This window comes from Paenibacillus amylolyticus, from assembly GCF_050990605.1.
GTDB classification, from domain to species: Bacteria; Bacillota; Bacilli; order Paenibacillales; family Paenibacillaceae; genus Paenibacillus; species Paenibacillus amylolyticus_H.
This window is the reverse complement of the sequence record NZ_CP158832.1, coordinates 6,454,961-6,512,631: the sequence shown is the minus strand read 5'-3', so window position 1 is coordinate 6,512,631 and position 57,671 is coordinate 6,454,961. Positions and strand designations below refer to the sequence as shown.

41 protein-coding genes (2 of these 41 running past the window's edge) are annotated in these 57,671 nt (G+C 45.9%); 31 read left to right on the top strand and 10 right to left on the bottom strand.

What is annotated here, in order from left to right:
* Window positions 1-335, bottom strand: partial view of a YndJ family transporter gene (locus tag ABTV53_RS28645; RefSeq protein ID WP_433749163.1) — the 5' end (the start) only. The gene continues 628 nt to the left of window position 1, outside the view; only the first 335 of its 963 coding nucleotides appear in the window; it begins with the start codon at window positions 333-335; the stop codon falls past the left edge of the window.
* Window positions 336-857: 522 nt separating this feature from the next.
* Between ABTV53_RS28645 and ABTV53_RS28640 the strand changes: the two genes are divergently transcribed.
* Window positions 858-1,784, top strand: a complete 927-nt coding sequence (locus tag ABTV53_RS28640) for a hypothetical protein (protein WP_433749160.1) — start codon at window positions 858-860, stop codon at window positions 1,782-1,784.
* 27 nt (window positions 1,785-1,811) lie between these two features.
* Here the strand turns inward: ABTV53_RS28640 and ABTV53_RS28635 are convergent, their stop codons facing one another.
* Window positions 1,812-2,369: a DUF6199 family natural product biosynthesis protein gene (locus tag ABTV53_RS28635; RefSeq protein ID WP_433749157.1), complete on the bottom strand. Its 558-nt coding sequence runs from the start codon at window positions 2,367-2,369 to the stop codon at window positions 1,812-1,814.
* A gap of 77 nt (window positions 2,370-2,446) precedes the next feature.
* On the bottom strand, window positions 2,447-3,073 hold the full coding sequence (locus ABTV53_RS28630; RefSeq protein WP_433749154.1) for a hypothetical protein: 627 nt from the start codon (window positions 3,071-3,073) through the stop codon (window positions 2,447-2,449).
* A gap of 578 nt (window positions 3,074-3,651) precedes the next feature.
* Here ABTV53_RS28630 and ABTV53_RS28625 point away from each other — a divergent pair.
* Together ABTV53_RS28625 and ABTV53_RS28620 are read left to right on the top strand one after the other, a co-directional pair.
* Window positions 3,652-6,339: an Ig-like domain-containing protein gene (locus tag ABTV53_RS28625; protein ID WP_433749151.1), complete on the top strand. Its 2,688-nt coding sequence runs from the start codon at window positions 3,652-3,654 to the stop codon at window positions 6,337-6,339.
* 170 nt (window positions 6,340-6,509) lie between these two features.
* A complete protein-coding gene (locus ABTV53_RS28620; protein ID WP_433749148.1) occupies window positions 6,510-8,633 on the top strand; it encodes a bifunctional metallophosphatase/5'-nucleotidase in 2,124 nt (707 codons plus the stop codon).
* A gap of 91 nt (window positions 8,634-8,724) precedes the next feature.
* On the opposite strand, the gene ABTV53_RS28615 is transcribed toward ABTV53_RS28620, so the two are convergent.
* Entirely contained in the window at window positions 8,725-9,261 is a 537-nt protein-coding gene (locus ABTV53_RS28615; RefSeq protein WP_433749145.1) for a PadR family transcriptional regulator, read from the bottom strand.
* A 217-nt stretch (window positions 9,262-9,478) separates the two neighbouring features.
* On the opposite strand from ABTV53_RS28615, the gene ABTV53_RS28610 reads away from it, so the two are divergent.
* From ABTV53_RS28610 to ABTV53_RS28590, 5 genes are all read left to right on the top strand, one after another.
* The gene (locus ABTV53_RS28610) at window positions 9,479-10,747 is read left to right on the top strand and encodes an L-lactate MFS transporter (protein WP_421896115.1); all 1,269 of its coding nucleotides are present in this window, start codon (window positions 9,479-9,481) and stop codon (window positions 10,745-10,747) included.
* Window positions 10,748-11,089: 342 nt separating this feature from the next.
* Window positions 11,090-11,635: a 50S ribosomal protein L25 gene (locus ABTV53_RS28605; RefSeq protein WP_433749140.1), complete on the top strand. Its 546-nt coding sequence runs from the start codon at window positions 11,090-11,092 to the stop codon at window positions 11,633-11,635.
* 496 nt (window positions 11,636-12,131) lie between these two features.
* Window positions 12,132-13,226 (top strand): GtrA family protein, encoded by a 1,095-nt coding sequence (locus tag ABTV53_RS28600; RefSeq protein WP_433749137.1) that lies wholly within the window; start codon window positions 12,132-12,134, stop codon window positions 13,224-13,226.
* Complete coding sequence (locus tag ABTV53_RS28595) at window positions 13,226-15,517, top strand: glycosyltransferase family 2 protein (RefSeq protein ID WP_433749133.1); 2,292 nt, start codon at window positions 13,226-13,228, stop codon at window positions 15,515-15,517. The genes ABTV53_RS28600 and ABTV53_RS28595 overlap by 1 nt, the downstream gene beginning before the upstream one ends.
* Before the next feature lie 11 nt (window positions 15,518-15,528).
* On the top strand, window positions 15,529-17,388 hold the full coding sequence (locus tag ABTV53_RS28590) for a hypothetical protein (RefSeq protein ID WP_433749130.1): 1,860 nt from the start codon (window positions 15,529-15,531) through the stop codon (window positions 17,386-17,388).
* 185 nt (window positions 17,389-17,573) lie between these two features.
* Here the strand turns inward: ABTV53_RS28590 and ABTV53_RS28585 are convergent, their stop codons facing one another.
* The gene (locus ABTV53_RS28585) at window positions 17,574-18,290 is read right to left on the bottom strand and encodes a DUF421 domain-containing protein (RefSeq protein ID WP_433749127.1); all 717 of its coding nucleotides are present in this window, start codon (window positions 18,288-18,290) and stop codon (window positions 17,574-17,576) included.
* A gap of 129 nt (window positions 18,291-18,419) precedes the next feature.
* Complete coding sequence (locus ABTV53_RS28580) at window positions 18,420-19,511, bottom strand: GntR family transcriptional regulator (RefSeq protein ID WP_433754367.1); 1,092 nt, start codon at window positions 19,509-19,511, stop codon at window positions 18,420-18,422.
* Window positions 19,512-19,953: 442 nt separating this feature from the next.
* On the opposite strand from ABTV53_RS28580, the gene ABTV53_RS28575 reads away from it, so the two are divergent.
* The 5 genes from ABTV53_RS28575 (at window position 19,954) to ABTV53_RS28555 (ending at window position 26,916) form a co-directional block, all read left to right on the top strand.
* Window positions 19,954-21,570 carry a xylulokinase gene (locus tag ABTV53_RS28575; RefSeq protein ID WP_433749124.1) on the top strand — a complete coding sequence of 539 codons (1,617 nt, stop codon included), beginning with the start codon at window positions 19,954-19,956 and terminating at the stop codon, window positions 21,568-21,570.
* Between the two features lies 1 nt (window position 21,571).
* A complete protein-coding gene (locus ABTV53_RS28570; protein ID WP_047840995.1) occupies window positions 21,572-22,267 on the top strand; it encodes an L-ribulose-5-phosphate 4-epimerase in 696 nt (231 codons plus the stop codon).
* Between the two features lie 272 nt (window positions 22,268-22,539).
* Window positions 22,540-23,958 carry an L-arabinose isomerase gene (gene araA, locus ABTV53_RS28565; RefSeq protein ID WP_421896147.1) on the top strand — a complete coding sequence of 473 codons (1,419 nt, stop codon included), beginning with the start codon at window positions 22,540-22,542 and terminating at the stop codon, window positions 23,956-23,958.
* Window positions 23,959-24,117: 159 nt separating this feature from the next.
* Entirely contained in the window at window positions 24,118-24,888 is a 771-nt protein-coding gene (locus ABTV53_RS28560) for an AAC(3) family N-acetyltransferase (RefSeq protein WP_433749119.1), read from the top strand.
* A gap of 333 nt (window positions 24,889-25,221) precedes the next feature.
* Window positions 25,222-26,916 carry a histidine kinase N-terminal 7TM domain-containing diguanylate cyclase gene (locus ABTV53_RS28555; RefSeq protein WP_433749116.1) on the top strand — a complete coding sequence of 565 codons (1,695 nt, stop codon included), beginning with the start codon at window positions 25,222-25,224 and terminating at the stop codon, window positions 26,914-26,916.
* Between the two features lie 73 nt (window positions 26,917-26,989).
* On the opposite strand, the gene ABTV53_RS28550 is transcribed toward ABTV53_RS28555, so the two are convergent.
* Window positions 26,990-27,337 (bottom strand): helix-turn-helix domain-containing protein, encoded by a 348-nt coding sequence (locus tag ABTV53_RS28550; RefSeq protein WP_421896155.1) that lies wholly within the window; start codon window positions 27,335-27,337, stop codon window positions 26,990-26,992.
* Window positions 27,338-27,501: 164 nt separating this feature from the next.
* Between ABTV53_RS28550 and ABTV53_RS28545 the strand changes: the two genes are divergently transcribed.
* From ABTV53_RS28545 to ABTV53_RS28505, 9 genes are all read left to right on the top strand, one after another.
* On the top strand, window positions 27,502-28,305 hold the full coding sequence (locus ABTV53_RS28545; protein ID WP_433749111.1) for a DNA-binding protein: 804 nt from the start codon (window positions 27,502-27,504) through the stop codon (window positions 28,303-28,305).
* Window positions 28,306-28,491: 186 nt separating this feature from the next.
* Window positions 28,492-29,778: a WXG100 family type VII secretion target gene (locus ABTV53_RS28540; protein WP_433749108.1), complete on the top strand. Its 1,287-nt coding sequence runs from the start codon at window positions 28,492-28,494 to the stop codon at window positions 29,776-29,778.
* A gap of 12 nt (window positions 29,779-29,790) precedes the next feature.
* Window positions 29,791-30,297, top strand: coding sequence for a hypothetical protein (locus tag ABTV53_RS28535; protein WP_433749105.1), 507 nt, complete (start codon window positions 29,791-29,793; stop codon window positions 30,295-30,297).
* Window positions 30,298-30,541: 244 nt separating this feature from the next.
* Complete coding sequence (nikA, locus tag ABTV53_RS28530) at window positions 30,542-32,092, top strand: nickel ABC transporter substrate-binding protein (protein ID WP_433749102.1); 1,551 nt, start codon at window positions 30,542-30,544, stop codon at window positions 32,090-32,092.
* On the top strand, window positions 32,092-33,039 hold the full coding sequence (gene nikB, locus ABTV53_RS28525; RefSeq protein ID WP_110000418.1) for a nickel ABC transporter permease: 948 nt from the start codon (window positions 32,092-32,094) through the stop codon (window positions 33,037-33,039). Before nikA ends, nikB begins: the two co-directional genes overlap by 1 nt.
* The gene (nikC, locus tag ABTV53_RS28520) at window positions 33,036-33,890 is read left to right on the top strand and encodes a nickel transporter permease (protein WP_433749098.1); all 855 of its coding nucleotides are present in this window, start codon (window positions 33,036-33,038) and stop codon (window positions 33,888-33,890) included. Before nikB ends, nikC begins: the two co-directional genes overlap by 4 nt.
* Entirely contained in the window at window positions 33,887-34,687 is an 801-nt protein-coding gene (locus ABTV53_RS28515) for an ABC transporter ATP-binding protein (protein ID WP_421896182.1), read from the top strand. The genes nikC and ABTV53_RS28515 overlap by 4 nt, the downstream gene beginning before the upstream one ends.
* Complete coding sequence (locus ABTV53_RS28510) at window positions 34,684-35,694, top strand: ABC transporter ATP-binding protein (protein ID WP_433749093.1); 1,011 nt, start codon at window positions 34,684-34,686, stop codon at window positions 35,692-35,694. The genes ABTV53_RS28515 and ABTV53_RS28510 overlap by 4 nt, the downstream gene beginning before the upstream one ends.
* Window positions 35,695-36,106: 412 nt before the next feature.
* Complete coding sequence (locus tag ABTV53_RS28505; protein WP_433749090.1) at window positions 36,107-37,612, top strand: malate:quinone oxidoreductase; 1,506 nt, start codon at window positions 36,107-36,109, stop codon at window positions 37,610-37,612.
* A gap of 128 nt (window positions 37,613-37,740) precedes the next feature.
* On the opposite strand, the gene ABTV53_RS28500 is transcribed toward ABTV53_RS28505, so the two are convergent.
* A complete protein-coding gene (locus ABTV53_RS28500; RefSeq protein WP_433749086.1) occupies window positions 37,741-40,794 on the bottom strand; it encodes a hybrid sensor histidine kinase/response regulator in 3,054 nt (1,017 codons plus the stop codon).
* Window positions 40,795-41,009: 215 nt separating this feature from the next.
* On the opposite strand from ABTV53_RS28500, the gene ABTV53_RS28495 reads away from it, so the two are divergent.
* The 9 genes from ABTV53_RS28495 (at window position 41,010) to ABTV53_RS28455 (ending at window position 56,065) form a co-directional block, all read left to right on the top strand.
* Window positions 41,010-42,146, top strand: a complete 1,137-nt coding sequence (locus tag ABTV53_RS28495; RefSeq protein ID WP_433749083.1) for a response regulator — start codon at window positions 41,010-41,012, stop codon at window positions 42,144-42,146.
* Window positions 42,147-42,358: 212 nt separating this feature from the next.
* Window positions 42,359-47,497: an S-layer homology domain-containing protein gene (locus tag ABTV53_RS28490; protein ID WP_433749080.1), complete on the top strand. Its 5,139-nt coding sequence runs from the start codon at window positions 42,359-42,361 to the stop codon at window positions 47,495-47,497.
* Between the two features lie 332 nt (window positions 47,498-47,829).
* A complete protein-coding gene (locus ABTV53_RS28485; protein ID WP_433749077.1) occupies window positions 47,830-49,938 on the top strand; it encodes a TerD family protein in 2,109 nt (702 codons plus the stop codon).
* A 167-nt stretch (window positions 49,939-50,105) separates the two neighbouring features.
* Window positions 50,106-50,978 (top strand): AraC family transcriptional regulator, encoded by an 873-nt coding sequence (locus ABTV53_RS28480; RefSeq protein WP_433749074.1) that lies wholly within the window; start codon window positions 50,106-50,108, stop codon window positions 50,976-50,978.
* 348 nt (window positions 50,979-51,326) lie between these two features.
* Complete coding sequence (locus tag ABTV53_RS28475; protein ID WP_433749071.1) at window positions 51,327-52,952, top strand: rhamnogalacturonan lyase B N-terminal domain-containing protein; 1,626 nt, start codon at window positions 51,327-51,329, stop codon at window positions 52,950-52,952.
* A 166-nt stretch (window positions 52,953-53,118) separates the two neighbouring features.
* Entirely contained in the window at window positions 53,119-54,096 is a 978-nt protein-coding gene (locus ABTV53_RS28470; RefSeq protein ID WP_433749068.1) for an SMI1/KNR4 family protein, read from the top strand.
* Window positions 54,097-54,437: 341 nt separating this feature from the next.
* Window positions 54,438-55,172 carry an SDR family NAD(P)-dependent oxidoreductase gene (locus ABTV53_RS28465; protein ID WP_433749065.1) on the top strand — a complete coding sequence of 245 codons (735 nt, stop codon included), beginning with the start codon at window positions 54,438-54,440 and terminating at the stop codon, window positions 55,170-55,172.
* A gap of 67 nt (window positions 55,173-55,239) precedes the next feature.
* The gene (locus ABTV53_RS28460) at window positions 55,240-55,659 is read left to right on the top strand and encodes a MarR family winged helix-turn-helix transcriptional regulator (protein ID WP_433749062.1); all 420 of its coding nucleotides are present in this window, start codon (window positions 55,240-55,242) and stop codon (window positions 55,657-55,659) included.
* A gap of 31 nt (window positions 55,660-55,690) precedes the next feature.
* Window positions 55,691-56,065 (top strand): winged helix-turn-helix transcriptional regulator, encoded by a 375-nt coding sequence (locus ABTV53_RS28455; protein WP_433749059.1) that lies wholly within the window; start codon window positions 55,691-55,693, stop codon window positions 56,063-56,065.
* Between the two features lie 65 nt (window positions 56,066-56,130).
* On the opposite strand, the gene ABTV53_RS28450 is transcribed toward ABTV53_RS28455, so the two are convergent.
* A complete protein-coding gene (locus tag ABTV53_RS28450; RefSeq protein ID WP_433749056.1) occupies window positions 56,131-57,201 on the bottom strand; it encodes an SDR family oxidoreductase in 1,071 nt (356 codons plus the stop codon).
* Window positions 57,202-57,400: 199 nt separating this feature from the next.
* Window positions 57,401-57,671, bottom strand: the 3' portion of a protein-coding gene (locus tag ABTV53_RS28445; protein WP_433749053.1) for a DinB family protein. Its footprint extends 227 nt past the window's final position; only the last 271 of its 498 coding nucleotides appear in the window; its start codon lies beyond the right edge, outside the window; the stop codon is at window positions 57,401-57,403.

The window sequence follows — 57,671 nt, the reverse complement described above, 5'->3', positions numbered from 1 at the left end:
GTGAACAGTAGCCACCCAAGGGACAGAATCCCTGGGATTGCCGTACCTTCTAACCCCCACATCTTACTACTCATTACCGAGGCGAGAGTAAGAAGCGCAGCGGGAAATTGAAGCCATTTCATAGCAGCATAAATCATTCGTTGATGTTTATTCTTTTCGTCATGGTTCAAAAGTAAAATCACAAGAGGTACAATGACAAAAGCCGCAAACAGCAGAAATTTTTCAACAAGTTCGAATTGAAAGTGATCCAGAGAAAATATCAGAATGGTTATGATTCCACCGGGAAATACCGGTGCTAATACTGATTTCATTCGTTGCTTCAAGGAACTATTCATGGGGTTTCCTTTCTAACTACGTTTATCGCAATAACTGCCTGTATTCAGATGTGATGCATTCTTTAGTATAGATCGGCAATTCTTCTTTTAGTAGTCTAACATATTTATTTGTCAATATATGAAAATACGCTTATCTTACTGCGGTTGATGGAGTCATGGGAAATAGCCCTTCCGCTCTTTAAAGGTGAGCCTTCTGGTAATATCAAGCCCGATTGAGATAGACTGGACGAACACCGCCTGATAACACTGAAAACTTTTCATATACTTTTGCCTCTAAAATGATACGGTGAACCGTACGATGAGTGATGGATGAGGATAATTTGAGTTGAGGAATTCAATATAAACTAATTTCCGACTTGAGAGTAGGTGGGAACAAATTTCTTAAACTCAGGTCAAAATTCAATTATTGGGTTGGAGGTATTTTCCTTTTTGTGTCGAAATATGTACTATCGATAACTAAGGGGAGGCTTCATGGGTTTAGTAGACCAAGAGGCCGACTATATTTCTAAAGGAGGATATTAAATGGATTTTTTAACATCGTCTATACTGTCAGGTTTAGCGTGGGATAGTATTAAAAAAGTAGGTTTTGTCACGAGTGAATATTTAAAAAAACATCTTAAGAACTGGGCATTAGATGAGAGAGAATATGAAAACATTGCAACAAAAATTAACGAAATTCCAGATGAATATAAGAAAAGTGTAAAATTTTTAGAAGCTGCGATTGATGATGATATGGAATTAAAGGAAATTCTTATGTTAGCTAAGCCTAGAAGTACATATGCACAGGATAATAGTAGGAGTTCATTTAATAATAGTCAGGTTATAAATGGTTCTGGTAACACTATTACTATAAATAGTGATAATAAAAAAAAAGCCGAAATTAAAATAATAGATTTAGAAATTCTTGAAGCTGATGACGAAGAAAAGTTTCCAATATTGGATGTGAAATTAAGAAATATAGGTGATGAAGTTGCATTTTTAAAAAGAGTTGTGTTTAATATTCATGATTTTTATGAAATGATTAACCCACATGCAATTTACTTTGATAGAATTGAATCATCTTACACTTATGATATGTTACTTTCTGGATTAGAAACGAAAAACTATACTATATCACAAAGTGTGGGACCCAATGGAGTCGATAGGTTTAGACTAAGAATTGCAAATGATTTAGGTGACCCCATAATGCCAACAATTTATAAATTTGATATACAAGTAGTTTATAATGAAGACAATTTATATGTTAATTCTGAAAAAATAATTCTCCCAATTCCATCAACTGAAGAGTATGCAGGGTATTATATTAGCCATACTATAAAAGAAAATGCTAAACAGAACTACATAAATTTAAAAAGGTTTAACGAAGATCAGGCTAGAAAAAGTGGTTATTTTACAGGTATATATGACAGCTATGAATCACATAAATCTGACTTCTTACAAGTGAAGTGAGTCAACGAGTTTGTCATACAATTTTCACTAAACAAAATAATTTACCAAAGCCACTCCAATGTATAGGGAGTTATAATTTGTTTTAAACCAATTTTTTAACTCTTCACTCATTATCTCATATTCTGTCTCGGTAGCCTTCGGATGCAATTCGATTCCTCCAGAAGGTCCGAAAATAATGATGTCTAAGCTCGTTTCATCTATAAATGTAATCATCCAAGCATTATTCGATCCAACAATATCACCTGCATCAAAAGGTCTAAGTTCTGCATCTTGTATCATTTGGATAACCGTATTTTTTTCTTCTTCGCTTAATATTGTGGTATGGATCATGCCAATACTGATTTCTTTTACTTGCCCTGCATTCAGTTTCTCTTTAAATTGTTCTGCCCATTTGGTGTCCGCCCCGCTTCCTGTGGAGCAACTTGAAACGATCAGTATGAAACCGACTATCACTAAGACAATACCTGAGATCCGTCCAACATTTAAGGCTAAGTCACTTGGCTCCGCATCTTTAAACTTCCATCCCAGTCGTACATACCAAGCAAAGTAAGGCCAAATCGCCATAATTATTCCTATGATATCCATCGCTACACATCAGCAATCTATCAGCTTCCTCGGAAAACAAAAAAGAGCCGCGCATCATGCGACTCTCCATCTGATTTTTAGCGCCCGCCCGTATTGGAAGCCCAGACAGGAATCCAACTGTTCGGATAATTGCTATTGGTCAGCGTTGTGTTATAGAGAACTAAATTCCCATCACTTTGCATGACCAGGGTGTCACCCGTTGTGTTAGCCGGTAAGTTACTCCCGTGATGACCTGAAATCCATGAGGTGGTATTGGGAGACCAAGCAGCTACCTGTACAGAAGTATCAATCACCAAAACTTTATCCCATCCCCAACCAGTGTAATATTCGTATTTACCTGTAGCCGGGTTGAAACCATAACGATAACCATATTGGTACACATCTTGATATTTCATGCCATATTTATACATGACAGGTTTTCCGTATTGTGGTTCAAACTTGAACGAAAGAGCCCCACTGTTACTGGTACCGCTACTCCAAAGAGAAGAACCATTCTGATAGATGACAAAATTCCCGTCATTCTGCCAAATGGCTGAAAATCTGCCATCCTGCGAAGTGAGATAGTCTCCCTTAGCCATACTTTGGCCGATCGTGAGCTTATCTCCAAGATAGCTGGCAGAAGCGGTCGCTGGTACGGCAAATGCAAGAATCAACAAGCAAGCCATAAGAATTCGAAAAGATCTGGGAAAAAGTTGTCTGTTCATTGGACACGCTCCTATGTTCTTTATAATGGTTAAAGCTAAATGTATAGAACTACAAACCTTACAGTTATTGCGTATTTCTGCACAGCGTTCGGTTAGGAGTGGTGAAAGAGCAATCAACGCATCCCCCAGTGGTAGTTATAGGGAAAATCAATTTACAATGCTCTCCGGGGTCACCTCCTTTAATAGACAATAAGTTGCTTGAATACATAGTATGAAAATGATATGTGTTAACTAGAGTTGAGGGGGTTGAGGTCCGAGGAAGTTTACTATCATAACTGCCCATACGTGTGATCACAAAACGAATATGACTTTTTATCCCATTATATCAACTAAAAAGATAAAATGCATAATTTTCTATTAAAGTCTTTCCGGGCGATAGTGGAAGGTATAAATGAATACTTTTAACTAGTCTCACTCTCGACTTACAGTTCGTAGTTCAGTTGTAGAAAACGATTTATTTTTATTTGTGGATATAGGAATTTAGATGTATGTGTCGAATGGTTTAGATTAAATTTGAATGATTTCAGAAGGATTTAACATGATTTAATCATCCAGAGGAAAGCTAAGAGGGGGATCATATGTATTTTGTCAAAAAGATAGGGAGCTTGGTTCTGGTATTATCTCTAATCACAGGGTTGTTGTACTTAAAACCATCGGATAAGGTCTATGCTGCGGCTCCAACGTCAACAATCACAATGGATAATACGCTACTGAGAATTGGCAGCACATCACAGGTAACCTTTACGTTCTCGGAAGCGGTACAAGGGTTAGACAATGGAGATTTAACGGTTCCGAACGGCACACTGACTGCACCTGTCTCTTCTGATGGAGGCATTACGTGGACCGCAACTCTCACACCTAGCCTCAACACTACAGATGCAACCAACGTCATAACCCTGAACAACGCGGGTGTGATGAATCAAGACGGTATTGTAGGGGCAGGCACAACCACCACGAGTAATTATGCGATTGATACATTAAGACCGACAGCAACCATTGTCGTAGCCGATACGACGCTGACCGCTGGGGAGACATCACTGATCACCATCACATTTTCCGAAGCAGTGACCGGCTTTAGCGTTGCCGACCTAATAGTTGAGAATGGGACGGTGAGTGGCCTTAGTTCCTCCGATGGAGGTATTACATGGACCGCGACATTAACACCAGCTTTGGGTATCACGGATGCAACTAACATCATCACGCTTGATAATACGGGCATTAGTGATATTGCAGGCAATACAGGCACGGGGACAACGCCTTCGAATAATTATGAGATCTATACCGCCCGGCCAACGGCAACGATTGTCGTAGCCGATACAACGTTGAATATTGGCAAGACGTCTGATGTCACCTTTACATTCTCTGAAGCAGTGACTGGTTTTACGCTTACAGACCTTGCGGTGACGAATGGTACCATTAACAATCTGGCTACCAATGATAATATTAGCTATACAGCAGAACTAATCCCGCCTGTCGGCATGACTGCTGGAACCAACAAGATTACACTCGACAATACGGGTGTGATGAATCAAGGCGGCATTGAAGGCATAGGAACTACAGACTCAAATAACTTCGTAATCGATACCGAAAGGCCCACAGCAACGATTGACGTTACCGATACGACACTGACTGCAGGGAAGACATCGCAGGTTACCTTTACGTTTTCCGAAGCAGTTACAGGATTTACCAATGATGACCTAGTCATTGCAAACGGTACACTGAGTTCCGTTAGCTCTTCCGATGGAGGCATTACATGGACCGCGATATTGACGCCGACTGTTGGCATCACGGATGGAACGAATATCATTACGCTTGATAATACAGGCATCAGTGATGTTGCAGGCAATGCCGGAACGGGTACGACGGATTCGAATAATTATACGGTATATACCGCCCAACCAACGGCAACGATTGTTGTAGCCGATACAACGCTGACCAGTGGCAAAACATCAGCGGTAACGATCACATTCTCTGAGGCTGTGTCGGGTTTTGATAATGCGGATCTAACGGTTGCGAACGGTACACTGAGTGCTGTTCGTTCAACCGATGGGGGTGTGACGTGGACAGCAACGTTAACCCCTCAAGCTAATGTGAGCAAATCAGTCAATGTCATCACCCTTCAGAATACGGGAGTGTCCAATGGTGCCGGTAATACAGGACAGGGTATAACGGAGTCCAATCCGTATTCAGTTTTCACTGTACAGCCGGTACAAACAACAAGCCCAAGCAGTCCTTCTGCACCAATGGCCCCGATAGACAATACAGTCACTTCAACAACGGGTAAAATAACCGTTCCGGCGGGCAAATCAGGGTTGGTTAGCTTGGGCAAAGAGATTCAGATCTCAATTCCAGCAGGGGCATCACCTCAAGAATTGACATTATCGATTGATAAAGTGTCTAATACCGAAACTTTGTTAACAAATAAAGAGGTTCTGGCCGGCCCAGTATTTGAGCTTCTGAAGAATTTTCCGGAGAACTTTCTCAAGCCGGTAAAAATGACATTTACATTTGATTCATCAGGTCTTAAGAGTCAGCATACAGTGGCTGTATTTTATTATGATGAAGTGAATAAAGCATGGGAGAAAGTGCCTGGCGGTATTATAAAAGGGGAGCAAATCACAGTTGAGGCCAATCACTTTACGAAGTTTGCTGTCCTTGTTGTTGATCTAACTAGCGGAAAGCCTCTCTTGAATAGTCCAGTTGAACCGACGACGGAAGCTGGCTTTAGCGACATCTCGGGACACTGGGCTGAAGCAAGAATTAAACAAGCTTTAAGCAACGGTATAATTACCGGATATCCAGATGGAACGTTCAATCCGGGAAAGAACGTCACACGTGCAGAGTTCTCAGTCATGCTGATGAGCACCTTAAATTCACAAAAAGCAGAAGTGGAACTGGTATTCTCAGATAAAACCGAGATCGGAACTTGGGCCAAAATGGAAGTATCGCAAGCCGTGCAAGAAGGCATTATTAGCGGTTATCCAGACGACACGTTCCGGCCCAACGCCGATATCACACGTGCCGAGATGGCAGTGATGGTTGCGGATGCGCTCAGGGTGTCTACTACAGGCAATGCTACAACGTCTTTTGCAGACGACAAGTCTATCCCTGTTTGGGCAAAAAACGCTGTGGCAACGCTGAAGGAACTTGGCCTTGTCGAAGGGATGGGAAACAACAATTTCAATTCTAAATCACCAACCACCAGAGCAGAGGCCGTCGTTCTATTAATGAACATGTTAGAGCAAAGAGGAATCGTAGTTAACTGATGATGAAAGATACTCTTGCTGTTGAACGTGTTTAGCCAGGTTTAAACATACCTCTTCTCTATCAATCTCCCAAATATTTTTACAACCATTTGATATTTTCTATGACTTTTCTGAATTGAACTATGGTAAAATATCTCAGGATCGATAATTGGAGAGGGGTTTTGTAATTCATGTCTTGGAAAAAAGTTTTGGGTAAAAGCACCCTGCGTGTAGCTACTGCTGCACTATTACTCACGCAACTATTGGGCGCAGCAGGTTCTGTCTCAGCCGCAGGCAACGATGTAGAAGTACACTTGATTGGTATCAATGACTTGCACGGTCAGTTAGATACCACATCGATGGTTGGTGATAAAAAGGCAGGATCGGCTCCAATTCTAGCAACCTATCTCAAAGAAGCTCAAGCCAAATATGAACATTCCCTACTCTTCCATAATGGAGACTCTGTTGGTGCATCTGCGCCAGTCTCATCTCTTGATCGTGACGAGCCTACCATGGAATGGATGAATATGATGGGATTTGATGTGGGCTCCTTGGGAAATCATGAATTCGACCATGGTGTCGCTGCTTTAAAGGCACAGATCTTTGGTGGCCTTGATCCAAAAGAAGGCAAAGTAACGCATGCCGGTGCAAAATTTGATTACGTCAATGCAAACGTGATCGAAACCGCTACCGGAAAAACACTAATCCAGCCTTATGTAATTAAAGAAGTAGGCGGAGTCAAAATTGGATTCATCGGACTAGTGACCAAATCAACACCTGCCAAAGTATCACCATCGGGTACAGCTGGTGTGCGTTTCTTAAGTCCAGAAGAAGAAGTTGAAGCTGTTAATAAATATGCAAAAGAATTACAAGATAAAGGTGTAGAAACGATCATCGTGTTGGCACATGATCCAGCAACCACCAAAGAAGGCGTAACGACTGGAGAAGCAGCTGATCTGGCAAAAGCTTTACCATCAAATTCCCCTGTTGACGTGATCGTTGCAGGTGACAATCATGCTTTGGCTAACGGTGAAGTGAATGGAAAATTGATCGTGCAAGCCTACTCATATGGTACAGCTTTTGAAGATATCAAGCTGATGATTGACCCTGCTACCGGAGATGTAACTGAGAAATCAGCTACGATTACAACAACATTCCAAGAGGGTGTAAAAGAAGACCCTGAAACGTTGGCAATTATTAAAAAATCATTGGACAAGCATCCTGAGCTGACGAAGCCAGTAGGTACAACGGATGGTTCTGTTACTCGTACAGATGCTTATAATAACGAAGCCCCTCTAGGCAACTTGATTGCAGATGCCATGCGTCAAGCAGACTTTGGTGATAAAGCGAGCGATGCTGACTTTGCATTTATGAATCCAGGTGGTATTCGTGCGGACTTACCAAAAGATGATGTAACCTTTGCTGATCTTGCGAAAATCCAACCATTCGGTAATACTCTAGTGAAACTTGAGCTGACTGGCGAACAGGTTAAAACCTTGTTGCAGCAGCAATGGGGTACCAATGCTGACGGTACACCTAATACCAAAACACTCCAAATCTCTGGTTTGAAATACACTGCAGATTTCAATAAGCCAGTGGCAGAACGTATTACTGGTCTTAGTCTGGAAGATGGAACACCAATTGATTCTGCAAAAACATATACGGCTGTAGTTAACAACTTTATGGCTGCAGGTGGAGATAACTATAAAGTGCTGCTGGATGCTAAATCATCCCTGACAGGTCCGATCGATCTGGATGTATTCTACCAATACATCGTAGATACGTATAAAGGCGGTAGCATCGAAGCTAAAAATGAAGGACGTATCACAAACCTGGCTGCATCTACCGAGCCAACAGAAACACCTGTAACAACAGAAGTCATTTCTCGTGCTGAATTTGTAAGTGCTCTGGTGGACATGTTGAAACTGAACAAAGTAACGACAGCACCTGCATTCAAGGATGTTGCGGCCAATGCTGCATATGCGGATGCGATTGCTGAAGCTACGCAAGCTGGATTCATTCAAGGTTACGGCGGGAACTTCTACCCGGAACGTGATATTACTTTGGAAGAAGCAGCGACGATTTTGGCAAAATTGGTGAACAGTCCGGCATCTGAAGCGAATGCGGCAACGATTATTGCTGCTTTCGAGGATGGTAAGTCCGTGTCTGCTTACGCAATTAAGCCTATGGCAAAATTGATTGACAAAGGTATTCTGGGTGGAACCGATAAAAAATCGCTTCAACCTAAACAAGGTCTTACTACTAACGATGCCAAAGCTTTAATTGAAAAGGCTGTTGCAGCCAAAGCTTCATAATGTTGAACTTCATGTATTCATAATAATTATTAATTAAATAAACGACGGGGTCCATTGAGAAGAAGGAGAATGGACCTCGTCGTTTTTAAGTTTATTTCTGAGAATAAGTTATAATTTTTTCCAGCCATTGAATGATTAACATCTCGCGTTGAATTGCATAATCCAACACCAGATAATCTCCGAAATGCTCACTGTCCGCAGAAGGAATTTGACTATATCTTTCTTTGGTGTGTTGAAGATGTGTTAGTCGTTCCTGATGCTGAATCAGTTGATGATCCACCAGCTGTAATCGGGTTGCAGCATCAAGATGATGAGAGAAATACATTCGAAGCCGAAACACATCTTTGGGCGTGGGTTCAATAGGCTCTTCTTTTTTCAACCATTGAACAAAATCAAGCTTGCCTTTTTCCGTAATGGAATACAGCTTTTTCTCCAGAATTTCTCCACTAATTTGAATTTCGTATACAATCAGTTCCTCGCTCAACAATTTTTTCAACTCAGGATATATCTGACTGTGCTTTGCAGTCCAAAATTCACCCAAATCCTTACTAAACTCTTTGCCTATATCGTAACCAGTCATGGGTTCCTTAGACAACAGCCCTAATATTGCATATTTTAAAGTTCTCATAAGGCTCACCTTCTCTAGATAAATACGTATGAATCTTGTAATTATAACATAACCAGCGAGTGAACCTTAATATAGATACAGATTTAAACTAACACGTTAATCAGTTCATATAAATATGTACATGTTTTCATTGATATGATTTTTTGCCTGTGGTACTATTTAACTCGAAAGATAGTGAATTAATTCACAATATAAACATGAGGGAGAAAAGATCTCAGTGGAACTGACAAAAAAGAGATGGATTATTCTGATTGCAAGCTGTTTTATCAATCTGTGTATCGGCTCGATTTACGCATGGAGTGTATTTGCTGCACCAATGGCAGAGTATTTGAGCGGCATTACAGGACGTCTTTTAACTCCGGGGGATTTGGCTATTGCCTTTACAATCTGCAACTCTGTAGGGCCAATTACGATGATTTCAGGTGGATGGATTAATGACAGGTTTGGACCGAAGAAAGTCATTTTGATTGGAGGCTTGTTGTTTGGGGGCGGCATGATTCTGTCCGGATTTGCAACGTCTGTAGGATTTCTGGTGTTTGCTTATGGGATCGTACTCGGCTTGGGAACAGGGATGGTTTATGGGTGCACCATTAGTAACTCAATCAAGTTTTTCCCGGACAAACGGGGACTGGTCGGCGGTGTAACAACGGCTGCGTATGGATTAAGTTCTGTTATTATCCCTCCGATTGCCAATGCATTTATCAGTAATTCTGGGGTAACCTCTGCATTCTTTGTTACGGGTACTTCATTTCTTGTCATTGTCTGTGCCGCATCTTTCTTTATTGAAAAATGCCCATCTGATTTTGTTCCGTCAGGCTGGACACCTAAGACTGTCAACGTTAATTCATCTTTAAAAGCAGATAAGAACTGGAAGGGGATGCTGGCAAGTCCGCTATTTTACGTCATGATTCTGATATTAATAAGCGGAGCTTTTGCTGGTCTAATGTGTACGTCGCAAGCATCACCTATAGCTCAGAAAATGGTAGGTCTGTCTGCCGCAGCTGCGACAACCGTTGTTTCTGTCTTGGCTCTGTTTAACACGGGTGGACGTATCCTTGCGGGATATATTTCCGACAAAATTGGTCGAATCAATACGCTGGCCGTCGCTTCGCTCTTATCAGTAGCAGGACTCATCTTGCTGTATTTATCAGGTGGTAGCAATGTTGTGACATTTTATATCGGTATCTCTGCCATTGGATTGAGCTTTGGCTCCCTGATGGGAGTATTCCCCGGATTTACAGCCGATCAGTTTGGAGCCAAAAATAATAGTGTGAATTATGGAATCATGTTTATTGGATTCGCAATAGCAGGATACTTCGGGCCTTCGATTATGAGAAATGTATTCAGTGCAGACGGGAGTTATCAAAGAGCCTTTGTCATTGCAGCCATTCTGGGGTTGTCCGGATTTATTCTCACCTTTGTATATAAGTGGGTCGTCAAGTATCAGGAGAGAGCAGCTCATAAGAATCAGAAGGTCATCATCTAAAGTTTACGATATATCAGCTATAAGAAGTATGAGACCATTTGCTATTCCCCATGCAGGATGTGTTTTTTGAATAAAGAAGCAGACACTTTTGATCATATTATGGGGTTAAATCGACAAAAGGATGTTTCTATGATAGGGTGGAGGCATCCCATAGGCATTCTACTCTTCGGAGTAGAGTGCCTTCATGTATATCATGGGAGCTTACATTAAATGTATTTTAAATCAATTGGATCGGTTATGGAGGTGGTGATGCTATGTTTCTCTCTTTAGCCCCATTAGGGGATGGTTGGATGGTTATAAAAAATGTGAAAATATCATTTAATAAAGAGGAGCGAACATAGCATGACTACTCGTTTTCAAGCGGAGACCCGCATTCCATTAAATCCATCTCGACTTAGGGATCTACGTAAATCCGGGCGTTTGCCAGGCGTTGTTTTTGGCAGAAATACGGAGAATGAGATGATTCATATTCCAACAATAGAATTTCAAAAATGGTTGAAGCAAGGAGCAACTGGTTTTATTGAATTACAGTTTGAAAAGAAAGGCTCATTGACCGTATTGTTGGAAGACCTCCAACGTGATTCGGTTACACGAGATTTGCTTCATGTGGATTTTCAACAGGTGCAGACCAATGAGATCATGCGGACAAAAATTCCTGTCAAGTTCAATGGCACACCGATCGGCACAAAGCAGGGTGGAGTCGTGCAAGTTCAATTAGCTTCTATTGAAGTGGAGGCATTGCCGAGACACTTGCCAACATCGATTGAATTTGACATTAGTACGATGGAACTTGGAGAAACACTCCATGTAAGTGATGCAACATTTGCACCAGATGTGACGGTGATCTCTGAGGGGAATGAGTCTCTTCTCTCTGTAGTGAAACCTTAACAATTCCAAATTAGCAAAGCTGAATAAGTCAGAATCTCCGGCTATGCAAGCATGGTTGGCGGACGGCAGAATAGAAGCATCTGTATTTGGGGAGTTTTGACCGTCTATTATGTACCGTTTCGACTTAATTAGCTCATTAAGATGATAGTGACAGTAGTTCTATAATTCACGAGCCACCTTTGTACAGTAAAAGGTGGTTCTTTTTCGTGTATGCGACCACTGTATAAACACACTTTTTCTACCTTGTATCCTTCTCAAGCAACTGTGTTTCTGGCACCGTTCAGCGAGAGAGGGCTCATCGCGCAGAATGCCATACTGCAACCATGTAGACTAACCCTCTACTAGTATTTTTCACCTATGAATTAGCTTATAAAAGAGTGCAACTTTTTTACCAATATATAGACAAGTTACTCGTTTACTGTATCCCTTTTCGGTGTTATACTCACAATATTCAAAAAAGAATTTGTGAAAATATGTCGAATTGAGGCTTATCAGGATGATTATAGGTAGACAAAACGGCGAAACGATCATCCTTATTCCATCACTTGAACCGGATGAGAGACTTCCAGCCTATGTACGGCAATTGCGAGAGTATGGATTTACTAATATTGTTATTGTGGACGATGGATCTGGTGAGGCCTACCAGTCGATTTTCGAGGAGCTTCGTGAGAACGGTTGTGCTCTGCTAACACATGCGGAAAATCAGGGGAAAGGTGCGGCACTCAAGACCGGATTTGATTATATTGGAAAGCAATTCGACGCATCCTCCTTCGTTGTAACCGCTGATTCAGACGGACAGCACGCGGCTGAGGATGTCTACCGTATAGCCCAAGAAGCAAGACTCCATCCAGACTCGTTGGTGCTCGGGGTAAGGAACTTCAGTGAGGGGAACATACCGCCAAAGTCCCTGTTAGGCAATCGGATGACCTCCTTTATTTTTGCCATGCTATATGGTAAAAAGCTGTCAGATACCCAGACTGGGCTTCGTGCCTTCGGTCCAGGGCTACTTGCGTTTATGCAGGATGTTCGCGGCACTCGATTTGAATATGAGCTGCAGATGCTCATCTCGTGCATTCAGTCTGGCATACCGATTCATACCATGCCAATCCAAGTCATTTATGAGAATGGCAATGCGGGCACACATTTTAAAGCGATCCAGGATAGCGCCCGAGTCATGGGGGTATTGTTCTCCAATTTCCTGCGGTTCATTTCATCGTCGGTGGCCAGTTCGGTTGTTGATTTGGGTATCGCCTGGTTTTTGATCGACGCGTTACGGCCCGTGTTGGGTGAGCAGCACTATCTAAGAATTCTGCTCGCAACCGTGATTGCGAGAGTTATGTCCATTGTGGTCAACTATGTACTGAACAGACATTTTGTATTCCGCAAGGAGGATAGCCAGGGCAGTCTATGGCGCTATCTGACGTTATGCGGAGTAGTGATATTGCTTTCCAGTACCGGTGTATATATATTCCATACCGTTCTCTTCGTAGATGAGAAATTGGCGAAATTCGTCTGTGATGCCTTGCTGTTCCTGCTCAGTTTCCAATTGCAGCGAAGATGGGTATTTGCAGCAAGGAGGAAGCAGTTGTAGTGCAAAACGAAAAAAGGCAGAATATCTTTTTTATCATCACGATGATCCTGATGTCGATTTATTTGGTATGGCGTGCGTTTTTTACGTTGCCATGGGGTGAAGGCGTTCTGAACGTTATTTTTGGTATGCTGCTGATTGTGGCTGAAACGGTCACCGTACTGACAACCTTTGAATTATTCTTTCAGAAGATGCAAAAAGAACGTACACAGCTCGACTTTCCAGTCGTTCCGCCGGAATATTATCCGGATGTGGATGTATTTATTGCTACGCATAATGAGCCCGTTGATCTGTTATATAAAACCGTCAATGCCTGTACATTCATGGATTATCCGGACAAGCAGAAGGTTCATATTTATCTCTGTGACGATGGAGCAAGACCTGAGGTGGAGGAGCTTGCCAGACAGTTTGGCGTGGGATATCTGGGGTTCCCCGGAAACAAGGATGCCAAGTCTGGTAATCTGAACAATGCACTGAGCAAAAGCTCTTCGCCGCTTATTGCCACGTTTGATGCGGATATGATTCCACAGCACACCTTTTTGATGAAAACGGTACCCTATTTCATGCTCTCCACGTTTATTAAGGAGAATGAGGTATGGCGTCCTCGCCGAGAGGACGAGATGGACCCTAAGTTCAAGCTTGGTCTGGTACAGACCCCGCAGAGCTTCTACAATCCGGATCTATTCCAGTTTAACCTGTATGCAGAGCAAGGTATTCCGAATGAACAGGACTTCTTCTCCAGAGAAGTGAACATCCTGCGTAATGCCTCCAATGCGGTAGCCTATACAGGAAGTAATACAATCATTTCCCGGCAGGGTATGGAAGACATCGGAGGTTTTCCGCTCAATACAATCACCGAGGACTTTGAGACAAGCATCCGCTTGCAGCAGGAAGGTTATATTACCTATGCGACTCAAGAGGTTCAAGCTGCCGGACAGACAACAACAACAGTGAAGAGCATGATTAAGCAACGGATTCGCTGGGCAAGGGGTATTATTCAGAGCTTGCAGAATACGCGTGCACCCTTATCTGGGAAGCTTCCTTTCTGGACGAGAGTGACCTACTTGAGCAGCTTCTTATACTGGTGGTCCTTCTTTAATCGGTTGATTTTCATTTTGGCACCTATTTTGTTTGCGTTATTCGACTTCCAGATTGTGAACACAACCTTCTGGCAGATCTTAATATTCTGGCTTCCATCCTATTTCTTCTACAGTGTATCCATGCGATATCTGTCCAGCAATATTCGGAATCAGCGATGGAGTCAGGTTATCGATACGATATTTATGCCTTATCTGATCTGGCCTGTTCTTCTAGAAACGCTGGGTATTCGTGAGAAAAAATTCAAGGTTACCAACAAAAGCAGAGCGAGCGGTCGTCAATGGATGTCTGCTCTGTTATATGCCCTTCCGCATATCTTCTTGCTATTGCTTTCCATTGCAGCCGTGATTCGGTATGTGAATGGCAAGTACGGCATTGCGCTGTTCTTCAGCAGTATCATTATTTTCTGGCTGATTCATAACATGATCGCGCTATGTTACGCCCTGTTCTTCATGATTGGCCGTCGTGCGTATCGGGAGACAGAACGGATTCGGGCGCAGGAAGATGTTACGATTCACGACCAAGCCAACAATCTGCGATATCAGGCCAAGACGGTGGATGTATCCGAACAAGGGATTGCCTTCTATGTTCCTTATCCCATTTATTTGGCTGAGCAGAAGATCATCTCTCTGATCGTCAAAACCGAGCGATATGAGGCGAACCTCGATGCAGTCATCGTTTATGTGAAACAGGATGGAGAGGGCTGGCGCTATTCTGCAACGGTTCAGCCGGTCGGTGAGAATGATAACCGCCAATACATGCAAATCATCTACGACCGTAAACACTCATTGCCAGAGCAGATGAATCTGTGGGATACGGCTTATGATGATATGTTACGTAATGTGAAAAAACGTATTGTTCAGCCCAGATCCGATCAGCGAAAAATGCCGCGGCTTTCCCTTCAGCTTCCAGTTCATTTCACCAATGATGCTAGCTGTACGCTGCGCAGCTTCAATTATCGTTTCTTCTCCGCGACGGGATTTCATGGTGATATTGCGGCAGGAGCGGTCGTTACTTTTTATACGAAGAGTAATATTGAAGTCATCCTGCAACATACGGGAAAAACGACAGCCCGTGAGCGCGAAGTACTCCTTTCGGTGGAGAATATTGATGATATTGTGGAGAAGGGCCTGATCGAGCAGTTGCTGACGGATCTGATTCAGCCACATTCCGATCGTGCCACCAGAGAGGGTTAGGAGAGATAAAGATGCTCATTGTGCTTCATTTTGTGATGGGAGTTTTATTGATATTCTCCTTTCTTGGTTATATGCAGTTTGTACGGAAGGCACTTTCACTGCGTTGGGAGTTCGTCCCTGTGTTCGTGTTTTCCTCGATTGCCTGCTTCGTATATTTTGCTGGCTTGGCAGGTCAGCTCTTTATTGGAAGTATTATTGTGTTGATCCTAGGCTTGGTGTTTGTTAGAGGTACGCTGGTTCGAGCTGTCCGACAAGGGACCAAAACCAAACCGAATGTATTGTTCTCGTTATTTCAGTTTTCTTTTCTGGGCGGAACGTTCATCTTTTTGCTGGTTCTGTTCCAAAATGAATTGACACACTACGATAACTTTTCGCACTGGGCCATAGTGTTGAAGCAGATGCTGAGTACAAATGCTTTTCCGACACCAGACTCCAGCCTGATTGATTTTAAAAACTATCCGCTGGGAACTTCGTCGTTTATTTATTATGTCTGTCGCTTTATGGGGCACTCCCAGTCCGTGATGCTTTTGGCACAGGGTCTGCTTATCTTTTCCTGTTTTTATGCCATGTTTGGCATTGTTTCGGAGAAGAAACGCTTCCTTCTGTACGCTTTTCTCGGACTCGGGTTATCTACGCTTTCCTTTTTCAATCTTACGATTCGGATCACCAATCTACTCGTGGATTTCTTGCTTCCGATCTACGCACTCGCGATCCTGGCGGTGATTTATCAATATCGTCATGAGATCAAAAAGGCATGTATTGTTGTTCTTCCGCTTGCTGGATTGCTGACCATTATCAAAAGCACAGGGATTATTTTCGCCGCGATCGGCCTGATCTTCCTGGTGTATACGTGGTTGAGAAATGGGCAGCTCTCGAACTGGAAAGTCGGACTGGCTGTGCTGGGTACCCTTGGCGGTTCATTCCTTCCGTATTTCGGCTGGAGCTGGCGAATGGCAACGGTATTTCAAGGGGTTGATAACAAGTTCGAGGGGACAGCCGCGGTGATCAAAGCGGGCAAGACGGGAGAACAGAAATGGGAGATTCTGACGCTCTTCCTGAAATCGAGCATGGATATCACGTCCAGGCCTGTGCTCGGCATTGTACTTTTCCAAATTATCGCAATCGCAGCTTCTGTATTTGCCATCATCGTGCTTAAGAAGAAGTGGAACTTATGGAAAGCACTAATTGCTTTGGACGTTGTTCTGTTGCTGTATTATGCAGGTATTCTGGCGCTGTATCTCTTCTCCATGCCACTGGATGAAGCAATTGTCCTGGCAGGCTTTGAGCGTTATGCATCGAGTATCGTGGTGCTGTTCGCTGGTGGGCTGGTGTTGTGCGCTGCGATCGACCTGGAGCGTTCATTCCATTATCGGATTGGTGAAGTGCCTGATTATCAATCCTTTAAGACGGTCGAGACGAAAGGTCATTATCAGAAAGGCATTATCGGCTGTATGGCGGTTGCTGCCACCATCCTTTTGTCCGAATACAACGGTATCGTGTCTATCGCCCAAAGCTATGATACAACGCTCCCTTACAAGATTCATGCGGTTACCGGTGATCGGTGGTACCCAGGTGGGCAAGAGGATAATAACAGATATCTCTTCTACGCCTCAGACAGGGACCAGCAGGTCACGAACTATTACATGCAATATGTAGGGAAGTATTTCTTGTATGCTCCACATGTAGACGGGATCGTGTTGTTCTATGAGGATAATATGGACAACCTTCTGAGCGGCTACGATTATTTAGTGGTTGTCGAGACGGATCTCAACGCCAAGTGGTTGCTGAAAAAGCATTATGGTATTGACATGCAGGAGGGTATCTACAAAATCACCCGTTCCGGGGATCAGATCGTTCTTACGTTGACTTGAAATCATAGGTATTGAGATCCTGCGTTCATTAAGGAAGTTGCAGAAGGTTCTGGAACTAGCAAAGCTGAAGGTAGATCAAACCCAATTAGTCGTGTAGACCAAGGTCTGTACGACTATTTGTCATGCTACTGGAAACAGGAAATTCGGCCACTCGTTAGGGGGAGTGGATTCCACACTGTGTTCATTCAATGCTGAATAGGGGGAAGCTTCGCAGATGAGTGCTCCTCTGAGATATACAGCTCACCGTTGTCATCTACAGTTGCAAAAAAGATGTTGTCCTGACGTAGTCCTCGTGTTTGAAGTTGTGATGCGAGCCAGGTGGTATCCTTTTGCACATAGGACAGGGTGTCTTCATATACCTTTCCTTCTATGATCAAAGGGTAGGAGACGCTCTTCTTTTGCTTGACCAGGCCCAAATCTTCAAGAGAGGGAGCAGATTTTAATTCTTTTTTATAAACGGTCAACTTGCCGTTGGCCTCCAGTATGGCGAAATCAACATCGCCTAGATGGAATATATCTCTTTCACGCAGCATTTGAAGAATGTTGTCCACCGAATATTTTACTTTTTTCAAGTTGGGGACAATGAGCTGGCCTTGACTTACAACAACAGTTGGTTCAAATGTGATAAGTTTTCCAAATTTCCTCCATTTAATCGTCAGAACAGAAACGAGCCGCTGTGTAAGACCGATTAATATGATCGCCACCGCGGTATGGATATGCTCAATTTTGGGATCAGCAATATCAGCACCTACAACAGCCCCCAAACTAAGGACGACCAGAAAGTCGAACACAGGCAGTTCACCAACAGAACGTTTGCCCATGAACATACCTACAATGAGCATGAGCGGGAAAATCGTAAAAATCCTTCCTGCAACCAGCAAACTATCTTTCACTATTTCCATGATTTCCACCCCAAGGTACCCGCCCTTTCCTTCTGAATTAATAAGCTCTGAACATATCATGAGTCCTATCATTATTGCCAAGAAGAAAACGAAAATAAACAGTCACTTGGTAATGCTGAGTTGGTTTATTTATTCCACTTCGATCTCCTTCACCGTCTCTCCCTCAACCAGCACCGGCTGATAGTAGGTATTCGTCGGCAGATCTTTTTTGCCTTGCAAATTCTTGATTACCCAGTCGGCAGCATCACGGCCCATTTGTTCTTGGGGATGGGTTAGCGTGGTGAGCCGAATGTTGGCGTTCTTGGCGATATACGAATTGTCCTGACCAATGATGGATAACTCATCCGGGATCGAGATACCCAGTTGCCTGCAAGCGTGCACGACCTCTAGCCCCACCTCGTCGTTATAACAGACGATTGCGGTGAGCGAATCCCTGTTTTCGGCCAGATACGTAGCTACATTGGAAGATAACTCTGGTTTTGAGGCGGTATCAAAGGAAAGTACTTGTTCCGGGTGGAACCGTAACTTCGCTTCACCCAGCGCTTTGATGTACCCCTTCATTCGGTATTTCCCTTGCAAATCATCCATTTTCGCAATAATGCCGATTTGGGTATGACCCTTGGCGATCAATTCCCGTGTAGCAAGATAACTGGATTGCACGTCATCCAGGCAGAAGAACGGAACCTCCAACTCTTCATAGAACGCATTAATCATCGTAAACGGTACATCCTGCTCCTTGAATGAGAGGTAGTACGCAATATTAGGATTATAGAGATTACTTTTGGTCGGTTCGACAATCAGGCCATCCACACCGTAGGAGAGCATCATTTCGAGTGCTTTTTTCTCCTGTGCCACATCATTATTGGTGCTGGCCAGCAGTAACGAGTAGTTGTCCTCATTCAGGCGACTCTCAATGCCGCGAATAATGGAAGGAAAGATATAATCGGAAATGTACGTCGTGATCACACCAATCGTTTTCTTGGATGTATTACCGCCTGAGCGTGATCGATACTGATTGCTTACGTAGGTTCCTGAACCTTTTTCGCTTCGTAAAAATCCTTCGTTCGATAACTCTAAAATGGCCTTCCGCACCGTCTGGCGACTTACGGTGTAGCTTTCCTGTAATGCCAGCTCGGTTGGAATCTGTTCGCCTATGCTATATGTCCCTGAAAGGATATGACTTTTTATATCATCAATGATGACCTGGTATTTTGGCTTCACGTAGTCCACTTCTTTCATCGTTACTCATCTATATTAACGTCATTATTCCAATAGTTGTACGTACATATTCTAGCATGATTCAGATGGGAAGCAAATAAAACCGAACATTTTTCGAAATAAACCGTACATATCCGGCTTTTTTGCATGGAGGTGTACCTTACAGCATAGCCGTTTTATAGCTGTATAAGACCTTTGAATGGTCAAATAGAGTACAATATGTGTTCTTTGTAAGTATAACTATTATATATTATTGACAAATGTACGTACAAAAAATATACTAAGGCTGTCAGAAAAGGAAAGCGCATTCTTTTAAGAAGACAGATTTTTTGAACCACCTTTTATACCAAAATCGTGATTAGTCACTGCCATAAGTAGAAGTTTCACCTTATATATGCATCCTATGGGATGTGAAATCGCGACCGGAGAGGGGATACACGTGATTATGAGTCAACTGGACTTGAAAGAAGCCATTACCAATGGTGCTACTTCACTCGGAATTGAATTTGGATCAACGCGGATTAAGGCGGTGTTGATTGACGAGCGTTTTGAGACCATTGCGTCAGGCAGTTATGAATGGGAGAACCTTCTGAAAGACGGATATTGGACGTACAACCAGGAGGATATCATCACAGGTCTGCAGACGGCTTATCGTGAGATGAAGCAAGAGGTGGAACAGAAATACGGAATCACGCTGAGAACAGTCGGTTCGATCGGATTCTCAGCCATGATGCACGGATATATCGCATTGGATAACGCGGGTGAACTGCTGGTACCTTTCCGCACGTGGCGTAACGCGACGACGGGAGCAGCTGCAAGGGAGCTAACCGAACTTCTGCAATTCAATATTCCGGAACGTTGGAGCATCGCCCACTTGTACCAAGCGATTTTGAACGAAGAAGCGCATGTGCCACAGATCGATCACCTGACAACCTTGGCTGGATACATCCACTGGTTGCTGACGGGCAATAAGGCGATTGGCATCGGCGATGCTTCAGGCATTTTCCCCATTGACGAGTCTACACATAATTACCACCCAACCATGATCCAACAGTTCGATGAACAGATCGCGGGCAAAGGTTATCCATGGAAAGTCGAGGACCTTCTGCCCAAGGTATATCTCGCAGGTGAGAATGCAGGTGCATTGACGGAAGCGGGAGCCAAGTTGCTCGACCCTTCGCAAGATCTGCAAGCAGGTATTCCACTGTGTCCGCCAGAAGGTGATGCCGGAACGGGTATGGTGGCAACAAATAGCGTGAGAAAACGTACGGGGAACATCTCGGTCGGCACATCCGTATTTGCCATGATTGTACTGGAGAAGGAATTGTCCAAAGTGTATCCCGAGATTGATATGGTCACCACGCCGGATGGCAGTCCAGTAGGGATGGTACATGCCAACAACTGTTCCAGTGATATCAACGCATGGGTGGGACTGTTCCGTGAATTCTCTCAAGCGATGGGATATGAAGTGGATAACGGCAAGTTGTTCAGCGTGTTGTTTAACAAGGCTTTGGAGGCAGACCCGGATGGTGGCGGCTTACTCAGCTACGGTTACTACTCCGGTGAGAACATTACGGGACTTGAGAAAGGCCGTCCATTGTTCGTCCGCTCCCCGGAAAGCAACTTCAGTCTGGCAAACTTCATGCGGACACATCTGTTCAGTGCCTTCGGTGCGCTCAAGCTCGGCATGGATATTTTGACGGAGCAGGAGCAGGTGTCGATTGACAGTATTCTGGCCCACGGTGGCCTGTTCAAAACCCCTGTGGTCGGACAACGGATTGTTGCTGCTGCGATGAACGTACCGGTGTCGGTCATGTCTACCGCTGGTGAAGGCGGCGCATGGGGCATGGCACTTCTGGCTTCGTACATGATCAACAAGGATCAAGAGGAGAGCCTGGATGTGTTCCTGGAGCAGAAGGTCTTTAACGATGTGGAGGGAGTCGAAGTGGCACCGGATGCATCGGATGTGAAGGGATTTGAAGCATTTATCGAACGCTACCGGAGTGGGCTTGCGATTGAGCATGCAGCTGTAAACCATCTGGTAGAAAACGGGAGGGAATAACATGTTAGAACAATTGAAAGAAGAGGTATTCCAGGCGAATCTGGAACTGCCCAAGCACGGACTTGTGAAATTCACATGGGGTAACGTCAGCGCAATCGATCGGGAAAGCGGTCTGTTCGTCATTAAACCAAGTGGCGTTAGCTACGATGTGATGAAGGCAAGCGACATGGTTGTGGTTGACCTGGACGGTAACGTCGTGGAGGGTGAGATGAGACCTTCCTCGGATACCGCAACACATGCCGTACTATATAAGCATTACTCGGAGATTGGTGGCATCGTGCATACGCACTCCACATGGGCGACCATCTGGGCGCAAGCCGGATTGGACGTACCTGTGATGGGAACCACACATGCGGACACGTTCTATGGGGCTGTGCCTTGCGCACGTTTCCTGAACCAGGACGAGGTGGATCGCGGATACGAAGCGGAGACAGGACGTGTCATTATTGAAACGTTTGAACAGCGTGGAATTGATGTGATGGCGGTTCCGGCAGTGTTGCTCCATGGTCACGCACCATTTACGTGGGGGAAAGATGCCAAGTCAGCGGTGGTGAACAGTGTCGTGCTGGAGGAAGTGTGCAAAATGAACCTGTACGCGCGGCAATTGAATAACTTCGCGAAGGAACTGCCGCAAGGCATCCTGGATAAACATTATCTGCGCAAACACGGAAAAGACGCGTATTACGGACAGAAGTAATTAGGCTATAACAGTGATTGGAAGCATGTTCTGGCTTCCAAGTGGTTTAGTGTGGGAATGACTTGTTCAACTATACTTTTTACACGATAACGGAGAAGACAGAAGAAAGCTGGAGAAGCGGAGCGTTCGCCTTTATCACAGGATTTTCCCTTTAAAAAAGGGAATCAGAAAAATCCGGGGATAACCAGCGATCGAAAGATTATTCTGGCTGCGCAGTGTGCTAGTGTAAACCCACTAGTTCAACTATAAAATAATGAAATGAGGATGATTACATGTCAGCAGCAAAAGAATTCTGGTTTGTCGTCGGTTCACAGCACTTGTACGGAGAAGAAGCCTTGGGCGAAGTAAAAGCCAACGCACAGAAAATCACGGATGCCCTCAACGCAAGCGGTGTACTGCCGTACCCGCTCGTATTGCAGGATTTGGCGGTAAGCGCAGATAAAATCACAAGCACGATGAAGGAAGTTAACTACCGCGACGAAGTAGCGGGTGTCATCACATGGATGCATACATTCTCCCCGGCGAAAATGTGGATCCGTGGTACAAAATTGCTGCAAAAACCTTTGCTGCACTTGGCAACCCAATTCAACGAAAGCATTCCATGGGCAACCATTGATATGGACTTCATGAACTTGAACCAAGCCGCTCACGGTGACCGCGAATATGGCTTCATCAATGCACGTCTGAGAAAACAAAATAAAATCGTTGTTGGCTACTGGGAGCGCCCGGAAGTGCAACAGCAAGTTGCCGACTGGATGGACGTAGCGGTAGCTTATAATGAAAGCTTTAACATCAAAGTAGCTCGCTTCGGTGATAACATGCGTAACGTGGGCGTGACTGAAGGCGATAAAGTAGAGGCACAGATCCAGTTCGGATGGACCGTTGATTACTTCGGCATTGGCGACCTCGTGCAATACGTGAACGCTGTAACAGAGCAGGAAATCGACGATCTGATCGCTCAATATAAAGACCTGTACGAATTCGACTATGGCACAAACAGCAAGGAAGCTTGGGAAGCCAGCGTACGTGTGCAAGCGAGTTATGAAATTGCGATCAAACGGTTCCTGGACGAAGGTGGTTACAGCGCCTTCACGACGAACTTCGAAGATCTGCATGGCATGAAACAACTTCCGGGTCTGGCTGTGCAACGCCTGATGGCTCAAGGGTACGGATTCGCCGGTGAGGGTGACTGGAAAACAGCTGCGCTGGATCGCTTGCTAAAAATCATGGCCCATAACGAGAACACGGGCTTCATGGAAGATTACACATACGAGATGGCCACTGGACAGGAAGCGATCCTGCAATCTCACATGCTTGAAGTAGATCCGACACTTGCCAGCACGAAACCGAGAATCATCGTGTCCCCACTGGGTATTGGCGATCGCGAAGATCCGGCACGTCTTGTGTTCGACGGCAAAGCAGGCGAGGGTGTCGTAGTATCCATGGCAGACTTCGGAACACATTACAAACTGCTGATCAACGAAGTATCCGCATTTGAGCCAACTGTTCCAGCACCTAACTTGCCGGTAGCACGTGTTCTGTGGAGCGTGAAGCCAAACTTCCAGGACGGGGTAAAAGCATGGATCGAAAATGGTGGCGGTCACCACACGGTGGTATCCTTGAACCTGACAACAGATCAGATCGTAACATATGCGAAACTGGTGAATCTGGAGTACGTTATTATTAAGTAAACGTGGATTGGCAGCTACTGCCTGAACTTATACAAATTCTTTCTCTGTGGCCGGGGGTTAACCCTCGGCCCTTTGTTTGTTATGCTGAGAAGCATGAGGTGAAGCGGAGCAAGGATTTGCTTTTTCATCGAAAAGGTTAAGAAATGAAGGAGGAAGGACATGTATACCAAAGAAAGCTTGATGCAGCAACTAGAGCAGCTCGGATTGGATGGGCAAAGTACGGTGCTTATTCACTCTTCAATGAAAAGTATAGGCGAGGTTGAAGGTGGAGCAGACACCGTGTGGGATGCCTTTAGCGATTATATGAAAGACGGATTGCTGGTGCTTCCCACCCATACGTGGTCTACCATCAATGCGGATAACCCAATGTTCCACGTGGAAAATTCTGTATGCTGCGTAGGTATTTTGCCTGAGCTTTTCCGTAAACGTCCGGGCGTGGTTCGTTCGTGGCACCCGACGCACTCGGTAGCGGCACTGGGACGGGACGCAGAGGCATTTACAAAGGATGATCATCTCTTCGATACACCATGTGCGAGAGGTTCAGCATGGGGGAAACTGCTTGATCGGAAAGCGACGATCTTGTTAGTGGGCGTTGACTTGAAGCGGAATACATTTATCCATGGGGTCGAAGAGTGGGTGGACATCCCTGGCAGAATGACGGACGAGCATGAGATGCTGTATACGGTTTTACCAGATGGAAGCCGAATTTCAGTACCATCCCGCAGACATTGTGGGTTGCCGTGGTCAGAGCATTTCTGGAAAGTAGATGAGGTATTGGTTCGCGAAGGTGCGATGCGTAAAGGCAAGCTCGGCGATGCGGTCGTAAGAGTGTGTGATGCGGCTAAGACGGCAGAAGTAATCACGGAGATGCTCAAGGATAATCCTGATCTGTTCACGGATAATCTCCCTCTAAATACAGTAACCGAATGATACAAGGGCCGTCCGGTAGCCGGATGGCTCAATATCGATCACTTGATGATGTCTAATACCTCCCGAGCAGATGATGTACTCTCCTGTTTGCACTCCAAACCTTCAAAAGCATTCATAAATCATCAGAAATAGATCAGGATTTCGATCAGAGGTTGGTCGGACTTCCAGTGTATGGGCTACTCACCCTTAAAGTGGTGTGATAAGATATGGTTAAATTAACCAATAAGATTGCATAGCGGTATAGTATAGGTGTTTATTGAAGTTTTACATAAGAATCAAATAGAATCATGAACAACCACGTTGTCATTGTAGCATCTAAGAAGGAGAAGATTCGTGAACCCATTAGTATGGTATGATCTCTTTTTATTTGTCCTATTGTTCGGTGTAGGTGTATATGTGTTTGCTACGGTTAGAATTACGAAATTACATAAGGTGTACTTTTTGTTTCACGGGTTGATGATGCTCTGGCCTTTCTGCCAATTTGCGAGCACACTCACGGATGATTCCGGTCTACAGTTGTTCTATGTTACGTTGTCTTTTGTCGCGGTCTCCCTGCTGGGGAGTGGGTGGCTTCTATTGACGATCTTCATTACCGGTTACGCGGAGCGGTTGAGTGCAAAAGGAACCTTCCTGCTATTTGTGCCTGCGGTGATCGGGGCTATAGGTGTGGTCGCCAATCCATGGAATGAATTCGTCATTCCACTGGACGGTGGATACATCGAGCGGGCTTACGGCCCTTGGTTCTGGGTTGTGATGGCTATTCTGGTGAGCTATTTCTTGGCGTCCCTCGTCATTCTGTTCCGGGCGGTGTATTCATCACAAACATCTGCCATGATCAAAAAACAGGTGCGGATCACCTTGTGGGGCATCCTGGTCTTGGCTGTCTTTGCAACAATTGATGCCATTCTAAATGTCGTGCTAGCTCGCTGGTTGCCCATCATTCCTGGCATGACTTCGCTGGGGATCTTTCTGTCGGACCTGTTCTTCGTCTATGTGATCAAAAGATACAATGTATTCGATCTGGTCTCCATCGCACATGAGGACGTAATCAATACCATTCCATATGGCATCCTGGTACTGGATGAGAATGAAGTTATTGTTGAAGCGAACAAGGCCTCTCGATCCTTTATGAAAATGCATGTGGGGGATTCTTTTGATATGGGAGCCTTCCTGGAATCTGTCTATGTCGCGGGTAGTTATCGGGAGTTCCTGAATCATTACAGGCAAAAGGAAAATACCCTGGCTCATATTGAACTGATCGTGGAACGGGATGATACGATTCGGCAATATATCCTGCAATCGTCTCCGATTGTGGATTCGGCTCTTGTGCCGATCGGTCACATCCTTACGTTCCAGGACGTCTCGCAGGAGCGCTTCTATGTGAAAGAGATGAATCGCCAGAACGAGACGCTTCAGGAGCGAAATCAGGCGCTGGACCTGATCCGTCAGGAGTTATCCGAGGCCAATCGAAAACTGGAGGAACTCGCGCTGACGGACAGTTTAACCAACTGTTACAACCGCCGTTATCTGACCCAGCACCTGAATCACGAGGTCATTACCAATATTCAATACAAAACACCGTTCTCACTCCTGCTGCTCGATATCGACTATTTCAAGGCGGTTAATGATCGCTACGGACATGTCATCGGGGATGAAGTGCTCGTCCGCACGGCGGAGGCGGTTAAACAATCGATTCGCAGTACGGATATCCTGACGCGTTATGGCGGGGAAGAGTTCATGATCTACCTTCCGCACACGGAGCATGATTTGGCGAGTCAAATCGCAGAGCGCGTTAGAACAGCTGTGGAGTCCAACCGCATTGTGGTGGATCACGAGATTATGCAGGTGTCGATTACGATTAGTATTGGGATTCTGTCCTTTGAGGATTTTGAGGTTGTGCATGTGCCGGAGAATCCGGAGGGGTACTTGACGCAGCTGTTCGCCGCGGTGGATAAGGCGTTGTATCAGGCGAAGCAGAATGGGAGGAACAGAGTGGAGTTTGGGGTGTTGGAGCGGGGAGTTGTTTGAGGGAAATAAGAGAAGAGTGGGGATGTACTCCACTCTTTTTTTGTATTAAAGAATGATGTTGATACAGATATATTTAATCGGAATTATTATGTGATTTTTCGATAGCAATTAAAACTTCTTTGTTAATTTTAGTCAATGATACGATTGTATCTGTACTCTTGCCGCTTATTAAAGTTATATGTTCGTCCAAAGCTCTTTTGTACTCCGAGTCTTCTTTGAATTTAAAAATTTCTTCAGCTGTGACCTGCAATCCATTTATTATTTTCTCAAGAGTCTCCAACGAAATGTTACGATCTCCCCGTTCAACTCCACCAATATAGCTGTAATGAAGACCTGCAGCTTCCGCCAGTTGTTCCTGAGTCCAGCCTTTTGCCTTCCTTAACTCACGAATTCGATTTCCTACGTCCTCTGGTAAACTCATTTGATCACCTCCACTTAAGGTTAGAAGAGGTTATAGAATCCTTACAGACTAATATGTGCAAACTGTATAGCTTAATAAAAGTACTTATAAGTACAATTTAGGTTGATCTTCTTTTGATTTATCTATACAATTATAAAAAAATGGATAATTAAGGAGGGACCTCTTTGCGAAAATCTATCCTAAAATCACTCAAACCGGATATCATTGTTGAAATGTTGGAGATGGCTATGGCTTTTGAAAATTGGAACAAGGTAATCGAGAGGGCGGACATGTTATATCAATGTGTGCAGTCCATCCATGAAGAGCGGCAGGAGTATCAGTCAAAGGGAGTGCCTGCACCACATATACACATCGAGCGGCCCTTGGTCTACTATTATGGGTTCAGTCACCTAATGCGAGGTATGGCTCACCAGAAGATGGGACAGGTAGATCAGGCGCGAGCATGTATCGATCAGTATGCAGAACTGGGGTGGATGGAGGATCTGGATGAGGTAGATATGCAGGTGGTGCAGGAGTTCAGGCATAAGGCACATGTGAATCGGTATGTTCTTGAGATTGAAGCCGGGCAGGTGGAGCTGCTGGAGGAGCTTGTGGACTTTTTGCTTGAGCATCCGGAGGAAGGTTTGGCAGGTCTGAAAGTGATTACGGAAGCCGCAGTGCGGTATAGGTGGCAGATTGATCGGGTTTTACATGTGTTCGAGGATCAAATGCAGGGCGATGGCAGAGAAGTGGATTCTTCAAACAACGATGATATGTACCATTACTGTTATCAGCGGGCTTTGTATGAACAGTGGATGGGAAGACCACAGGAGGCCGTTGAATTCATTTTGCAGGCGATTAGGTTAGCGGATAAGCTAGGGATGGATCGGTATGTTATAAGGTGCACGGCATTGTTGGAATCATTGCGCGAAGAGGCGACAGCAGAGCAGATTGGGCGGTATCGGGTGATGTTGGAGGAAATGAAGTAGGAAAGCTATTTACTGAAACTGGTAGGATATGCCTTGAAGTGGGTATATGCATATAGGACCATAGCACCGATGAGGAGCACGGCTTGTGTCTTTACCATGGTGAAATCAGGATGTTAGCCGGATAGTTTACATATTACACTTCTGCTAACATAGGATAATCCTATTTCAAATGAGCGGAGAAACGTTATGAGTACAATCAAAGTTGCCCCTGAACAACTACATCACGTATCGAATCAGGTGGATCAAGCCAGACAACAGTTGGAGAGTATACGAAGTGATCTGACGAGACAAATCATGTTCGTTCAGATGATGTGGATGGGCGCGACGCAGGAGCGATTTTACTATGAGTTCGAGCAGTCACGACCTATACTGGATAAAGCGCTGGAGAGTATGGTGAACACATCAAAGGAATTGAAGGATATCGCCACGCGATTCCAAGATGCAGATGCTCAGAAGGGAAGTCTGGGCAGTGCGTTTGGAGCAGTCGGTGCCGCAGCTATGATGACCAAATCATCAGGTGATTCAAGTTCGGGTGATAAGGGATATCGGATGGCTCAAATCAATATGTTTGGTAAATTGGTATGGATGCCGGTCAACGAGAATGGTGTTGCGGATCAGGCTGCTCTTCAGGCTTATCAGAGGGATCAGGGAAATCTGGACTTTAATCGCATGCAAGCTGTGAACGTTGAACCGCCTGGAGAAGATATTTTTGCATTACAGATCAAGGCGTTTGAGATGGGGATTCATCCTACGACAGGAGAGCCTGTATCCGATAAGTATGCTCAGATGATGGTGACCTCTCTGAAGTTTAGTCAGATATTCATGGCGATTCAGATGGTTCGTGGGAGTATGCCGGGCGGTAAAGGGCCGCATCGATTGCCAGCTTCTAATCCTGCTGTGGCGAAGATTAAACAGCATATTGAGGCTGCTAAGGTGAAGGCAGAGAAGATCCAGACAGACTCGAATGAGAGAACAAAGGCGGGTCAGAAGTTCACTGGATCGGGAATGAGAGATTATGACAAAGCGGCAGAAGCAGAGTATGAATCAATAAGGCAATTGAAAATGAAAGATGTTGAGGATGTAGCTTCCAATACAGGAATGAGCGTTAATGAAATAAGAAGCATGAAAAAGCACTTGTTCTTTGGCAAACATCAAGTTCCTCAACCTGGTGGTAAAGAGTATAAAATGGAACGCTTTATTGCTGATGATGAGATAGCATATGCATGGAAAACGGCACAAAAGGGTGAGCTATCTATTGAACAAAAAACATGGTTCAGGCAATTGGCTGACCATGAACTCGCTGAACGAAAGTTTATGTCGCAAGGCCAAAAGTATCGTACTTTAGAATCATGGAATCACGAAAAAGGGAGATATGATGGATTTCCACCAGGAGCCCATGAGAACGCACCGAAACAACCTAATAATTCATTTCCTGGTTACGAAGAGTATTTCTTTAATAAAATGTTTAAATAAATGGAGGATTGTATGGGGCAATTATTAAATAAAGCTGTAGAACGTTTATCGTTAATTCCATTTGAGGATTTAGGGGAAAAGGCACTAGAGTCATACCATGTTCTAATTAAAGAGTACCTTAGACGGGTCAATCATTTCTTAAATGAGATGGATACGTCAGTAGATCGATACCCCGTATTTAGTTTCGCTAGAACTATTGGTGAAACTGTAGATGAAAAAGTATATAAATCCTGTCCGAATCTTGGTATTATTCAAAATCCATATATGAAGGCAATATGCTACTGTTATTTAGAAATTACAGAATTAGCAGATCAAGGCTTAAATCAAGCAATTGAATATATTAACTTGTATGAACCCATTATAAAATTCTTAGAAAGAGGCGGGAGCTTCACGATAAAACAAGGTGAAATGATAGTAGGTAATGCTGCGTATCCATTAACTTATTGGAGAGGTCTGGATATTGATGAACAGGACATCAGTGATATTGCTTTAGAGAGAGTTGATAATAAAAGGGTATAAATAGTTAAGTTTGTATGGACCGTCCTGTGTATTAGATCGGAGACGGTCCTTTTCTTTGGAAGTGATTACCCACTAATAAACCCTCATATGTAACAAAAAACATGAAGAATCCGCTCTCATCCGAGAGTCGGATTTTTTCTCGTTTCACTACCCACATAACTCTTGTCAAAACGTAATCATTACGATATGATAATACTCATTGTTTAGATGATAATGATTACGATTAAGAGAGAGGGGCATTACCTTGAATAAAAAGACGCCACTGCTAGCGCTGGTCTCCTTGGCCTTGAGCGCTGGACTGTTGAGCGCCTGCGGATCATCTGAGTCCAGTCCCGCTGCGCAGCCATCCACCGATAATAAAAATGTTCACTTCCTATATAACTTTTCCACCAGTTCGCTAGATCCACATGTGGATTCAAGCTATGTGCCGCTGCGCGCGGGCATTACAGAGACTTTGGTGCGTCTCGATGAAGAGAACCTGACGGTTGCTCCATGGCTCGCCGAGAGCTGGGAGAGCGAAGACGGTCAGCATTGGACAATCGATCTGCGAGATGATGTGACCTTCCAGAACGGCAAGCCGATGACGGGTGAATCCGTTAAGGCATCGCTTGAGCGGGCGCTGGAAGAGAATGTAGCGATCCAGAACGCACTGAAGATCGATACGATTGAAGCCGAGGGTGACAAGCTGGAGATTACCACAACTCAGCCTTTTCCGGAATTTGCTTCAGAGCTGGTGAATCCGAACACGGCGATTATAGACGTGAGTGAGCCGGACGTTGTGAACAAGCCCATTGGTACGGGCCCGTTCAAGCTGAATTCTTTTACCCCAGGCAGCAAGTTGGAACTGGATCGTTATGATGAATACTGGGACGGAGCATCGCCACTGGATTCCATCACATTCTCATTCAATGAAGATGCCAATGCCCGTACACTAGCGCTCAAATCTGGACAGGTTGATATCGTATACCGTCCGGAGGTCGAGAGTCTCGAATCGCTCAAAGCGATAGACGGCATGAAGGTGGAGTCTACATCGACATTCCGCGTGCATCAGCTGACCATGAACATGCAGCGGGAAAGTATGAAGGACCTCAATGTTCGTCGTGCGCTGGATGCGCTGATTGACCGTCAGGGTATCGTGGACACGATCCTGCTTGGTTACGGCGAAGGAGCCATCGGCCCGTTCCTGCCATCGTTGCCATTCGCACCAACCTATACGGATACAACAACGGAATCCGGAACTGATGTGGCTGTAAAATATCTTGGTGAAGCAGGATACACGCAGCAAAACGGCGTGATGACCAAGGACGGCAAACCGTTGCAGTTGACGCTGCTGACGTATTCAGCTCGTGCCGATCTGCCGCTAATTGCCCAAGTGTTCCAATCGGATGCGAAGAAGATCGGGATCGATGTGCAGATCCGTCAAATCGACACACCGGAAGATTATATGGCGTCCAATCGGGACTGGGATATTGCAACGTACAGTAATTTGACCGCTCCGCGTGGGGATGCTGGTTACTACCTGAATGCAACGTACCATCCGAAGGGTGCTCTTAACTTCAGTGGATCGGAAGATCCGGAGTTGACCAAGATCATCGACGAATTGAATCTCACAGTTGCACCGGAGAAGCGCGCAGAGCTTGCCGAGAAGGCAGCCAACTACGTGCATGACAATGTGCTGAATTCATTCGTGCTGCATCCAGGTACGATCGTGGCCTATAACGGCAAGAAGATTAAGAATTGGGTTACCACCCGCAGTGAATATTACATGATTACCAATAAGCTGGATGTGATGTAATGTTTCGCATTTTGCTTCGAAAGTTTCTAGAGGTATTTATCTTTCTGTTGTTCATTATGTTTGTGAGCTTCCTGTTCATTCGTCTGGCTCCGGGTGACCCAGTGCTGACGATCCTGAACGTAGACGAACTGTCCGTCAGCCAGGAGCAGGTCGAAGCTGTACGCGAGGAGATGGGCTTTAACGATTCGCTTCCTGTCCAGTTCGGCAACTGGTTGCTCGATTTTGTTCGGCTCGACTTCGGTGTATCGTATTCGACAGGCCAGCCCGTCATGCAGACCCTGATGCGTGCACTGCCAGCTACGGCTGAACTGACGATTGGCGCGCTGCTGGTCATGCTCATCATAGCGATCCCGCTCGGCTCGCTATCAGCGCTTCATCGTGGGAGTTGGATTGACCGCGGAAGTCGGATGCTATCCATTGTGGGTGCGGCGGTGCCCAGCTTCTGGCTGGGTCTGATCCTGATCGACATGTTCGGCGTACGCTTCGGCAATCTGCCGACCATGGGCCGGGATGGATTCACATCACTTATTCTGCCCTCTCTGACGCTGGGACTCGCCATCTCCAGCGTCTATGTGCGTCTTTTGCGTTCCAGCTTGTTAGATTCACTGAGTCAGGAGTTTGTTCGGTCCGCTCGGGCAAGAGGGTTATCTGAAGGCCGGATCTTCATGCTTCACGCGTTTCGGCACAGTCTGCCGCCCGTCATTACGGTATTTGGCGTCAGTCTCGGCAGCCTGATTGGCGGAGTTGTCGTGATTGAAGTGTTGTTCGCTTATCCGGGTATCGGCAAGCTTGTCGTTGATGCCATCCGCCAGCGTGATTATCCACTGATTCAGGGTTACATCCTGATCATGGCTATCGTGGTATTCCTCGTGAATACGGCGGTTGATCTGTCGTACCGTTATTTGAATCCCGAAATGAAACTTAAGGAAAAGGAGGCCCACCGATGAAAACCATGCCCCTGCCCATTCCAACGACAAAATCGAAAAAACATAGCTGGCAGGCGATCATTGGTCTGCTGTTTGCACTGCTGGTCATCGTGGCCTCCTTATATGCCTTTTTATACTTAAAACATGACCACACCTTAACCGATCTGCGTGGACGATTGCAGGGTGCAAGTGCTCTCCATCCGTTCGGCACCGACCATCTGGGACGCGATGTACTGACACGTCTGTTGCTTGGCGGTGGGCAAACGCTCGGTTATAGCCTGCTGGCACTTGGTGCCGCACTGCTGATTGGTATTCCATTTGGCTTGATCGCAGGATACAAACGTGGCTGGGTCGATAAGCTGTTCATGCGAATTGCGGATGCCTTTCTTGCATTTCCTGATACCATCGTTGCCATTGTGCTAAGTGGCCTGCTTGGTGCGGGAATCGGCAATCTGGTATTGGCGATCGTGATCGTAAAGTGGGTTAGCTATGCGCGTCTTGTTCGGAGTACGGTTTTATCGGAGTCCCAAAAGGACTACATTCGCATCGCCCGAACCAACGGACTATCCGACGGTCGCATCATGAGAAAACATCTGCTTCCACATATCGCAGGCCATGTACTCGTGCTGGCTAGTCTTGATCTGGGCAAAATCATCCTGCTCATCTCATCACTGTCCTACATTGGCCTTGGCGCACAGCCACCAACACCTGAATGGGGTGCGATGCTGAACGACTCACGGCCTTACTTCCAGTCACGGCCAGAGTTGATGATCTATCCGGGCCTTGCCATTGTCTCGGTAGTCCTGCTCGCCAACATGCTGGGTGACTATCTGAGAGACCGGTTTGACGTGAAGAAGGAGGTGCAGCCATGATTCTCTCCATTGAGGAACTGAGCATCTCCAGTCGGGACCGTACGATCGTAGACCAGGTTTCTCTGGCTGTTCGTGAAGGTGAATTCATGGCGTTGGTTGGACAGAGCGGTAGCGGCAAAAGCTTGCTCTCGCAAGCCATTGGTCGTCTGCTGCCGCCCAACCTGCATGCGTCGGGGCGAGTCATGTTCGAAGGCAGCAACTTGCTCGAACGGAAGCCGAAGGAGATGCGCGCCCTGCGGGGAAGCCGCATCTCGTATATTTTTCAAGACTATCAGGGAGCGTTTACGCCCTTTCGCAGCATTGGTGGACACTTTGATGAATACCAGAAGGTACATGGGGAGAAGTCTTCTGCCATCCGCAAGAAACGGGCTGAGGAAGCGCTGGAATCCGTTGGCCTTGGCTCTGAATTGCTGCGCCGCTATCCGTTCCAATTGAGTGGTGGACAGCTTCAGCGGGCCTCCATTGCCACATCGCTGATGCTCTCCCCTCGTCTGCTGATCGCTGACGAAGCGACAACGGCACTGGACAGTGTGTCCGGGCATCGCGTGTTGGAATTGCTGGCACGCAAGCAAGCGGAGACGGGCTGTGCGATTCTGTTTATCACGCACGACTGGCGCCATGTACGCCGCTATGCCAGCCGTTTGGCTGTTATGAAGGAAGGTCAGATCGTCGAATCGGGCGGAAAACATCGCATTCTTGACCATCCCCAGCATGAATATACGCGCCAGCTGATTGAGGCGGCTCCCGTTCTGAGTCGCTCGCTGAAGTCGGGATTGAAGGAGGCGGGAACAGAATGAAGACGACTGCAAATGAAGAACACCATGGACTCATACAGTCCGAAGAGTCTGGTGTGCGAAGCCACGACTTTACGAAAGACGTAAACCATGCAGAGATCAATGCAGACACAGACAATGTGGTCATAGATACTACGGGTACAGAACAGGCAGTCATAACTACTACAGATATGGATCATGCGGATACAGATACCGTTACAGATAACGCCGTTGCAAAGACTGCTTCCTCGCCCAGCATGCTTAATCAACCTGTGCTTCATGTGGAACATCTTAGCCGAACGTATGCAGGTGCAGACCGACCGGCTGTGAATGATATATCCTTCGCTCTGAACCGCGGCGAGTGTCTTGGTCTGGTTGGCGAGAGCGGCTGCGGCAAGAGTACGCTCGCCCGCTGTCTGCTGCGGATTGAAGATGCAGATACAGGCTCGATTACACTGGGCGGACAGGATATCGCGCGGCTGAGCGGCCGACGGTTGCGACCTCATCGGCGGAAGATGCAGATTGTATTCCAGAACCCGATGGCCGCACTGAATCCAAAACTCAAGATTGCTGATTCACTGATTGATCCGTACGAACAACTTGGACGGAACGCCGAGCTGTCCCACTTTACCTACACGTCGAAGGACGCCTATGTCCAAAAGTTGCTTGAAGCGGTCGAGCTTCCAAGCGATATAGCTGGACGTTACCCCCATGAGCTAAGTGGTGGACAGCGTCAGCGCGTCACGATCGCGCGTGCCATTGGCATTGAGCCGGACGTCGTCGTCCTGGATGAACCGACAGCCAGCCTGGACGTGATCTCGCAAGGTGCTGTATTGCAGTTACTCACTGATCTCCGGACAACGCTTGGTCTGTCATACGTGTTCATCTCGCATGATCTGGCTGCTGTGCATCGCATGAGCCAGCGCATTATCGTCATGCGGGAAGGCTTAATCGTTGACCGTTTTGGCGCGGATACGTTGTTCGCAGAAGAACGCCATCCGTACACGAAAGAACTGATTTCGATCTTCTGAGTACTTCCTGAAACGCCGTGTGCTGTGATGGTCATTTTTAAATGAATAAAGAGCCGCTATACGAAGATATTCGAGAGCGGCTCTTAGCGCATCCATTTTCACGAATTAATAAGGCTATACAACATTTCATGTGCCAAGTCCCCTTAAAACCGGGTTCCTTTCTTTGTTTTGAACAAATAAATCTTTCAGGCCTATAACCGGGCTAACGTTCCGATGTAATCTAGCGTATACTGATGGAATAGCAAATATCTTGAAATTGCATATTTAAATTGCTCTATATTATTGATACACTAGATCAAGGTTATATTCATTCAGAGAAGGTGCGATCCCGTTCAAGAATGGGTTTGCTGCAAATGCCAAATCGATAACGCTTACATCCTTTTGGCAAATATAGGATATAAGGACGGTAGACATGAGCCAGGGACAAACGAGTACAGATGTTATCTTGATTGGTGCCGGAATTATGAGTGCAACTTTGGGAACTTTGCTAAAAGAATTGGCACCAGACTGGAATATTAAGGTTTTCGAAAAGCTAGCCACTGCAGGAGAGGAAAGCTCCAACGAATGGAATAATGCCGGAACCGGGCATGCTGCATTGTGCGAACTTAACTATACCGTTGAACGACCAGACGGAACCGTAGATATTAGCAAAGCGATTAAAGTGAATGAACAATTTCAGATCTCAAAGCAATTTTGGTCCTATCTCGTCAATAGTCGTCTGATTCGTAATCCGCGGGACTTCATTATGCCGATTCCTCATTTGAGTTATGTACACGGAGAGAGCAACGTCCAGTTTTTGAAAAGGCGTTATGACTCCTTGTCGAATCATCCGCTGTTCGCAGGCATGGAATTCTCGGATGACAAGAAAGAGCTGGCGAAATGGATGCCGCTGATGATGAAAGATCGTACAAGTAATGAACCTGTAGCAGCGACCAAAATTGACTCCGGTACGGATGTTAACTTTGGTGCTTTAACGCGTATGCTGATCAAACATTTGAAGGAACAACACGTGGGCATCCACTACCAACATAGCGTGAAGAATATGAAACGCACCAGCGATGGACAATGGGAATTATCCGTGAAAAACCTGAAGAGTGGTGCAGTCGAACGCCATAAGGCGAAATTCGTCTTCATTGGTGCGGGCGGCGGAAGTCTGCACTTGCTCCAGAAGGCGGGCATTCCGGAAGGTAAACATATCGGCGGATTCCCGGTCAGTGGGATCTTTATGGTGTGCAAAAATCAAAAAGTCGTGGAACAGCATCATGCCAAAGTATACGGCAAGGCTTCGGTAGGGGCTCCGCCGATGTCCGTTCCGCATCTGGATACCCGTTTTATCGACAATAAGAAGTCGCTGTTATTCGGACCGTTTGCCGGGTTCTCGCCGAAGTTCCTGAAGACGGGTTCCAATGCCGACTTAATCACGTCGGTTAAGATGCATAATCTGCTTACGATGCTTGCAGCAGGTGTCAAAGAAATCTCTTTGACCAAGTACCTGATCCAACAACTGATGTTATCCAAAGAACAACGTATGGCAGAATTGCGTGACTTTGTCCCGGGTGCGAAGAGCGAGGATTGGGATATGGTTCTGGCGGGGCAGCGTGTACAGGTGATCAAGGATACCGTCCAAGGTGGCAAGGGGACGCTCCAATTTGGTACGGAAGTGGTCACGTCTGCAGATGGAACGATTGCGGCCTTGCTAGGTGCATCACCAGGTGCGTCCACCGCAGTTCAGGTCATGCTTGAGATTCTTCAGCGTTGCTTCCCGCAGCATATGGAGGCATGGGAGCCGAAGGTCAAGGAAATGATCCCATCCTATGGCATATCACTTGTAGAGAACCTGGATCTGCTCAAAGAGGTTCATTCTTCAACAGCCAAAGCGCTGGGATTATCGGATGAAAAACATGTCCTGCACGTATAACCATTAACTTAGCGCGTTAGATAATGATTAAGCCAAAAAAGAGCCAAGTCGGGATGAAGCCCGTGCTTAGCTCTCTTTTGGTTTGTTTGGTGTGTCAGAACCTGTAGGGTATAGAACTATCTTATCACTCAGACTCCTGTGCTGCGGTCCAAAGGGATGACAAAGGATACTTTCGTGCCCAGACCCGGTGAGCTGACGATGCTTAAGCCCTGTCCGTACATCTGGGTCAACCGGCGATGTGTATTGGTTAATCCAATGCCTCCAGTTCCTCCTGGTCCCTTCTTGGGCCACGCCAATGCCCGTTCGATCTGCTCGGGCTGCATCCCCACACCGTCATCCTCGATTTCGATCAAGGTGGACGCTGTTTGGTTGATGATTCGGATATGCACGGTTCCACCCTCAACTTTGCTGAGAATACCATGTCGAACAGCATTCTCAATGAGCGGTTGAATGGTGAGTGGCGGAAGGGATAGATCAAGATCATCTGGAATATCCCAGATCACATTCAACCGATCCATGAATCGTTCTTTCTCAATGTAGAGATAGGCACGGGAGAGATCCAACTCATGCGTGACCTCAACCATTTTCTCCGAATTAACAAAATGAAAGCTGGTCTGAAGATACTCGATAAAAGCATCGCCCAGTTTCTGCATTCGCTCCGTGTCCATCTCACTAAGCACCATGATGGAATTGAGCGTATTAAAAAGAAAATGGGGCTGAATCTGTGCTTGTAAGTAAGCAGCCTCCATGCGCAGTCGCTCATCAATGGATTGTTTCAGTACGATCAGAGACCCGATGCGCTGCCTTAATTCAACGGCATCCACGGGCTTGGTGACATAGTCCGTAGCACCGGCCATGAATCCGGCGTATACATCCGCTGGTTCGTTACGAGCCGTCAACAACAGAATCGGAAGCTCCGATACCGAATAACGCTTGCGTACGTTCTCGGTCAGTTCATAACCGGACATATGAGGCATCATGACATCGGCAATCAGTAAGTCCCAAGGCTCCGTATCCAATAATTCGAGTGCCTCAAGCGCGGAAGCCGCAGGTCGAATATGATACGGTTCATTCGCAAGCATGGAGATCAGTACTCGCAGGTTTACAGGATCATCATCGACGGCAAGAATTCTTGCGGCAGTTATATCCTTAGATAAGTTCTGCTGCTGTGGCTCTGCAATCGCAATTTCCTCAAAGCTGTGAGCGTTCCATCCCTGCTCAGTCTGATCTGATAGCGATGCGGTATCTTCCCGTGGAAGCGAGATCTGGAAGGTGGATCCTTGCCCAGGTACAGATTGCACGGTGAGCTGGCCGCCATGGAGTTCGATGAGCTGCCTGCTGATATTAAGACCGAGGCCAATTCCTCCAGTTAAGCGAGCTTCTGGAGTACCCTGCTCATACGCCTCGAATATGCGCTGTTGTATCTCCTCACTTATGCCAACACCTGTATCCGATACTTGAATCAAGACGCTCTCTCCATGTTCCTGAACAGAGACCGTAATCGAACCTTCATCGGTGAATTTGAGCGCATTATGCAACAGGTTGTAGAGAACCTGAACAAGTCTTCTCTCATCGGCCTGAATAAGCGGTAGTGAACCCGGGATATTCACCTGCATGTGGACAGGTTTACCTTCTGCCATGAATCGGAACATACCGATTACACCTGGAATGACAGATGCAAGAGATAATGGTTTCTTCTGAAGCTTAATGCGTTTTTCCTTCAGACGAATCACGTCAAGGAGATCATCAACGAGTTGTGACATGCGTCGGCCGATGGTAACTAACAGTTTCATGTCTTCTGCCTGCTTCTGACCACCTGATGTACGCCGTTCACGGACCTCGATGCTCTCGGCAATATTGATGATGCCATGCAGCGGTGTACGCAGTTCATGAGCCGTATTCACAAGAAACTGATCCTTCTGGCGATCCTCCTCTTTGAGCTGTTCGTACAACTTCTCGATTTCGCTTGAGTTACGGAAGTATTTTCGGAACCAATAGGCAGAGAAGCCGAATATGGCTGCAATCACATCAATGGGGTAATACACGTTGGTAATTTCATTACGGGAATTCACGATTCCCCACAGTACGCTGGATAAGCTGCTCGTCGCTGCGAAGAGCAAAAAGCTTGCGTCACTTCGTTTCTCAGCTGCCATTCGGAAGAATAGGTACACAGACCAGCCGATGGCAAACAGATAAAGGAAGTCAGAAAGTCCAATCTCAAGTACATGATAGATCAAGGTCACTGGTGCGATTAGCAAAAATACACAGTACACACCAAGCACGCTGGCGTAGATACGAAAAAGTTTACGGCCTTGTAGACTATGGGAGAAACTTCGAGCCATCTGTAAAAGAAAGAATGCGAACAATGGATAGGATAACGCTTTGGCCTTGACGATCCAAGTGAAGTTGAGTGGAATCCAACTCAATAACAGATTGTCATGGTCAGAGGTTACCGTTAGGGCAGCTACCAGTGTTAGCATCGAGAACGTCAGCAGAGCTCGTTCCTTGCGGATAAACAGAAACATAATAAAAGCGTATAAGCTATGCAAGATCAGTATGGCAAACGTAATCTTCTGCAGATCAATGGATAATCCCCGTTCACTTCCAATGGCTTCTGGAGAGCCAAAATAGAGAGAGCGCGTGATCCCTCCGCTATAAGGGTCATCAAAGTTAGCTGTCTGCACCAGGAGATTGATTTCGGTGGAACCGCCAAGCGCATAGGAAGTCGCAAATGCAGTCCGTTCCGGTCGATAGGCTTCGGCATGGGTGGCGGGTTGACCAAATTCGGCAACAACGGTCCCGTTCATCTCGATAATGGATGAAGTCTGGATTTTCTGAGCCCAGAGCGAGACTTCCGTCACGGATGGATCTACAAGTATGCGAAGACGGTACGTTCCATATCCGAACGACGATGAGGATTGTGGTAATGCATTACGCCAGTCACCGGGAACTTGAATCCGTGTGGATGGGTTATCCGTTATTTTCACGTCACGATTAGAGATTAACGCATGGGGGTGAAATTCCCATTCTCCATCCAGGGATATGGGTGAAGCATTGGCGAGGTCCCAACCTCGAAGGTCTAGCACGCCGTTAGCGGGTTCAGGATGATCGGGTATAGTGAAAGACTCGGACCATATCCAACGAAAGCCAAGCAAAATAGTCAGGAATAGAATCGACAGCATTACATATCGGGGTATCTTTTTATAGGTTATTGGTTTCATGGCAGACTTTAGTTTTCGACAGTTTACTTCAAAATCCTGCATGCCATTTGGTATTGAAGAACATTTTTTTGAATACAGAACATAGATTCTATATTCAAATGATAGCGGTCCCACGTCAGGATTTATGGTAAAATTATAGATTAAAGGGTGATCAGTGAGCCAGAGGAGTTGTGCATATGAGAGTGATTTTGGTAGATGATGAATATCTCGCTCTGAGCAGGTTGAACAAACTGTTGCTAGAGAGGGAGGATTGCGAAGTTATCGGCTCTTTTCTGACGGCACAGGAAGCCATAGATCAGATCAAACTTCATCTGCCGGAAATCGTCTTCATGGACGTTCAAATGCCGGGGATGAACGGGATCGAGGCGACCGAACGGATCCATGAGGTTTCTCCTGGGACAGAAGTTATTTTCACAACCGCATATAACGAACATGCACTGACGGCTTATGGGCTTGAAGTGCTGGACTATATTATGAAGCCTGTAACGCGTGACCGTTTGGAAAAAACGATGAAGATGTATCAACGCCGAACGGTGCCAGCAAGTCTGAATATAACAGAAGGGCCATCCATGTTGATCCGTTGTCTGGGGATGCTCCAAGTCCAACTGCATCCGAATGAACCTCCAAAACATATGAAGTTTAGAACAACCAAAATCAGGGAGTTATTCGCCTATTTGCTCCACCATCGGAACAAACCGATTAAGCGGGATACGCTACTTGAACTATTGTGGCCAGATTTGGATGAGCGGAGGGGTATATCCAATTTGCACAGTGGCATCCATCGCTTACGCAGCATGATGAACGAACTCATGGGCGAGGACAAGATGATCATTCGCTATCAACAGTTTGGTTATCTATTGGAAACGGGTGAATTCAGGGTTGACGCGGAAGAATGGGAGAGGCGTCTTAACCGATTGTCTCCATTATCTTCGTCTGCAATAGCGGAACATCGGCAGACCTCAGATCAATATGAAGGCAAATATTATGGCGAGGACGATTACGTATGGGCTGAGCTGGAGCGCCAGCGGCTGCATGCACTTTGGCGTAACCACGCCATGCATCTCGCAGAGTATTATATTGAATTAGGGCAAAATACGGAAGCACTCACGTTATATCATCGGGTACAGCAATTCGAACCATCATTGGAGCAAGTTGGACTGGCGTTAATGAAGACTTATGATCAATTAGGCAATAAAGATCCTGTAATCGCACAATATAATCAGTTGGTCACTGCGTTAGAACAAGAGGCGGGCATACGTCCTGGCTTGGAAGTTGAGTTGTGGTACCAGCAATGGAAACAATCTAATATGTAATTGGATATAGGCAGCCTTGCAGTTTCATTTGCAGGGCTGTTTTTTGGTTGTGTTTGTTAGAGAAAGGTTTGGTAAGAGTTTGGTAAGAGGCTATGTGTAGAATGAAAACGATAAGTGTCAGAAACAGCTGGGCCTTAGAAGAAGCAGAATTGCGTTAATGTTTGCCCAGTAAATGACCCAAACATTCGAATCACATAGGAGGTTAAGTGAACTTGAAAGTATTTAAGGCAATAAAAATATCATTTTTGGCTTTTGTGGTCCTATTGTCAACCATATCGTCGCTGTTTGCTCCGATAGCAAGTGCGGCCGATGGCAATGTCTACGTATCATCGACTGGAAGTGATACCAGTGGAACGGGTACGGCAGAAGCACCATTGGCAACAATAGAAAAGGCACTTGAATTGGTTGATGCTACAGGAATGATAATCCTGCAAAGTAACATCATTCAGGAGTCCACCTTGGCGATCTCTTCTGCCGGGAAGAATATGACAATAACCTCTGCAGAGGGCCATACATACTCCATTATACGTGGTGAGAGTTTTGTTAATGGAAACTTGATTCAGATCAGTGGTGGGAATAGAGCGAATAGTGTAACTTTTGAGAAAATCATTATAGATGGCAATCACGTAAGCACCAACGGCCAGATATATGGAATCAGTAGTGCGGGCGGAACAGTGAATTTTAAAGAGACTGAGATTAGAAATCACATCGTGAAAGCGAGCGCTAGTCAGCCTGCAACCGTTATATCCACTAGCGGGGGGAATTCAATGGTTGTCATCCAGGAGGGCACCATAATCCATGACAACAAGGTATCGGGAAATGTAAAAGAGAACCCTCCTTCGGTACTAAGTGCTGGTTCAGGAGGCTCTCTGGTCATTGAGGATGGTCTGATTACGGATAATGAAATTTCAGATGGAAATGGAGTCATTATTGGGGTGGGACTATACCAAAGTCCTAACTTCAGGATGACCGGAGGCAAAATAACGGGTAACAAGTTATTGGGAACCGAATTAAGCGAAGGTGAAACAATAGGGAATGTTGCTGTGTATATGCGGGGAAGTGCCGCCGATGCTCGTTTTGATTTTGGAGGAACAGCCTATGTGTATGATAATTTTAATACCGATGGGAACCAACGTAATGTGTACCTGAAGAATACAACAGCTACCGGTAGTGCTTATCTGACCTTGGTTGGTCCTATGCAATTGGGATCGAAGGTTGGAGTATATGCCAAGATTATGCCTGATGAAGATATGAATCCGGTTGTCGACATTGCGATAGGTCGATCCCCATATCAAGCAGTGCAAGAAGACCAGACATTCTTTGTATCTGATATCAATACGACGGCAGCGGTTGCATATGATAATCAAGCGAATAAGGTTATTCTGACATATCGAATGCCAGTGCATCTGGAACTGGGTACTCCTTTGGATCTTTCTACGGTAAGTGCCAAGCCTACTTTGAAAGGTTCAGTTACATCTGGGGCCGTGGTAACCATTACAATGGTAAACAAATCCGACCCAGCTAAGAACGTTGTCGGTGAAGCTACAGTCAACCCAGACGGAACATGGGAATTCACACCTTCCTCTGCATTGTCGCCTGGAGAATATACATTGAGGGTTACAGCAACGAATAACGGAATCTCTGCAGAACCAATACGCAGGGATATTATCGTAGTAGACAAGTCAGTTCTACAAGGCAAATATGACGAAATCACAGGTGAAAACCTGGAAGAATCAAAATATACATCAGCTAGTTGGACTGTGCTTCATGATGCGCTGAACACAGCAGAACAAGTGCTTAGTGAACCAAATGTAACACAAGAGCAAGTCAACAATGCGCTTCAGGAACTAACAAATGCACGGACAGGACTTACCCTGGTGAATGGTGGAAGCACATCGGGTCCAGGTGGAGTGGGTTCTCCTTCACTATGGCTGCGATCTGATCTGGGCATAGAAGTTACCAGCGGTCAGAAGGTGAGTACCTGGGAAGATCAAGGTAGTAAAGTAAACAACGCAACACAAGATGAGGTCGATAACCAAACGACTTATTGGAATGACCAGAGTCATAATATTAATTTTAATCCGGTATTGGAATATGACGGAACGAAAACTTTCATGAATCTGGATGTAAGTAAGCTTCCCCAAGGGAAGACTGCCAGATCAATTATTACGGTTAGCAAAACCAATAAACCTGGAGGCATCAATTATATCATTTCCTGGGGAGCCCAAACGAGTGGTTATACTGGAATAGGGATGCTTCAGAATAACACAAGAGGCGGCTTGACCACATTTAACAGTGATAAGAACCAGACATTATACACTGCCGAAGGATTTATGGGAACGATGTTCCCGAACGAGCAATTTGTTACTTGGACAGGCGGAGATACGGGTATAAACCAAGCCAGATTGTACAGTAAAATGAAGCAGGTACAGCAATTAAATGACTGGGGAAAAGATAATGTTAAGCTATGGGATACGGGTAACTCTGGCGGAGCAGTAATCGGTAAACTTATTCCAGCAACTGCGAGTGTTGAACATTGGCAGGGCACGATTGAAGAAATTATCGTATACGATCATGCTCTGACGGACGAGGAACGCCAGAAAGTGAGCACATATCTGGCGATCAAATACGGCTATACGCTAGATCAGACGACAGCCAATTCATATGTTGATTCAAACATGGCTACGATCTGGGATTCAAATGTGAATGCAGCCTATACCCATCGCGTTACAAGCATTGGTCGAGATGATCAAAGTGGCTTGATGCAGAAACAAGCCAAGGCGCAGGAGCAGGGATCGATATTGACGATTGCATTGGGCAACAGTATCGAGGATACCAATTCTGCGAATCAAAATAGTTTTTCAAACGATTCTTCTTTCTTTACGTTTGGTGATAATGGAGCAAATACCGAATTCAAAACACCGATGACGAAAGATCAGGAAAAACTGCTTGGGATGGAGCGCATCTACAAAGTACAGAAAGCAAACTGGACTGAATCACAGATTACACTTCAGTTAGATGATACCGGAGGTACCTCGGGGTTGTCTCAGTATCTTGTGATCAGCGATGATGCACAATTTGCTAATCCAAACTCGTTACATTTAATTCAGAATGGCCAAGTAACCCTTAATACCTCGAATTTTGGTCCGAATTCATACTTTACCATTGCGACTGCTACCGCTCCTTTGACGGCGCCAGACATCACACTGACCGGCGATGAGTTGACATGGGAAACAGTTGAGCATGCGGATAACTATGAAGTAACGATCGAAATGGAAAATGGTACGAAGCGTACAGTGGAGGTGCCTGGAACGGTACTTAACCTGTCGCAATTGGAACCACCGCTGAAAGCTGGCACCTACACGGTGACAGTCACAGCGAAGACGAACAATCCAGCCTATGCAGATTCAGAAGCATCAGATGCGAAAAGTTATGTTGTTGTTATTGATAAGGCGAAGTTGAAAGCCAAACTCGATGAGATTAACGGTAAGACTGAAACAGGCGAACTGGACAAAGAGGAGTACACGCCAGAAACATGGCAAACGCTGCAAGATGCGTTAGAAATTGCTCAATCCGTGTTCGATGACGAAAATGCAACATCGGAACAAGTGGAAAAAGCGTATCAGGATTTGGTAGATGCCCAGAAGGGTCTTATCAAGAAGGCTGGTACGGGTACTGACACATCAACGCTGCAAACGCTGATCCCGTCCACAGGAAGTTTGTCTCCAGCCTTTGATCCGGCTAAAGACACGTACACCATCTCTGTGCCGAATAGCGTATATCAATTCCAATTAACGCCAACGGCACTTGATCCACTTGCGAAGATTGAAATAGCGGTTGCAGATGGAGAATGGAACGAGGTTACAAGTGGCAGTGCCAGTGAGAATTTACCGCTTCAAGTTGGCGGAAATACCATTGTTGTTAAAGTCACAGATTCACTTGGCCATGTTACGGAGTACAAAATCAACGTGAACAGAGCATCCAGTGATAATGGTAACAACGGTGGTGGCAACAATGGCGGTGGAAATACGGGAGGTAACGGTGGAAGCACTCCTGCACCTGCGCCAGTGCCAGCACCAACGCCAACGCCGGCACCCGTGAAGGATAATCTGGAAACAACTCGGGACGGCAGTCACCAACCGTTTGCTACATCCAAACCATCAGACAACAAAGAAACAATGGTTGAAGTTGATCCAGCCAAGCTGAAAGATGCCATGTCACAAGGCACAGGTCAGCAGTTCGCCATTCATTCGCCGAATGATGGGAATATGAAGGTGGACGGTTTGACCCTCGAAACATTGAAACAATTAGTGGATCAAGGTTCCAAACTAAACATCAGCAATCCGCTGGCAATCTATCCGGTACCTGGTGGCAAAATGGACTTAAACGGTGTCTCCAGGCAGCTTGGTCATGCAGCATTGAATGATATTGATGTCCATATCAATATCGCACGTTCATCCGATACGTTGATTGACAGCGCCGAAACAAGAGCCGCTTCCCAAGGATATGAGCTACTTGTCACACCGGTTGATCTGGATCTCACCTTCTCAAAAGATGGACAAACGGTTCGATCCGGTCAGCTGAACGGTTATGCACCGAAGTATATTGCACTTCCGGAAGGTATCGATCCGAACCGGATTACCACAGGCGTGATCATCAACCCGGACGGTAGCATTTTCCATGTACCAACGGTTGTTACCAAAGTCGATAGCCGTTACTACGCGCTCATTAATGACTTGCGTAGCAGCGGAAGTTATTCAGTTATCTGGAATCTGCAGGATTTCGAAGATGCCAGATCCCATTGGGGCAAAATTGATGTGAACAACATCGCTGCGAGATTAGATCTGAAAGGTAACGGAGATAACACCTTCTCACCGAACCGTCAGGTTACCCGTTCCGAATTCGCCGAGATTGTTGTACTTGGACTTGGCTTAATGCGTCAGGATGCACCACAGAATCTATTCCCTGACGTTAACGATTCGGCATGGTTCCGCAATGCGGTAGCTCTTGCGAATGAATTGGGTATCGTTCGCGGATACGATAATGGGAGTTTCTACGGTAATCAGGAAATCACGCGCGAGCAAGGGTTCGCCATGGTTGCTCGTGCCTATCGTCTGATTGAACCGGATGCGGCAATCAGCCCGGATCAGATGAACTCTGAACTGGAACGTTACAGTGATGCAGCGGACGTATCGAATTGGGCGAAAGAAGATGTAGCCCAGTTGATCGCCGCGGGGATCATCCAAGGTAATGGACCAGAGGTTCTGAGTCCGAAGACCACGATGACCCGTGCTGAGGTCACTGCACTGATTGCAAGGATGTTGAAAGTAACCAACTTGATTGATAAGTAAACGCAATCTAAAACGAAAAGCCTTTGCTGACATTGGGGGTCGGCAAAGGCTTTTCCCTATTTCATCAAATTCATGTCGTAATACTTTCGCCCTGTTGGCAGATCGTGGAATCTGAGATGATGGGTTCACCAGAGGTTCGGGTGACAAACTTTGAACCGCTGGCCTTCAGGCTATTGCGATCCTTCCTTCTACAATCATTGGAGATATCATAGGGTCGCAGCTCTCCTGAAGATTTCATTATCAGAGAGGAGGCGTCCAGGCTATCACATTCCTTCCTTCTAACCCTAACCTTCATGTTATATAGGGATGTGGCTTTCCTGGACTCTTTTATCATGAACAATACGATCTATTTGCGCAGAGCGAACAAACTCTTCATTGAAACTAATGAAGGGAAGCAACAGTTGCCGAAGACATACCTGGCGACTGCCCTTAAAAATATTGAAGCACTCGGATACACTTTCTCGGATGAGTTAATGCAGGCGATGCGGCAGCTGTCCAAGGAACAATTTGAAGCAGTATATCATCAACTTGTGGCTGATCTGAGAGTCATGGTCGGCGCACATGTGAAATACACACCGATGTATGCAGGATTCCCGATGCAGGTGATGCAAGCGGAAGAAGCGGAGTTATACCTTAATGCAATGATTCATTATCTTACCAACTTAACTGTGGTTTATACGGATCAACCATCTGTGGAGAGAATGCCTTTGCTGGAGAAGACGGACTTGAAAGTCATTGGTTTGGGAAACAAACAAGCATTCCAGACACTCATCCGCCAGATCATTGAAGCGAAAGGTTCCATCTCGGAAACGGACAAGAAAGATGTTGATACCGTGTTGGAGCATGCAGGCCCGGAAGAAGTGGATGCGATTCTACCCGCCGAGATTCCGTTCAAAGAAAATGTAGGCTTCGTGGTCGCCTCGCTGCTGAAGCATGAAAAGGCGAACATCGACCGGATCAGTCCGTATTTCAAAACGGCAAGTGATGTTCTGCGTCTGGCTGTTGCCTGGTCCGACGGTGATGTCAGCCTCGCTGCGGCTTCTCCCTTCCGCAAATTCAAACGCCGTGAGAGACGCCTTTTGCTCGGATTATTGGAGCAATGTGGCTCCATCACGGAGGATATGCTTCGATATAAGGATCGCTGGATTCGCCTTGGCGAAATTCTGCATCCTTCGGAATATAAGCTTCGGTATTCACGATGCGAAAAAGCCTTTGATATTTTGCGTAATAATAAGCCTTATTCGACCTTCAACGGAAGTGTGGAACTTGCCTTCCAATATCGGAATGTCTGGAGCCTGATTGATCTGTTGTCGCAGCGTCCAGGTGAGTTCGCAAGAAAACTGGATCACTTGCTGCGGATGACCGAAGATGAAGTGTATGTACTGCTGGCCTTTGGTGAAGTGGCTGCACAGGTATCCACACCCGTGTTATTGCAGGTGAGACAGCATTTTGCACAGCGGAATGAAGCCTCGGATTTGCGGGTCTTTTTTCCAAAAGGCAATGTTGCGAAGGCTTTTGGTATCCCGAATGAGCTGCCGGAGCTTGACGAGGCGGTCTGCCAGGAAGTGGTGCAATTGTGCGAGCAGGCCTTGATTACACGGTTTGCTGACTTTCCAGCACTCGGAAAGACGTATATCGATGAACGTCTCCAACACTATCTGGTTCCTTTTTCACAACGATCCGCGAGCAAAGCTCTGCGAACCATTGTGCGTGGAAGCCGCATCCCGATGGGTGAAGGAGATACGATACGTTTCTTCAGCTGGTGGAAGGAGGGCAAGGTGGACGGCACACCTACGGGGCGTGTGGATATTGACCTGTCAGCGGTCATGTATGATGAGAATTGGAATTACGTTGAACATATCTCCTACACCAATCTGCGATCCGTCAAATACAAAGCGGCCCATAGCGGGGATATTGTGACTGCACCTCATGGTGCCAGTGAATTTATCGATCTGCATATGCCCTCAATTGTGAATTATGGCGGACGTTATGTGGTGACGACACTGCACTCCTTCACGAGCCATCCGTACTGTAATTTGCCGGAATGTTTTGCAGGCTGGATGATGCGCAAGAAGCCCGGTTCAGGCGAAATCTATGAGCCATCCACGGTGGAGAACAAGATCGATATCACTGCAGACACCCAGATTGTCATTCCGGTTATTCTCGATTTGGTCGAGCGAACAATCATCTGGACGGATCTGGCGCTGACCAGATATCCGGACTACCACAATAATGTCGAGGGTAATCAGAAGGGCATTGTGCTGATGGGCAAGGCGATGACCACCTTACGTAAACCTGACCTGTATGACTTGTTCATGCTGCACGCCAAAGCGAGAGGTGAGCTGGTGGACACGAAGGATCAGGCCGATACCATCTATGCGGTCGATGAAGGTGTGACGCCATATGATATCGAGCAGATTATGGCGGAGTATCTTGCCTGACCTGTTTGACTTGAAACTGGCGATATGTGTGTATCAACATTAAAAAAGAGTAGCTGATGCTGCTCTTTTTTCTGGTATGGGTGCACAGAGCCTACAGAACGGTGCAGGTAATGTCGGATGCAAAGAGAAAGACTTTGTTAAGCTTAAATTAACGTGGGAGGCATGATATGGATATGCTGAGAAGGTTAAATGAAGCCTTGAATTACCTGGAGGAGCATCTGATGGACGTCGTGGATATGAAAGAGATTTCCCGAATTGCCTGCTGCTCGGAGTATCATTTTACACGTATGTTCTCTTTTCTCAGTGGTGTAACGCTCTCGGAATATATTCGGCGTCGCCGCTTGACGCTTGCGGCTATGGAGTTAAGTCAGAGTGACTGCAAAATCATTGATATTGCGCTGAAATACGGGTATACATCGCCAGATTCGTTCGCTAGAGCATTTCAAAGCTTGCATGGCACTACGCCCTCCGAAGCGCGGAACCATGGTCCATCTCTTAAAGCCTTCCCGCGGATGACATTTCAACTGACCATTCAAGGAGGAAACGAAATGAACTACCGTATTGAAGACAAAGAGGCTTTTCGAATCGTGGGTATTAGTAAAAGGGTGCCGATCGTATTCAATGGGGTGAATCCGGAGATCGCTGCGATGTACCAGAGTCTCACACCGGATTTAATTGATACATTTAAGGGAGCATCGAACGTCCAGCCTTTGGGCTTAATTAGTGCTTCGGCCCATTTCAGTGAGGGGCGTATGGCGGAACAGGGAGAACTGGATCATTACATTGGCGCAGCTACGACCAAAGAAACGCCTGAAGGTCTGACACAGCTTGAGGTTCCTGCTTCGACGTGGGCCGTATTTACGGTCGTGGGTCCTTTTCCTGACACGCTTCAGGAGGTCTGGGGCAGGATCTACGCAGAGTGGTTTCCTTCATCGGATTATGAGCTGAGTGAGGGGCCAGAAATACTATGGAATGAGCACAAGGATGTTACTGTTGAGCAATACAGAAGTGAGATATGGATACCTATTCGGAAGAGATAATAGCATTTCTTGTACAATATCTAAAGCGCAGCTTTTGAAGCTGCGTGTTTTGTATTCAGAAATTGCTAGCGGAAATACGATTCATTTCCATTGCGAATATATGTAATATAATGGTATTATTTTATTGGAATTGTAAGAATTCTTGTATGTAGAAGAGGGATTTAAGAAGGGGGTGGCGAGATCAGGTTACATAAAGAGGCGACTCTACTCTACATGCACCGAGACATAACATTATTTCATGGATGATGGACATGCCCGCATAGCAGATATATCGATGTGAGACGGAAGTGTCAGTTGTTATACATCATAATGTAAGCGCTTTATTAAAATACAAGGAGGGATTTACTCATGACCCAACGTACAGTGAGAAAGGCGCTTGGTATCTTTTTGATTGTCGTTATGATCGCAACAGTTGCTGTATTCCCTGCATCTACGGGACACGCAGCAACGATATTTGTTACCGATAATGGCTCCCGAATTGAAGTAAATACCGGTTCAGGATTAGTCTACGTGGTGAACAAAACCAACGGGGATATCATATCAGCCAAAATGAACGGTACGGAACTGAACAGCAATAGGGGATCGCACATCGGGTCAGGTTTGGGTTCATCCGCCAATGTGACTTGGAACACCTCTCCTTCTGGATCGACCGTGTTAATCACGGTATCTACAAGCACGCTAACTCACTATTATGCTTCGCGTGGTGGCGAGAACATCATATACATGGCAACGCATATCACGGCTCAACCTTCGATTGGAGAGTTACGGTACATTTTCCGCGGTAATGGTAGTGTGTTGACAGGTGTTCCGGCGAATTCCAACAACAGGGGTAACACTGGAGCGATTGAAAGTCAGGATGTGTTCGGGTTTGCCAATGGACAGTCGGCCTCCAAATATTATGGTAATGATCAGGCCAAAGACTTATCCGTTCGTGGAGTGACGGGGAATGGCGTCGGTGTATTTATGGCCTACGGCAATCGGGAAAAAAGCTCTGGCGGCCCATTCTTCCGTGACATCCAGTTCCAAAGTGGAACAGAGACGGAAGTTTATAATTATATGAACTCGGGACATGCACAGACGGAAAATTGGCGCCTGGGTCTGCACGGGCCATACGCTCTGATCTTCACCACAGGGGGTACGCCAAGTGTACCTGATTTCAGTTGGATGTCTGGTCTGAATCTGCAGGGCTGGGCATCCAGTCGGGGGAACGTGGTGCTTAATGGTCTCTCAGGGATGGATACGGGGTACGCGTACACGATTGGGTTCGCCAATAGCAATGCTCAGTATTGGGTGGGTACCTCTTCAAGTGGGGCAGCCGCCAAATATAGCATGATTCCAGGGACATACACCATGACAGCCTATAAGGGAGAACTGGCGGTATATACAGAAACGGTTAATGTTACGGCAGGCCAAACGACGACGTTGAATACACGTACGATCAACAATGATCCGAGTCAAGCCTCCAGCATCTGGCGAATCGGTAACTGGGATGGTACACCACGGGAGTTCTTGAATGGACAGACCATTCCGATCCGTCACCCGTCCGATAGTCGTAATCCAAGCTGGGGGCCTGTCACCTATGCTACGGGCAGCGCGACCAATCGATTCCCGGCCATCCAATTCCGTGGTCAGAATTCACCAACCACAATAACGTTTAACTTGAATGCATCTCAAGCTGCATCTTCCCATATGCTCAACATCGGGATTACCGCAGCCTATAATAATGGCAGACCTAGCGTAACGGTTAATGGGAATGCATTAACCAACCCTGCCGCTTCTTCACAGCCCAATTCTCGTAGCTTCACGATTGGTACCTATCGTGGTAACAACACAACGTTTAGCTGGAATGTCCCAGCATCTTACTTCGTGAATGGTTCCAATACTATCACCATTACACCGATCAGTGGTTCCAGTGATCTGGGGAACTGGTTAAGTGCAGGTTGGGTTTACGATTGTGTGGAGTTGCTGAATTGAGTTAAGAATTCAATGTAATGAAGTGGAATATAGGAGGTAGCCTGCCTGGTTTTCTTAACCGGGTTCAGGTTACCTTTTTTAGCTTGCTTTGGTGGAGAAGGTGATCCGGATAGTGGTATAATTTTCAATACGTAATCATGAGTGAATGAACGGGGAGGAAGAAGAAATGAGAGACGATCTGTTGGTTCAATTGCAGGAGTGGCATGAAGAAGATGAATTTCAGGAAATTGTAGATTCAATTCAAGCGATTCCTGTGGAAGAAAGGGATTATGAGCTGGTTAACCATCTGGGACGAGCGTTGAATAACCTGGAACGGTACGACGAAGCGGTTGAGCAATTCCTGACGGTTGCTGAAGAGGGTACAGGTGACCCACTCTGGCATTATCGGATTGGACTGGCTTATTACTATCTGGAGCAGTATGCGCATGCACAGCAAGCGTTCGAAAGAGCGGATGAATTGGAGCCTGAGGATGAAGATACGCTGGAGTTTCTGGAGTGGATTCGAAGTAAAGTGGAGGGGGAACCCTCAAAGGAACTCTTAGAAGAATCCGTAGATGGATCGGTGAGTACCGACAAATCTGTCTCTGAAGTCTCAACCGGACCTGTTCGTGTTAGCCATCTGGAACCAACAGGTTTTTGGAATGACAGTGCTGAAGCTGTGGATCAATATGTGTTGGCCCCACCTACCGATGGACAGATCGAGTCAATGGAGGAGCAGTTGGTGTTCAAGCTGCCAGCATCCTATATAAACATGATGAAATTACATAATGGTGGTGTTCCCCACTATCGGTATTATCCTGTTAGCCAAGCAGAGGCTGCCAAGAAGGTCCACGTTGAGATCAAGGGAATACTGGGTATTGGACGTGAGAAAGCACATTCGTTAGGTGGTCAATCGGGTAGCCGGTACATCATCGAGCAGGGAGGGTATCCCGAAATCGGTGTTGTTGTATGTGAGTGCCCTTCCGAATCGGAGGTGGTAATGCTGGATTATCGTGAATCCGGCAATGCAGGTGAGCCCGAGGTTGTTCATGTGGACAAAAATGAAAACTACAAGATCACTTGGCTTGCGCCCAATTTTGAGACCTTTATTCAAGGTCTGGTGAATGAAGAAAATCACCCTGCAAACCTTCAAGGTGTACTGTAAGGAAGAGCTGGAGTTCCTCTTTATACAAATCGTTGAAATTGAAAAGGCTGCACCCTAGCGAAGGGAGCAGTCTTTTTGCTGTCGGGTTAGTGGTATACACGGCCATGTTGCCGAGCTATGCATATGTCAAAGAATGAAAATAGATGAATGAGATCTGTTATATAAATCCAAAATAAGGATATACGGGTATGCTCGTTGCATAAAGGAAGTTACTCTGATAATATTTAGACATGCAATAGTTAGATGTCTAAATATTATAAGGCTAAATAGCTTGGTTTCTTCGCGAAAGGAGCTTAAGCATCATGGTAAGCATGAATGACAATATGTTAGGAGTGATCCACATGGGAACATTAGATAATAAAGTAGCCATTATTACTGGCGGTGCCTCGGGAATCGGAGAGGGCATGGTAGATCTTTTTGCGCAGGAAGGCGCCATCGTCATTGCAGCAGATATTAATGAGGAAGCACTGGAGAGAGTAAGCCAAAAAGAGAATGTGTACGGAATGAAGTTGAATGTATCTTCGGATGAAGATTGGCAGGCACTGGCGAAAGTCGTGAATGAACGATTTGGGAAAATTGACATTCTGGTTAACAATGCAGGCATTTCTTCAGAGAAGCCATTTGAGGAAATCAATGCACAGGATTGGGAGAAAATGCTCTCCATTAACGGTTACGGCCCATTCGCTGGCATGAAACATGTCACTCCTTATATGGCAGCCCAGAAGAAAGGCTCCATCGTTAATATCTCATCATACACTGCTATGATTGGACAAGGCTTTAACCATTACTCGGCATCCAAAGGCGCGGTACGTGCATTATCCAAAGCCGCTGCGACCACCTTCGGACGTCAAGGTATTCGGGTGAATGCTCTTTTTCCTGGGATCATCGAAACACCAATGACCCAATCTTTGAACACATCGAAGGAACTGCTTGAACGATTAATTCAGGCAACGCCTTTGCAGCGTCTGGGTCAGGCTATCGATATTGCCAAAGCCGCGTTGTTCCTGGCGTCGGATGATTCTTCGTACATTACCGGATCTGAACTGGTGATCGATGGTGGCTACTCAGCCCAATAGCGTGTAAAATGATGACAGCCCTTAAGTTAAATGAGGGCTGTTGTTTTATTTTTTCGAGGAGGATCTAATGGAAGAACAGAACATTTTTGAGCTTATACACAACATGGATAATTTCACCAATAAATTGATCGTACAATGGAATAAATCATTCAATGAGGACCTCGGTGTCTCTCATGTGCTTGTACTCAGCCATCTTCATCAGAATGGAAAAAGCCGACCTTCGGATATTGCAAAAATGTTAGGATTCACTCCGCCTACACTCAGTTATCTATCTGACAAGATGGTAGCCAAGGAATTAGTCGTCAGAATGGTAGATGAAACGGACCGTCGCATTATTTATTTGAACATTACGGATCAAGGAGCCGAAGTCCTCGGAAGAGCAATCTTGGAGGGCCAGAAGCTGCGCAAGAAATTATTCCAGAAATTAAACGAAGAGGATCGAGCGCAATTGGTTCATATTTTTGAGAAGATGAATCGGGAAGATTGAGCAACAGAGTGGAAGGGAGACCGAAGGTGATATGGAGGAACCGCTCAAGGTATATAACACCGCCGTTGAAGCCTTTCTTGAAGTGATCGGGGGAAAGTGGAAGCCTGTTATTCTATTCCATCTTACCTTTGGCAAGAAACGTAATGGTGAGCTGATGAAATTGATCCCTGCGATCACCCAGAAAGTGTTAACTCAGCAACTTGGTGAACTAACGGAGGCGGGGGTCATTGTCCGAATTTCCCATCACCAGGTGCCGCCCAAAGTGGAGTATGAGTTAACAGCGTATGGGTGGACGCTTAAAGAGATTCTTCATCTGATGTGCAGGTGGGGCGATATACATGTGGACAATGTTTATGGTGATCGAGGAAAAATTCTGTTCAAGCCGCCAACCACTACGGACGGTTGAGGGACTTATATAAGCCGATTCTGGAATTCAGGAATCGGCTTATTCTGCATTTTATTGACTTTACATTACGGAAGGATCTTGCGATCACGTAGATTTCTGAAAATATCCATAAACATAGCCTCAGTGTCAATGAAATCATGAAATCCGAAGCGGCGAGCTTTGGAACCATCTGCGAAGAAATCGTAATCCCACGAGAAGACAAAGTCTCCAAATGCCCAGGAAGAGACATCATCATAAGGGGTGTTTACCAATCCATACTTTTCAATCATGGAATTCCAAAGATTTTCTTTATCTGCCATCACTGTTGCAAGTGAAAGGGGCAGTGGAGGTGCGGTTTCCAATTCAAAAAACGCAGCGATTTTGGGCCATAGCTCATTCCAGCGAAACAGGTCACCATTGGTGATATTAAATGCCTGATTGGCACAGCGAGGTTCGGTTGCCGCCCATACGGTTGCATGAGCCAGCAAAGTCGCATCCGTCATTTCAAGAAGCGAATGATAAGCTCCTGGTTTCCCAGGGAATCGAAGGGGCAAGCCAAGTTCCTTGGAAATAGATGCATATACGCCAATAACCATGGCAAGGTTCATTGGATTACCCAGGGCAAATCCACATACAACAGAAGGGCGCAGAGCTGACCAGGTCCAACTGCTTCCGGGTCGCCGATCCTCGAGAAACTGTTGCTGATCGACATTGAATTCTGGGGGCATATGATATGCGTCCGTTTCTTTGGCAGGTGTTTTGAAAGGACCCAGATGTGCGCCGTACACTTTGTATCCTTGCATCAAACTGATATGTTGGAGATTTGGAGCGATCGGTTCGATGGTATTCACCACATTGACGAGCATGGCCAGGTTGGGCTGTACCAACTCGGCCCAGGTCGGGCGATCCTGATACGCGGCGTAGAAAATATGCGTAACGGTCGTTAAATGACTTAGTTTGTCTTGTGTGTCTGCCTCGTTCAGTAAATCAGCTGATATATAACGTAACCCAGGGGTATCTTCCCCTCCGCGGCGAGATACACCAATGACATTCCACTCGGGAAGTGTCTTCAGATAATCAATAAGGTTTCTTCCAATGACGCCTCCAGCACCAATGACAAGTGCGGTGTAACGGATAACGGATTGTTCGGTTTTCAATGGACATGCTCCTCTCTTCTTCTGTACATATTGTGGTTCAGAAAAAGAAGGATGAGAAGTACGCACCTCTAAGTCATATACGTACTTTAAAGTAATATATGAGCCTGGAGCAGGATATGAGCGTTATAATCAGCACTTCAATGGAAGTTACTTGAGATGAGTCTGTATATTCGTTCAATAGATCTGTTGTAAATATGGTTTACGCCGGATATCCGCCGCCTGGAGGCGGCCATGCGCCGTAGAAGCGGCGAAGTAGAACAATCTCGCCCAGATGATACGAGTTGTGGGAAGCGATATTGCGCAGCAGTCCTGCCTTGGTTTCACCCGGGAAATACGGCAGTGGATCATCCAATTGTGCCGTTTCCGCAATGGCTACGGCTTGATCAATCCCATCCAGGAATGCCTGAATATCTGCCTTCCACGTGGCTTCGTCCTGTGGACCCTTCTCCTCAGGCCAGCTCTCACTCACG

Coding starts and splice junctions, on each gene's coding strand:
- ABTV53_RS28505 (WP_433749090.1), top strand. CDS start 36,107: ATGAGCCAGGGACAAACGAGTACAGATGTTATCTTGATTGGTGCCGGA.
- ABTV53_RS28605 (WP_433749140.1), top strand. CDS start 11,090: ATGACTACTCGTTTTCAAGCGGAGACCCGCATTCCATTAAATCCATCT.
- ABTV53_RS28485 (WP_433749077.1), top strand. CDS start 47,830: ATGAACAATACGATCTATTTGCGCAGAGCGAACAAACTCTTCATTGAA.
- ABTV53_RS28600 (WP_433749137.1), top strand. CDS start 12,132: ATGATTATAGGTAGACAAAACGGCGAAACGATCATCCTTATTCCATCA.
- ABTV53_RS28510 (WP_433749093.1), top strand. CDS start 34,684: ATGAAGACGACTGCAAATGAAGAACACCATGGACTCATACAGTCCGAA.
- ABTV53_RS28515 (WP_421896182.1), top strand. CDS start 33,887: ATGATTCTCTCCATTGAGGAACTGAGCATCTCCAGTCGGGACCGTACG.
- ABTV53_RS28630 (WP_433749154.1), bottom strand. CDS start 3,073: ATGAACAGACAACTTTTTCCCAGATCTTTTCGAATTCTTATGGCTTGC.
- ABTV53_RS28535 (WP_433749105.1), top strand. CDS start 29,791: ATGGGGCAATTATTAAATAAAGCTGTAGAACGTTTATCGTTAATTCCA.
- ABTV53_RS28615 (WP_433749145.1), bottom strand. CDS start 9,261: ATGAGAACTTTAAAATATGCAATATTAGGGCTGTTGTCTAAGGAACCC.
- ABTV53_RS28500 (WP_433749086.1), bottom strand. CDS start 40,794: ATGCTGTCGATTCTATTCCTGACTATTTTGCTTGGCTTTCGTTGGATA.
- ABTV53_RS28495 (WP_433749083.1), top strand. CDS start 41,010: ATGAGAGTGATTTTGGTAGATGATGAATATCTCGCTCTGAGCAGGTTG.
- ABTV53_RS28465 (WP_433749065.1), top strand. CDS start 54,438: ATGGGAACATTAGATAATAAAGTAGCCATTATTACTGGCGGTGCCTCG.
- ABTV53_RS28550 (WP_421896155.1), bottom strand. CDS start 27,337: ATGAGTTTACCAGAGGACGTAGGAAATCGAATTCGTGAGTTAAGGAAG.
- ABTV53_RS28575 (WP_433749124.1), top strand. CDS start 19,954: ATGAGTCAACTGGACTTGAAAGAAGCCATTACCAATGGTGCTACTTCA.
- ABTV53_RS28640 (WP_433749160.1), top strand. CDS start 858: ATGGATTTTTTAACATCGTCTATACTGTCAGGTTTAGCGTGGGATAGT.
- ABTV53_RS28540 (WP_433749108.1), top strand. CDS start 28,492: ATGAGTACAATCAAAGTTGCCCCTGAACAACTACATCACGTATCGAAT.
- ABTV53_RS28460 (WP_433749062.1), top strand. CDS start 55,240: ATGGAAGAACAGAACATTTTTGAGCTTATACACAACATGGATAATTTC.
- nikB (WP_110000418.1), top strand. CDS start 32,092: ATGTTTCGCATTTTGCTTCGAAAGTTTCTAGAGGTATTTATCTTTCTG.
- ABTV53_RS28635 (WP_433749157.1), bottom strand. CDS start 2,369: ATGGATATCATAGGAATAATTATGGCGATTTGGCCTTACTTTGCTTGG.
- ABTV53_RS28620 (WP_433749148.1), top strand. CDS start 6,510: ATGTCTTGGAAAAAAGTTTTGGGTAAAAGCACCCTGCGTGTAGCTACT.
- ABTV53_RS28585 (WP_433749127.1), bottom strand. CDS start 18,290: ATGGAAATAGTGAAAGATAGTTTGCTGGTTGCAGGAAGGATTTTTACG.
- ABTV53_RS28570 (WP_047840995.1), top strand. CDS start 21,572: ATGTTAGAACAATTGAAAGAAGAGGTATTCCAGGCGAATCTGGAACTG.
- ABTV53_RS28475 (WP_433749071.1), top strand. CDS start 51,327: ATGACCCAACGTACAGTGAGAAAGGCGCTTGGTATCTTTTTGATTGTC.
- nikC (WP_433749098.1), top strand. CDS start 33,036: ATGAAAACCATGCCCCTGCCCATTCCAACGACAAAATCGAAAAAACAT.
- ABTV53_RS28560 (WP_433749119.1), top strand. CDS start 24,118: ATGTATACCAAAGAAAGCTTGATGCAGCAACTAGAGCAGCTCGGATTG.
- ABTV53_RS28590 (WP_433749130.1), top strand. CDS start 15,529: ATGCTCATTGTGCTTCATTTTGTGATGGGAGTTTTATTGATATTCTCC.
- araA (WP_421896147.1), top strand. CDS start 22,540: ATGTCAGCAGCAAAAGAATTCTGGTTTGTCGTCGGTTCACAGCACTTG.
- ABTV53_RS28470 (WP_433749068.1), top strand. CDS start 53,119: ATGAGAGACGATCTGTTGGTTCAATTGCAGGAGTGGCATGAAGAAGAT.
- ABTV53_RS28455 (WP_433749059.1), top strand. CDS start 55,691: ATGGAGGAACCGCTCAAGGTATATAACACCGCCGTTGAAGCCTTTCTT.
- ABTV53_RS28625 (WP_433749151.1), top strand. CDS start 3,652: ATGTATTTTGTCAAAAAGATAGGGAGCTTGGTTCTGGTATTATCTCTA.
- ABTV53_RS28480 (WP_433749074.1), top strand. CDS start 50,106: ATGGATATGCTGAGAAGGTTAAATGAAGCCTTGAATTACCTGGAGGAG.